This window comes from Haemophilus sp. C1 (assembly GCF_001276515.1).
Taxonomy (GTDB): domain Bacteria; phylum Pseudomonadota; class Gammaproteobacteria; order Enterobacterales; family Pasteurellaceae; genus Haemophilus.
The window spans coordinates 1-49,786 of record NZ_LDVZ01000015.1 but is presented as its reverse complement, the minus strand read 5'-3'; the positions used below and the strand labels follow the sequence as shown (position 1 = coordinate 49,786).

The following is a 49,786-nucleotide window of genomic DNA, read 5'->3' as shown; positions in this document are numbered from 1 at the left end:
GAACTCGCGACCCCGACCTTGGCAAGGTCGTGCTCTACCAACTGAGCTATTCCCGCATTCGCTGTTAGTGGTGCGCATTTTACGGAAATTCAGATAAGTGTCAATTACAGATTTAAAAAAATTATCTAACCGTTTAAAAAAAGTTCATTTTGTTCAAATAAATCACAGAAAATGATGGAAAAATGGAATTTTATGTAATTTTCTAATTTCTACTTTTATCACTTTTTCCTTTGTGCCAAAATGCTAAACGTTTTTAGCACGTAAAGTGCGGTTGATTTTTTCATTATTTTTAGAGGATGTTATGACACAACAATATGCTATCGATACTTTATTAGCTCAAGCGGGCAATCGCAGTGATGAGCGTACGGGCGCGGTTTCTACACCAATTTTTCTTTCTACGGCTTATGGTCATTATGGTATCGGTGAAAGCACGGGATTTGATTACACGCGTACCAAAAACCCAACTCGTACAGTATTAGAAGAAACGATAGCTAAATTAGAGAATGGAGATCGTGGTTTTGCTTTTTCTTCTGGGATGGCGGCAATTCAAGTTTTGATGACGCTTTTCACTGCACCAGATGAATGGATCGTTTCTAGCGATGTGTATGGTGGTACTTATCGACTATTAGATTTTTCTTATAAAAATAACAATAGTGTAAAACCTGTTTATGTTAATACAGCATCAGCTTCAGAAATTGAGGCTGCCATTAACCCAAATACGAAAGCGATTTTTATTGAAACCCCATCAAATCCTTTAATGGAAGAATGTGATGTGGTTGAAATTGCAAAACTTGCCAAAAAACATAACTTAATGTTGATCGTGGATAATACGTTTTTAACGCCAGTGCTTTCTCGCCCATTAGATTTAGGCGCTGATGTGGTGATTCACAGCGGGACTAAATATATTGCTGGTCATAATGATGCACTTGTCGGGTTGATTGTTGCAAAAGGGCAAGAACTTTGTGATCGCATTGCTTATATTCAAAATGGTGCAGGTGCAGTACTTTCTCCGTTCGATTCTTGGCTGACTATTCGCGGTATGAAGACCCTTTCTTTACGCATGAAACGCCATCAAGAAAATGCACAAGCTATTGCGGAATTTTTAAAAGCTCAACCACAAGTGGAATCGGTGCTTTATCCAAATAAAGGTGGGATGTTGTCTTTCCGTTTGCAAGATGAAGCTTGGGTTAATACGTTCTTAAAATCCATCAAATTGATTACTTTTGCAGAAAGTTTAGGCGGTACAGAAAGTTTTATTACTTATCCAGCTACTCAAACCCATATGGATATTCCAGAAACCGAGCGTGTAGCTCGTGGGATTACTAATACCTTGTTGCGTTTTTCAGTCGGTATTGAAGATGTAGAAGATATTAAAGAGGACTTATTACAGGCTTTTGCAAACTTAAAATAATTGGAGCAAACCATGAAAATTGCAATCTATAGCACTAAAAGCTATGACCGAAAATATATTGAGCTCATTAATTCAAAATATAATTTCGATTTAGAATTTTTTGATTTTATGCTGAACGAGAGCACTGCACGTTTAGCAGAGCATTGCGAAGTAGTATGCATTTTCGTGAATGATAATGGTAGCCGAAAAGTATTAGAAAAATTAGCCGCACTTGGCGTGAAAATCGTGGCTTTGCGCTGTGCTGGTTTCAATAATGTTGATTTAAAAGCCGCTCAAGAATTGGGCATTCAAGTTGTACGCGTTCCCGCTTATTCGCCTGAAGCGGTGGCAGAGCATACTATCGGTTTAATGATGACATTAAACCGTAGAATTCATCGTGCTTATCAGCGTACCCGAGAAGCGAATTTTTCTCTTGAGGGGTTAATTGGGTTCAATATGCACGGACGCACGGTCGGCGTAATCGGAACAGGCAAAATCGGGATCGCAGTGATGCACATTCTGAAAGGTTTTGGCATGAATATCTTGGCGTACGATCCTTTCAAAAATCCACTGGTGGAAGAACTGGGGGGACAATATGTTGAATTAGATGAGCTTTATGCTAAATCTCATGTCATTACGCTTCATTGCCCGGCAACGCCAGAAAACTATCATTTATTAAATCGCGAGGCTTTTGCCAAAATGAAAGATGGCGTGATGATCGTTAATACGAGTCGCGGCTCTTTGATTGATACCCAGGCTGCAATTGATGCGTTAAAACAGCGCAAAATCGGTGCGTTAGGTATGGATGTTTACGAGAATGAACGAGATTTATTCTTTGAAGATAAGTCTAACGAAGTGATTCAAGATGATATTTTCCGTCGTTTATCTTCTTGCCATAATGTATTACTAACAGGTCACCAAGCGTTTTTAACGGAAGAGGCACTAACCAATATTGCGGATGTGACTTTATCAAATGTTTATAAATTGAAATCGGGTAAAGTGTGTGAAAATATTGTTTTGCCGTCTTAGCTTTTGGCAATTAAAACGATTAGTTTACATTTTTTAAAACGGTGTTATTCTGCACCGCACTTGTAAGTTTAAAAAAAGCCCTTATATAGGGATTCCATTCACAAAATAAGGAAAACAAAATGAGCGAAGTATTACACATTAATGACGCAGATTTTGAAAGTGTTGTAGTTAATTCAGATATCCCTGTTTTATTAGACTTTTGGGCACCATGGTGTGGTCCTTGCAAAATGATTGCACCAGTCTTAGATGAACTTGCGCCTGAATTTGCTGGTAAAGTTAAAATCGTGAAAATGAATGTGGATGACAACCAAGCAACCCCAGCACAATTTGGTGTTCGCAGTATCCCAACATTATTATTGATTAAAAATGGTCAAGTTGTTGCAACTCAAGTTGGGGCATTACCAAAAACTCAATTGGCTAACTTCATTAACCAACATATTTAATCGTTGCTTAAAGCTATAAGTAAATTTAGAGCATTGATAAGATTGCCCCTTAATGGGGCAATTTTTTTGTCTGAAATTTTGATGGACGACCTGATGAGAATCAAAGCACTTGCTCAAATTCTATATTTAAAGGAAAGGCTTTGGTTATCGTGTTGTAAATAAAACAACAGCGTAATGCGTTTTGCGTGAGTTGTGTGAAGATATCATCGGTTAAATCCGATGAGATAAAAATTTTAATTTTTCCGTCATTAATGACAGGTTGCTCACTATAGCCACGAACGCCCAGTAAGGTTAAAGGATTGGCGAGGTTGAGCCAAATTTTTCCTTCCATTTCTACAATATCGGCACGTTGTTGAGCAAAATGGGCTTTTACACTGCTCAAAATTCCACCTAAAATAGAAACAGCGAAATAATCCATCGCACTTTTTTGTAACGATTGGTTATCAAAATTGACTTGTGAATAGAGCGAAATACTGTCATTCGGGGTGAATAATTTAATTTCTTCTCCGCGTAATACGGCTCGATATTTAGCGGTAAAACATTCACTTTCAGGTACGTTATACATAACGTTCCCTCAATATTGATTTTGCCTCATTTAATACCTTAAGTTTGGCTTCAATAATGTCCAATCCATTTAAAGGGCGGTTAGAAAAAGTGGCAAATCCACAATCTGGATTTAGCCAAATTTTCTCTGGTAGAAGGTAATTTAAAGCTTTTTCCGCTCGTTGAACAATCTGATCTATGGTTTCCACCTCATCAGAACGAGGATTGATGACGCCTAAGCCTAAAATACATTTTTGTCTTAAGATTTCACTTTCTAATAACGAACTTAATTCTCCCGCTCTTGGCGTAGAAAATTCGAGCATTAAAATATCAGGTAATGCCGATTCAAATAAATCCACTAATGATGTATAGGGCCCGCGCAGTAATACGCTTTCATCTTTGCTCCAGTTGCCTCGGCATACATGTAGTGCGGTTTTGATATTTTTATTTCTTGCATACTCAAAGATTTGAGTAATTAAACTTTTTGCAAACTGTAGTTCTGCTGCAAAATCTTGTTTTTCGCTTAATGCGGCACACATAAATGAACGTGTTTGATGATGGCTAAAAATAACTTCTGTCAAAACAGGCTCATCAAATTGAACTACGCTTACGCCTAGCTCACACAAATGATCAATTTCTTGCTTTAAGATAGCAACAACATCTTTTGCCATTTCTTCTTTTGATGAATAATGTTGCCCTGACACAGGCGAAAGCCACATGGAGCGAGCCATTAAGTAAGGCCCTGGCAAGGTTGCTTTAATTGGTTGCTTGGTTAGATTTTTTAGTAGTAGCATTTCATCTGCGACTAAAGATTGTTTGTAGCTGATTTTTCCCACGCAAATGGCATTTTTTATGGAAAGTGCGGGAACATCCAAGGTTTCTAGCATTGACTCAAAAATTTGCTTTTCTTTAATGTGATCGAGCATTTCACTCATGCTCATTAAGGTCGCGCCTTGAATTTTTTGTGCAATAAAAGAAAGGTAATTGTCGCGAAGTAATTCGCCACTCGTGATAATATCTACGCCAGTACGTTGTTGAAGTTCGACAATTTGTTTCGTTTCTTGAACAACGATTTGCTCAAGCTCTGCTGTGGTTATTTTGCCAAGTGCGTGCTTTTTACGCGCCATCAAAAGTGCTTGGCTACGAGGCATTGAGCCTAAAAGGGAAGTCGTGAAAGGTTTCATAGAAAATCCACAATGATGGGCGTTTATTACACGCCCATCATGACATATTGATCTTAAAAGAATTTTAAATATTCATTGGCAGCTTGTAATTGAGCAAAACCTTTTGTTCTACCCGCAACCCAACGTTTTAATCCTTCCAAATCCATCATTTCTTTATGTTCTGGATTGTTGTAATCCATTTTGAACAAGGTTTCGGTGAATGCATTGAATTTGGTTTCATCTAATCCCACGCGTCCACTGAAAATACAATGGTCAAATGATGGTGTTTTTGCGAGTACTCGAACTGTTGCAGTATCGAGAGTGCCATCTTTTGTCCAACGTTCAAAGTTGAAATCTAACATCCATGTTGCCGCGACTTGGCGATCTTTTAATGCATTGGCTGCATCTAATTCACCGCCTACATGATCACCGTGCAAACCAACACCCACATCAAAGCGTTTTTCTACATAATCTTGACCAAATTCCAAGCCATGTTGATGTAAAAACTCGATTGGAATTAACCGCGCTTGTGGGGAATCAATCGCACCAAAAGCAATAGTTTTATTTTTCAAATCTTCAATAGATTGGATGTTTGGATCATTAACAACTAAATAGCTTTGACGATCTTGATCGGTATCACGCATGGCACCATTTAAGGTTTTACCGCCACTACGTAAGTAACCATCTAACCAAGCTAGGGGAGAGTTCCACGCCACATCAATTTCATTATTGAGTAACGCATCAACTTGTCCTTTGTAGTCTTTGAAATACACGGGTTCAATAGGGAAGCCTTCTTTTTCGAAAAAGTCTGCAATAATTCCCCAAATAACCGTCACTTGTGGGGCGTAGATTACCGCCCCGATTTTTAATTTCTCACTCATTTTTCACCGCACTTTATGGAATTTGTTGACCTGTAATGGCTTTACCTAACCAAATATTTAGCACATCGACACTTGGCGCCATCACTTGGCTTGCTAATGCATCGCGTAAATAGCGTTCCATTGGCCCCATTTTGTTATAAGCCTTGCCTCCGCCAATACGCATACCAATTTGAGCAAGAGCAATAGCATTTTCGCTCGCGAGAATTCGGGCAGCTAATAATTTAGCCAATGCATCTGCATCACCTTCTGTGGCTGCACGAGCCGCATCACGCGTAGCACATACAGCAGCGTTTGTATTTGCATAGATTTTAGCTAAGTGAATTTGCACGGTTTCGATTTCAGCTAATGCAGTGCCCGATGTGTATTTACGGTGTGTTGAATGTTTAATTGCCTCAGTAAGCACGGCTTTACAGACGCCGCTATAGACAGCTGCCAAGCCACAAATAAAGGCGGGTGCAATGCCACCAAATACTTGTTCTGCGCCTGAGCCAATTTCTCCAATACGCCAACTACGATCTAATGGCATATCGGTCATGCGCATAAAGCAAGAAACATTGCTACGCATACCTAAGCCATTCCAGCTATCGGCTTCAAAAGTTAACCCTTGAGTACCAAGTGGAAGCACCCAGTTATCAATAGTTTCACCATTTTCAGAAGGCAAAAGCGCTAAATAATAAGAGGCATAATTGCCCGATGTTACCATGGATTTTAAGCCATTGAATACTGCATATTCAGCATTAAATTGTGCGGTTGCATCAGTAATATAGAAGTGAGTACCCGTGCCTAATTCACTATAGGCGAGTGCGGCAAAGGTTTGATTTTGAACAATATCAGAAAAGATTTTTTGTTTGAGTTGATCGCTGCCGAATAGATTTAAACAATTCACTGCAACGTTACTCATCATGTAACAGAGACCAGCTGAAGCAGAACTTTCTGCTAACGCCATACAGACTTCAGCATGTTCTTTTAGGGTTAATCCCATTCCGCCGTATTCTTTCGGAATTAAAAGTGAAAACCAACCAGCTTTACCTAATTCCTTAAATGCCTGAATAGGAAATTCTTTTTTTTGATCGAGTTCGTCGGCGTAAGGCTCAATAAACTGTTCCGCTAACTTTCTCACCTGAGTATAGATTTGCGACATAATATATCCTTATTGTGTGTTGAGAAAAACTTTCTACGAGGCGGATATTATTATGCTCAGTTTCTTTTTTCTAGTATTTAATTCAAAATAATTTCAGTAATGTGACGTGGATCAAGAAAAAATCTGGCAAGCATTTTCCCATGTGACTTTTTTAATCAATTCAGCAGGTTCATTTCTTAAGGCGCAAAGGGCTTTAAAACTTTCCACAATACGCTCTGGTCGATTAGGCTGACCTTGAAAACCAAATACAGGCATATCTGGACTGTCTGTTTCCAACACTAAGGCGTCAAGTGGTAGTTTTGCAATCGCTTGACGAGTTTTATTGGCGCGTTCATAAGTGATAGTGCCGCCAACCCCGATTTTATAGCCTAAATCAACAAAGCGTTTTGCTTGATCGTAGCTGCCTGAAAAACCGTGTACCACGCCAAGTTTAGATAATGTAATACGTTTTAAAAAAGTAAAAATTTGATCATGGGTTTTTCGACTGTGAATATTGACGGGTAAATTAAATTGTTTTGCCAAATAAAGTTGGCTTTCAAAAAAATGACATTGTTTTGCCCAAAGTTCATCTGTGAGCAAATCGGGAGTCGCGCGTTCCAAACCAATTTCTGCCACCGCCGTGCAATTTGCATCACGATTTTTTAAGGCTTGTTCTAACAGAATCAAATCATTTTCGGCGTGTTCTTGAATATAAAGAGGATGTAACCCAAGCCCATAGCACAAATTATCAGGAAAAAGTGCGGTCATATTTTGGATTGTTTTAAAATCAGCTTCTTTCACCGCCACAATCAGTATTTTTTGCACATCAGCTTGCTTAGCATTATCAATAAGCTGTGACAAAGGTTCCCCAGTAAATTGTTGGAGATAATCGAGATGCGTGTGAGTGTCGAAGAAAGGCATGAGCATTTTCCTTTAGGTCGATAAAAAATGGCGGAATTTATCCGCCATTCATAATTATTCTACTGAAACAGATGTAATTACTACATCTTCAGTTGGAACATCTTGATGAAAGCCTTTGTTGCCTGTTTTCACTTTTTTGATTTTATCAACAACATCCATGCCTTCAACCACTTCACCAAATACTGCATAGCCCCATTCTTGAACGACTTCACGACCAAACATTTCTTTTGAACGATAATTTAAGAAATCATTGTCAGCCACGTTAATGAAAAATTGTGCGGTCGCTGAATGTGGATCTGAAGTGCGAGCCATTGCAATGGTTCCACGTTTGTTACTTAAACGATTGTTTGCTTCATTTTGAATTGGTGCTTTGGTTGCTTTTTCACGCATACCGCTTTCCATACCGCCGCCTTGAATCATAAAGCCATCAATAACACGGTGAAAAATTGTGTTATTATAAAAACCGTCTTTGCAGTAATTTAAGAAGTTTTCTGCTGTAACTGGAGCTTTATCAAAATCCAATTTAATTTTAATGTCGCCAAAGTTTGTGTGTAATGTAACCATTTTGTTTTCCTTCTGAAAAATTAAGGGTCGTATTATTCCACAATCGAGGTAAAAGTGCTATAAAAGTGCGGTTTGTTTTTATTTCATTTTACGAGCTTAAAAATGCTAAAAATTTTCAATACCTTAACGAGAGAAAAAGAAATCTTTAAACCTATCCACGAAAATAAAGTGGGAATGTATGTTTGTGGCGTCACTGTTTATGATTTGTGCCATATCGGTCATGGACGCACTTTTGTGTGTTTTGATGTGATTGCCCGTTATTTGCGTTCTTTGGGTTACGATTTAACTTATGTGCGTAATATTACGGACGTAGATGATAAAATTATTAAACGTGCGTTAGAAAACAAAGAAACCTGCGACCAGTTAGTGGATCGCATGGTGCAAGAAATGTATAAAGATTTTGATGCACTTAATGTATTACGCCCTGATTTTGAACCTCGTGCGACCCATCATATTCCTGAAATTATTGAAATTGTGGAAAAATTGATTAAACGCGGACATGCTTATGTTGCGGATAATGGCGATGTGATGTTTGATGTAGAAAGCTTCAAAGAATACGGAAAATTATCTCGTCAAGATCTTGAACAATTACAAGCTGGTGCACGTATTGAAATCAATGAAATCAAGAAAAATCCAATGGATTTCGTGCTTTGGAAAATGTCGAAAGAAAACGAACCAAGTTGGGCTTCCCCTTGGGGCGCAGGTCGTCCGGGTTGGCATATTGAATGTTCGGCAATGAACTGCAAACAACTTGGTGAACATTTTGATATTCATGGCGGTGGTTCTGATTTAATGTTCCCTCACCACGAAAATGAAATTGCACAATCTTGCTGTGCGCATGGCGGCCAATATGTGAATTATTGGATCCATTCTGGCATGATTATGGTGGATAAAGAAAAAATGTCGAAATCCCTCGGCAATTTCTTCACAATTCGTGATGTATTAAACCACTACAATGCAGAAGCGGTGCGTTATTTCTTATTAACGGCACATTATCGTAGCCAGCTAAATTACAGCGAAGAAAACTTGAATTTAGCACAAGGTGCATTGGAACGTTTATACACGGCTTTACGCGGAACAGATCAAAGTGCGGTTGCTTTTGGCGGAGAAAATTTTGTGGCAACTTTCCGTGAAGCAATGGATGATGATTTTAATACGCCAAATGCACTTTCTGTTTTATTCGAAATGGCGCGTGAAATTAACAAGTTAAAAACAGAAGATGTTGAGAAAGCCAATGGACTTGCCGCGCGTTTGCGTGAATTGGGGGCGATTTTAGGATTACTTCAACAAGAACCAGAGAAATTCTTACAAGCGGGTTCTAACGATGATGAAGTGGCAAAAATTGAAGCGCTGATTAAACAACGTAACGAAGCGCGAGCGACTAAAGATTGGTCTGCCGCAGATGCAGCACGTAATGAATTGGCAGCTATGGGAATCGTATTAGAAGATGGGCCGAATGGAACAACTTGGCGTAAGCAATAAATTCAAACGTTAAATCATTTCCATTAAAAAGACTAAGTTCGGTATTCAATCGAACTTAGTCTTTTTATTCTTTCATCATTTCTTAATATAGGATTTTAATGTTTGTTCCACTTCATAAATCCAATCCAACTCATGCTGCGTGAAACCCGCTTGAATACGAGCATCGGTATTAATGACACCTTTAAAAATTACAATATGGTATTTGTGTAACAGCTCAGTAAAGCATTTCATCGCATCCAAACCACGTTTTTTAGAAAGGGCGTGATACCAATGATTGCCGATATACACATGGCCAATTTCATCACGCAAAATAATATCCAAAATGTTCACTGCGGCAAAATCTTTACGTTGTGCGATTTTCTCTTGCAGAACAGGTGTTGCATCGAGGCCTCTTGCTTCTAATACACGAGGAACTAACGCCATTCGTTCCCAAATATCGTGAGAGGTGGCTTGCGCCATTTCCCATAATCCAGCATGAGCTTCAAAATTACCATATTGATAACCCAATGTTTTCAAATGTTCATTGACTAAGGAAAAATGCGTGCTTTCTTCACGAGCGACACGCAACCAATCTTTCACAAAAGCCAAACCTTCGCCAAGTTCTTCTTGTGCATTACGCCCGAATCGCCAAGCTGCATCTAAGCCTAAATTAATCGCATTAAACTCGATATGTGCGATAGCGTGCAATGTGGCAGCATAGCCTTCTTCTGTGGCAAAAGAACGTTTTGGCACATCTTTCGGTGTAACTAAGAGCGGTTTTTCAGGAAAAGCGGCAATATTATCTTGCGGCACGACTTCGGGAAAATCTTCTAATTTTGTCAACTGAATTTGTGGCAGAAGATTATCGTAGAGATCATTAACTAAACGACATTTTTCTTGTGGATTCGCTGTTTTTAGTGCGGTTTCAACTTGTTGCCAAAATTGTGTAATAAGTGCGGTCATTTTTTCTCTCTTATTCGTTAAAACGGATCAAGCCTTCTTGTTGTGTTGTCGCGATTAATTGACCATCTTGCGAGAAAATCTGCCCACGTGCTAAGCCTCGCCCTCCAAACGCATTATTGCTTTCAATTGCGTGCAAATGCCAGTGATTTAAATCAAACGGACGATGGAACCAAATACTATGATCAATGGTTGCGACTTTCATTCCTTTTTGTAAAAAGCCTTTTTCGTGCGGATGAAGTGCGGTCAAAATACAGTGAAAATCGGAAAAATAAGCCAATAAACATTGCTGAATTTTTATATCAAGCAGCGTTTCACCATTGGTTTTAAACCAAGAATATTGCTCGGCTGGCAATTTTGTCCCGTTAAATGGGTTATTCAAATATTTGGTACGTACCTCAAATGGACGCTCTGCTGCAAATTTTTCATTGAGTGGTTCTGGCAAGGTTTGAGCTACTTTTTGTAGCATCATATTTTCATCCGTAAAGTCTTCAGGCGTGCCAACATTTGGCATCGTATTTTGATGCTCAAAACCTTTTTCTGGCACTTGGAAAGAAGCGGTTACATGGCAAATGGTATTTTTATGTTGAATAGCTTTCACGCGTAATGCAGAAAAGTTACGCCCTTCACGCAAGGTTTCCACATCGTAAATAATCGGATATTGGCTGTCTCCTGGTGCAAGAAAATAGGCATGACAAGAATGTAAAATGCGATCTTCAGGCGCGACCTGCATTGCCGCTGATAATGCTTGAGCCACAACTTGCCCACCAAATACTTGGCGAAAACCTAAATCTTGGCTTTCACCGCGAAAGATTAAATCATCAATTTTTTCAAGTTTAAGAAGATGAATGAGGTTATTGAGAATATCTGACATATTGCTTTCCTCGAGGATAAGAAAAAGTGCGGTTATTTTAGCGGAGATTTTTAGGAATGCCAAAGTTGGAAACAAAAAGCACGCATTAAAAAATGCGTGCTTTTGCTAGCGTGTTAATCAAAGATGTTTAACTCTTCTCTTCACTTCTTCCTGTTTTCCCGCATTAAATGGGCGGGCATCAGGGCTGCCTAGATAGCCACATACGCGACGAGTGACAGACACTTTTGTGCTATCGTGATTGCCACATTTCGGGCAAACAAAACCTTTACTGGTACATTTAAACTCGCCACTGAAACCACATTCATAACATTCGTCAATTGGTGTATTTGTGCCGTAGTAAGGCACGCGATCGTAGCTATAATCCCACACATCTTCCAATGCTTTTAAGTTGTGTTGAATATTTGGATATTCACCGTAGCAAATAAAACCGCCGCTAGCGAGTGGGGGATATGCCATTTCGAAATCTAGTTTATCGTAAGGATTCACTTTCTTTTCTACATCTAAGTGGTAACTGTTTGTGTAGTAGCCTTTATCCGTGACGCCTTCAATCACGCCAAATTTTTTGGTGTCTAGACGGCAGAAGCGGTCGCATAAGTTTTCGCTTGGCGTGGAGTAAAGGCTGAAGGCATAGCCTGTTTCTTTTTTCCAGCGTTTTACTGCCTCGCTAAGGTGGCGAACAATCGCAATGCCTTTTTCGCGTAATTGTTCATCATCAAAAATATGCCCTTTGTTATATAGCGCATTAATGGTTTCGTGAATACCGATATAGCCGAGCGAAATAGAGGCGCGTCCATTTTTGAAAATTTGTGCCACATTTTCATCCGCTTTTAACCGCACTCCGCATGCGCCTTCCATGTAGAGAATGGGAGCAACGCGAGCTTTGGTATTTTCAAGGCGGGCAATACGCGTCATTAATGCTTTTTTCGCAATAGCTAAACGCTCATCTAAAGTGCGGTAGAAATCTTCTTCGTTTTTAGACTCCAACGCAATACGCGGTAAATTCAAACTCACCACACCCAGATTATTACGCCCATCGTGAATTTCGTGGCCGTCTTCTTCGTATGCACCTAAAAAGCTACGGCATCCCATCGGGGCTTTAAAAGAGCTCGTGACCTTGACAACCTGATCGTAATTGAGAATATCTGGATACATACGTTTTGATGCACATTCCAATGCGAGTTGTTTGATATCGTAATTTGGATCGCCTTGAGTTTGGTTCAAGCCTTTTTTAATGGTGAAAACAAGTTTTGGAAAGACTGGCGTTTTATGATTTTTTCCGAGTCCACGAATCCGATTTTTCAAAATAGCTTGCTGAATTAAGCGGGATTGCCAGCTTGTACCTAAACCAAAACCGAAGGTCACAAATGGTGTTTGTCCATTCGAAGTATGCAGTGTATTGACTTCATATTCTAAAGATTGGAAGGCATCGAAACATTCTTTTTCAATCAATGCTTTTGCGTAACCTTCAACATCAGGCACGTTCCATTCTTGGGCATGTTTGAGGTGTTTTTCGTAACTGATTTGCACGTAAGGGGAAAGTACTTCATCAATGCGATTGATGGTTGTGCCGCCGTAAATATGGCTGGCGACTTGGGCGATAATTTGAGCTGTCACTGCTGTTGCGGTACCAATGGATTTTGGCGGTTCGATTTCCGCATTGCCCATTTTGAAACCACGAGAAAGCATCCCTTTTAAATCAACTAACATACAGTTAAACATTGGGAAGAACGGCGCGTAATCTAAATCGTGATAATGAATTTCACCTTTTTCGTGCGCCTCCACCACATCGCGTGGAAGAATATGGTGTTTGGCATAATGTTTTGCCACAATCCCAGCAAGCAAATCTCGTTGTGTTGGAATCACTTTCGCGTCTTTATTGGCGTTTTCATTAAGTAATTCTACGTTGCTTTGTTCAATCAAGCCTTCAATTTCTTTTGTCAGCTGACTGCGTTTTTCTCGCGCCAAATCACGATCATGACGATATTCGATATACGCACGAGCAACCTCGGGATAACGACTTGCCATCAATTTATCTTCAACGATTTTTTGAATCTGATTAATATCAATCTCGCCTTGATGATGGGTGAAAATTTCATTCCCTACTTCTTGCCCAATTTGGTGGCAATAAAATTCATCGGAAATATTGACCGCACTTGCGGCTTTTTTAATGGCATTGATGATACGTTGAATCTCAAACTCTGCACGAGAACCATCGCGCTTGATGACCCCAAAGTTACTCATGATATAGCTCCAATATATAGTGTTTTTGAAATGCGGGGTGTACTATATATAGATCTAAAAATATAATCAACACACAATATGTAGTGTTTTTAGGCCTTTTATCGTAAGAGGATTTTGTTAGAGATTGATTTTATTAGAAAAATATTAAATTAAGTTGTTGAGAACTTTTCTCAAATATTTTTTTGTTTTGTGAGCGAGATCAAAGTTTTGATTGAGGGAATTGATTACTGAATGACTTCGTAACAATTTAAAATGATTTGTTTAAATTTTTCGCTAGTTAATGACCAATCTACAAGATCAACGCGCCAAGGCAAGTCAGACTCGGAAAAGGCATCAACTAGATCGGCGTGAGTTTGTAAATTAAGCGGGGTGTTTGTTATGATGACCAAATCTAAATCCGAATAGGGTTTTGTCGTGCCTTTAACACGTGAACCAAATGCCCAAACAGAATGTTCGGGCACATAGCGTTGTAAAATTGCTTTGATAATCTCAAGCTCTTGACTAGAAATGATAAGCATCTAATTTCTCTTGTAGAGCCTTTTGTAAAAACTTGGCTTCTTGTAAAAATTCAGGTATTCCAGAAACAACCTGAATGGCAGTTTCTTCATCGTAAGTGTGGCTTGTACGGCTTCGCATATCTCGAAATTTTCGCCAATGTGTCCAATCTCTCATTAATAGATTTTTTTCATTGCCTAATCGGATGATATTTTGAAAAGTCATTTCATCAAATTCATCAGGGTTAGCGGAGGTTTTTTCTAAATAACGTTTAAGGATTTTATGGCTAATTTCATAGGTAAATTCAAAGCGTTGAACCAAGCCATCGCGAATTTGAATGTCAGAAATATCTTCTTGATAACGAATTAAACCCTCTTCTAACCGTAAAATAGCCTTTTTTAAAGGTGTGAGATCGAAATCAACCATTGCGGATCCTTATGGAGTAATTGGTAAAAACGGCCGAAAAACCGACCGCTCTTTAGATAAAGTATAAATTAAGCAGCCACCATTACCATCGCTGGGCGAATGACTCGACCATTTAAGGTGTAGCCTTTTTGCAATACGACGCTAATTTGATTGGTTTCAAAGCCTTCTGCAGGTTGCATTGAAATGGCTTGATGTAAATCAGGATTAAATGCTTCACCGACAACCCCCACAGCTTCTATACCAAAACGACCAACGGTTGAAACTAATTCTTTTAAGGTCAGTTCTACGCCGTCAAATAAGGCTTTTACGCTTTCATCTTCTTTATTTGCTGGAGTGGCAAGGGCACGCTCTAGGTTATCGATAGTATTCAAAATGTCTTTTGAGAATTTTTCCAATGCGAATTTATGTGCTTTTTCTACGTCTTGTTCAGTTCGACGACGAAGGTTTTCAATTTCAGCACGAGAGCGAAGTAAAATGTCCTGTTCTTTGTTTGCCGCTTCTTCTATTTGAGTTTTTAGTTGCTCTTCAAGCTCTTGCACTCGGGCAATTGCTTCTTCTAAAGGATCAAGTTCTTGAGAAGGCTCTGCTTGTTGTACTTCTTCCACAACAGCGTCTTTTTGCTTTTCTACTTCTGGGGTTTCAACTTTTTGTTCTTGTTCTGACATTTTTTTCTCCGTAAAACAAAATTGATTAATCGTAATTGGGCATAGTGTAGCAAAAAACGATATAATGACGAAAATGTTAAATTCAAGTGCGGTCATTTTATGAATCATTTATATCGTTCCTTTAAAACCATTGCTCTTGTAGGTAAGCCTCGCAATGACATTAACTTACAAATGCACAAAAACTTATTTCATTGGTTAATGGAACGTGGTTATCAAGTATTGGTGGAAAAAGAAGTCGCCATAACACTTGAGTTACCTTTTGAACATCTTGCTACGTTAGAAGAAATAGGTCGCCGAGCCCAATTAGCCATTGTGATTGGTGGGGATGGCAATATGCTAGGGCGCGCCCGTGTGTTAGCGAAATATGATATTCCATTGATTGGTATTAATCGTGGTAATTTGGGATTTTTAACGGATATTGACCCGAAAAATGCCTATTCCCAGCTTGAAGCTTGTTTAGAACGTGGCGAATTTTTTGTGGAAGAACGCTTTTTATTGGAAGCAAAAATAGAACGAGCAAGTGAAATTATATCAACGAGCAATGCGGTAAACGAAGCGGTTATTCATCCCGCTAAAATTGCACATATGATTGATTTTCATGTATATATCAATGATAAATTTGCTTTTTCTCAACGTTCTGACGGATTAATTGTTTCCACGCCAACAGGCTCTACGGCTTACTCTCTCTCCTCTGGAGGACCTATCTTAACCCCAAATCTCAATGCAATTGCCTTGGTGCCAATGTTCCCTCATACATTAACTTCTCGTCCTCTTGTTGTTGATGGCGATAGTAAAATATCGATTCGTTTTGCTGAACATAATACCTCTCAATTGGAAGTAGGATGCGATAGTCAAATTACCTTACCTTTTACCCCAGATGATGTGGTGCATATTCAAAAAAGCGAGCATAAACTTCGCTTGCTTCATCTGAAAAACTATAATTATTACAATGTGTTAAGTAGCAAATTAGGTTGGTTAAAATCATTTTGATTATGGTAAAAATTTTCGATTGAAATAGATTTGATAAAATACTGTAAAAAAACCTTTACTGTAAATTAAATCAGTTATATCATATTAAATATACAGTTAAAGGATTTTGTTATGCTTACTCAACTTACTATCAATAATTTTGCGATTGTTCGTCAGCTTGATATCGAACTGGCGAAAGGAATGTCTGTTATTACAGGGGAAACTGGTGCTGGAAAATCTATCGCCATTGATGCTTTAGGTTTATGTTTCGGACAGAGAGTGGAAACCTCAATGGTGCGTGAAGGACAAGAACGTGCAGAAATTTGTGCAACTTTCCAACTAGAATCGAAAAATCCTGCTTATCACTGGTTGAGTGAGCAAGAATTACAAGATCCAGATAATCCAACTGAATGTATTTTACGTCGCATAATTAATGCAGACGGACGTTCTAAGGCTTTTATTAATAGTACACCAGTATCCGCTTCCCAATTAAAAGAAATTGCTCAATATCTTGTTCATATTAATGGGCAGCATGCTTCTCAATTATTGCTAAAAAATGACTATCAGCTTCAGCTAGTTGATAATTTTGCCACACATTCAGAACTGCTTACAAAAATGCGTGCAGATTATCACTTGTGGAAAAATCTGCAAAATCAAGTAAAAACCTTTCAACAGAAAGTAGCAGAAAATGAAGCTCGTAAACAACTTTTACAGTATCAAGTGGATGAACTAGATGAATTTAATCTTCGACCAAATGAATATTTGGAATTAGAAGATGAACAACGTCGTTTATCTAGCAGTGAACAGCTAACTCAACTTTCCCAATCGGTGCTACAAATTTTAAGTGAAAATGACATGGTAAATATCGATAGTTTGCTTTATCGTGCGACACAATATATTGATGAATTAGCTGAACTTGATCCGCAATATGCTGAAGTGCAAAATATGTTGAATGATGCGTTGATTCAAGTGCAAGAAGCAACCAGTGAAGTGCGAAATTTATCGAATAATATCGAGCAAGATCCTCAACTTTTACAAGAAATTGAACAGAGAATTAGTCAGGCTTTACAACTTGCTCGTAAACATCAAGTTAAACCTGAAGATCTTGTGGAACATCACAAAAAATTAAAAGCAGAATTAACCGCACTTTTAGATTTTTCTGACAGTGAAGATATGTTGATTGAGCAAGAAAAACTCGCATTTGAACAAATGCAAGCAACGGCTAAAGCATTAACTGCAAGTCGTCAGAAATCAGCAAATCGCTTAGCGCAAAATGTAACACAGTCGATAAAACAACTTGCAATGGAAAACGCTGAATTTTATGTTGAGTTGAATACGGATTTAGATAAAGTGAGTGCAAATGGTGCGGATAATGTGATTTTCACTTTGCGTAGTAATTTAGGACAACAACCGCAGCCACTAGCTAAAATTGCTTCTGGTGGTGAACTTTCTCGTATTTCTTTAGCGATTCAAGTTTTAACTTCTGATCAATCAGCTATTCCAACCTTAATTTTTGATGAAGTGGACGTGGGCATTAGTGGAAAAACAGCAAGCGTTGTCGGAAAACTCTTACGTCAATTAAGTGAACGTTGCCAAGTATTATGCGTAACTCACTTACCACAGGTTGCTTGTCATGGCCATCATCAGTTCAATGTAGAAAAATTTACTGTGGATAATAAAACTGAAACACAAATGACCGCACTTTCACAAGCTGAACGTGTACCTGCGTTGGCAAGACTCTTGGGCGGAAGTGAAATTACAGAATTAGCTCTAGCCAATGCACAGGAAATGTTAGATTTGGTTCATTAAAAATAGGATTGAATATTTAGTTTTTGGGACGTTTCAAGAAGATTTGTGATGAAGGCTATTTTTGAAACGTCCACAAGCCATATTTTAGGATACAAATAACCTATCCCAAAATGCTTGAATAAATGACCGCTCTTTGACAAATTCAGTGTCTTCCACAACGGTAGATTTACCCAACAAATTCAAATGATGAATAGTATTGCGTAAATCGACATAACTTTGTTTTAAAGCGTCGCAGTCTGTTTGACTAATAATTTTAGCCTCTGCCATATCATCGAAAATACGAACATTGTCTGACCATTTTGTCAGTTGTGGGTTTTGTGGGGCATTAGCAAGCATTAAATATTGAGCGATAAATTCAATATCAGTGATACCACCGCGATCTGTTTTAAGATTAAATTCATTATCTTTTGAATGAGACAAATGCGTGAACATTTTTTCTCGCATCTCAACAACATCTTGTTTTAATTGTTCAATATCTCGTGATGCAGAAAGCACTTGTTGGCGGATATGCTCAAATTTAGCTTTAAGAGATGATTCTCCAAATACTGGACGAGCGCGCACAAGTGCTTGTTTTTCCCATGTCCAAGCGTCATTCAATTGATAATGGGAAAATGCAGAAAAAGAGCAGCCAATTAAGCCAGCATCGCCAGAAGGGCGAAGGCGCATATCAGCCTCATAAAGTACGCCAGCGGAAGTATTTATGCTAAAAATACTTACAATCTTTTGTGCCAAGCGTAGGTAAAATTGATTGCTATCAATCACTTTTTTTCCACCTGTTGTTTGACTTTCTATGGCATCGTACAAAAATACGAGGTCTAAATCGGATTTATAACCGAGTTCAATTCCTCCTAGTTTTCCATAACCAATCACTAAAAATCCTTTTTCATTATTTTGTAAATGTTCAGGCACGCCAAATCTAGAGGAAACTTGTTTCCAAGCTAGATTCACAACAACTTCAATAATTGCTTCAGCAAGATAGGTTAAATGATCGCTTACCTTCATCACCGGTAATGCCCCCAAAATATCTGCCGCTGCTACTTTTAATAGGGTTGCTTGTTTAAATTGACGTAAAGCATCAATAAGCTGTTCTTCATCATCAGGTGGTAAACGAAGCAAATATTGGTGTAATTCTGCAGGATATTGGGTAAATGGCAATGGATGGCGTAGTGCTTCTGTATTAAGTAATTCATCTAATAAGATAGGGTGGTGTGCCAGCTGCTCTGAAATAAGTTGAGACTGCGCACAAAGTTCAATAACTTGCTGAAGTGCGTGATGATTTTCCAACAGTAGTTCTAAATAAGTCGTTCTGCTCGAAATTTTCTCAATAATATTTAGAATGCGGGGAAGCAAAGTGCGGTAATTTTCTTGTTCAAAAATGAGTGCAAGCACTATTGGCATTAAATGGCTCAAAACATCACGCCCACGCGAACCAATCACTCTGTGATTTAGGCTGTCTTTGAATTGAACAAGTTTTTCTAAAACTTCATCAATATTATTTTCTGGTACACCACTCTCTAATAATGTCTGTTCAATATCCTCAAAATCTGATTCTAAAAAATCTTGCCATTGGCTATCAGTTTGTGAAGGCTCATCTTGTTCATCACCGATTAATTGAGTAAATACAGCTCGCACTTTCTCTTGTTTTTGTTGCAAAGTGCGGTAAAAATCGTCCCAATTTTCTATTGGATAATGTTTTTCAATGGTTTGATTATTGTCATTTAAACAGGTGAATGTTTTACATGCCTCGACTAAACGAATTTGATTTATTTCATCGGCTGGTAGTGTTTGAGTTTGTTGATCGTTAATAGCTTGTAGAATGTTTTCTACGCGACGTAAAAAAATATAACTTTCACGTAAATCGTGGAATTGTTGTTCGGTAATTAATCCTAGTTTGGTAATTTCAGGCAAGATCTTTAAGAGTGAATGTTGTTGCAGATTGATTTCTCGCCCGCCTCGAATGAGTTGAAAAACTTGCACGATAAATTCGACTTCACGAATACCACCCGCACCCAGTTTAATATTATCTTTTAAACCACGACGACGTACTTCTCGCTCAATTTTGCCTTTCATTTCGCGTAAAGATTGAATCACACTAAAGTCAATATAGCGACGATACACAAAAGGGCGTAACATTTTTTGCAATTTTGAAACGTTGGGATCATTTGTTTGTGCACCCAATAGTCGCCCTTTGATCATTGCATAGCGTTCCCAATCTCGACCTTGATCTTGATAATATTGTTCCATTGCCGCAAAGCTGAGAACAAGCGCGCCGCTGTCACCAAATGGGCGCAAGCGCATATCGGTTCGATACACAAAACCATCAGAAGTAAATTCATCTAAGGCAGAAATAAGGCGTTGTCCTAAACGCGTAAAAAATTTTCCATTATCCACAGAACGTCGAGCATTCGTATTCTCAATGGATGTTTCCCCTTGTGATGGATAAGTGAAAATTAAATCAATATCTGAGGAAAAATTTAGTTCAAAGCCGCCTAGTTTCCCCATACCTAGGATATAAAGCTGCTGCGGATTGCCTTGTTCATCCATTGGTGTGCCCATCTCCGCACAGGCTTGATGATAAAGCCAATCGCGGGCAGCGATAATTAAACTTTCTGCAAATTGTGAAAGCTGAACAAAAATTTCCTCAACAGTCGCAAGATTCAAACTTTGACAAAAACTTAATTTTGCCATTTCAATGTTACGGAATTGACGTAATATTTGATAGAGTGCCGTTTCGTCATGTACATTGGCTAACTCACTATTCAAACGTTCAATATAGGCAGAGCAATCTGCAAAACAGGGCGATTTTTCCCACCATTGTTTCACTAAGTGCGGGTATTTTTGCAAGACTTTTTCCACAAAGTCAGACATTGCCATAGCATAGCCTAATTGATAAACAGGCAGTTCAGGGTGATTTGAATTTTGTTGAATGGCGTCACGAATTTTTTCAGGGGAAAGTTCTGGAAAAGATTGGCACAGAATTGTGCCAAGAGATTGTAATTTTTGTTCAATGAGGGCAGAAAGTGCGGTCATTTTTTCTAACCTTTTTGATAGGAATCTAAGTGACGTAATACGGTTTCTTTCGCTTGTTGAGGTTGCAAACTATCAAGCCATTGTATTGGTGTTTTCCAACCGCGCAGCCAAGTGAGCTGGCGTTTAGCTAGCTGGCGAGTTGCACAAATACCACGGAAAATCATTTCTTCGTGATTGTAATCGCCTTGTAAATATTCCCACATTTGACGATAGCCCACACAGCGAATTGAGGGTAGATTAATATTTAAATCAGCGCGAGCATAAAGTTTTTCCACTTCAGCTTGAAAGCCCAGTTCAATCATTTTATGAAAGCGTTGTTCAATGCGGTCATGCAAAATATGACGATCTTGCGGCGCAATTGCAAATTGCACAAAATCATAAGGCAAGGCTTCGCCTTTTTCTTCCGTCAGCTCTGTGAGTGATTTTCCCGTGATATAAAAAACCTCTAAAGCACGATTGATTCGTTGAGAATCACTTGGATTAATTCGGGCGGCAGAAATGGGATCGATTTTGGCGAGTTCTGTATGTAATGCAGCCCAACCTTGTTGTTCTGCTTTTTGTTCAAGCTCGGCGCGAATATTTTCATCAGCAGAAGGCAAGGGAGAAAGCCCTTCGATTAAGGCTTTGTAATATAACATCGTACCACCCACCAGTAATGGAATTTTGCCTTGTGCGGTAATTTCTGCCATTTCGCGTAGCGCATCATCGCGGAAATTCATTGCGGAATAGCTTTCTGACGGATCTAAAATATCGATCAATCGGTGAGGCGCAAGGTCAAGTTCTTCTTTTGATGGTTTCGCTGTGCCAATATCCATTCCTTTATAAATGAGCGCTGAATCTACACTAATCACTTCGACTGGAAGTGAGTTTCGTAATTGAATGGCTAAATCTGTTTTGCCGGAGGCAGTTGGCCCCATTAAAAAAATTGCAGTTGGTTTCATAAAAATTTAAATTTCGTCTAATAAAGGCTGCCAATTAACAGGTTTGAGTAATTGGGTGAATGCCGTGCGATTTACTTGGGTTAGTAAACGTTCTGTCTCGCTTAATAAATTGAGTGCATCCGCTAAAGCGTTAAAGGTTTTGCATTCTAACTGTGCGCAAAGTGCGGTTAAAAATGAGGATGAATTTTCCTCTCTAGTCAGCATTGCCATCACGCATTTTTGTAGATTTTGAGTGCGTAATATACTTGGCACGCGATTTAAAGTTAAACGTAATTGCGCTTGATTTTCGATAAATTCAAAGCCAATTTTTTTGAAGTCATCTGAATATTGTTGCCATTTTTGGAATTGTGATTCGGTTAAGCGAAACACGATTGGAATCAATAAAGGCTGTTGTTCGATGTGTATTTGTTGTAAAGCCAATTGCCATTGCAAGCGTTGTAATTTTTCCAATGAAAGCAAAAAGAAATCTTGATTTTGTTGTAATAACAGCACGCGATTTTCAATAAGTGAAAGGGCGCGTAGATGTGATGAGCATTCAATTATTTCAGTTGAGATGATTTTAGCTGTATCTGAAATATTTTGTTGTGCTGTATTCGATATATCCTTTTGCTCTATAGGCGGTAATGTGCGTAACAATTCCCCATACAACTGCTGTTCTGTTTTACTTGGCGTGTCTTTTTTATAATTTTCGTGATAATCACGATAGTCTGCTGTGACATGGCTTGATAAGCTGCGACCGTCAAAAAAGTGCGGTTGATTTTGCTGTAATTTTTCATGATATTGTGGTGCAAAGATATTTTGCCCCGCAGCTGCACGATTAGGACGAATGCTGTAATTCGGTTGGGGTTCACGCACCGTATTTTCTTCGTGATTTTCTACCGAACTTGGCTCTGTGTGCCAATTAAGCTGTTCTTGATTGTTTAGCGCATGACTGATGCCTTCGTAAATAAAATCATGAATGAGGCGTTGTTGGTGAAAGCGCACTTCATGTTTGGTCGGATGAACATTGACATCCACATCGTGTGGGTTTAAGTCAATAAACAACACAAATGCAGGATAAGCATCCGTTGGTAAATATTGTGCATAGGCTTGTCGAATAGCATGGCTGATCACTTTATCTCGAACCATTCGGCCATTAATGTAGCAATAACTTAAATCATTTTGAGTTCGGCTAAAATTTGGTGTGGCTACCCAGCCCAATAAGTGTAAATCATCGTGTTTCCAATCAATTCGTAAGGCATTTTTGACAAAATCATCCCCACAAACAGCGGCGACACGTTTTAGTTGTTGATTGATCTCTTCAGCTGGACGATATTGACGGATAATTTTCCCATTATGCGTTAATGTAAATGCCGTGTTGAATTTTGTTAAAGCAATGCGGCTAATGACTTCATCAATATGAGCAAATTCTGTTTTGTCTGTGCGCAAAAATTTTCGGCGGGCTGGCGTGTTGAAAAAAAGATTGGCAACTTCAACTGTTGTGCCGACAGGATGTGATGCGGGTTTGATTGTGGTTTCCATATCACGACCTTGCGCATAAACTTGCCACGCTTCAGTTTGCGCTTCGGTGCGAGAGGTGAGCGTTAAGCGTGATACAGAGCTGATACTTGCCAATGCTTCACCACGAAAACCTAAACTTAAAATCGCTTCGAGATCATCAAGATCGGTAATTTTACTCGTGGCATGTCGCGCCAAAGCAAGGCTTAATTCTTCTTTTGGAATGCCACAGCCGTTGTCACGAATGCGGATTAAATTTGCCCCACCATTTTCGATATCGATTTGGATTTTATTTGCACCTGCATCAAGGCTATTTTCCACTAATTCTTTCACTACAGACGCAGGGCGTTCTACCACTTCTCCGGCAGCAATTTGATTAGCAAGTTGTGGGGAAAGAATTTTAATTGGCATTTACTTTTCTCTTAATTTAATTTTTTGTCCGCTCAAGGCTTTACCATCTTTTAATTTTGGATTCAGTTTTAAAATTTGCTTGACTGAAATATTGTATTCTCGCGATACAGCATAGATTGTCTGATCTTTTTGAATGACATGGTAAAGCGGAATCTCTTTTTTCTCATCCGATTTTTTAGTGGATGAGGTTTCCTCTTTTTTCGTTTTATTTGAGGATTTATTTTTATCCGTTTTATTTTCTGATTTTTCTATTTTTGGATTGTTGGTTTTTTCAGTGGTTTTCTCTGCCTTTTTTACCGCACTTTCTTTATTTTTTGATGAATTTACTTTGTCATCTTGTGCTTTCTGAGTTTTTCCATTATCTGGAATTTTGATGGTTTCACCAATCCAAAGCGCTTCGCGTTTTAATTTATTTAACGCCACAATGTCCGCCACTTTGACATCGTATTTATTCGCAAGGCTCCCTAAACTTTCCCCATTTTTGACTGTGTGGCGAAGGTCACTATCTTTTACTACGTTCTCATTGGTATTTTTATCGGAAGTGCGGTCATTTTTTTCTGAATTTTTTGTGTCATTTTGTTTGCTATTCTGAACAATATCATCACTTATGAAAGATTTAGCTTTTCCACCGCGGAATGCAACCAGCCCCTCATAAATCATATAAGCAATACGGCGACGATAGGCTTGAGAGTTAAGTTTTTTTTCTTCTTCTGAATTGGAAAGAAATCCCGTTTCTACCAACACAGAAGGAATATCTGGCGAACGTAGAACACCCAAACTTGCATGTTGTGGCGTACTGCGACTTAATGTTGTTACTTTAGCAAAATGGCGCAAAATATGTTCGCCTAACGTATAGCCAGTACGTTGGCTATGGCCAAATTGTAAATCAAGCACAGTTTGATCTAGGTATTTGTCATTATTGTGTGAAAGTACTTTTCCTGCGCCACCAAGTAATTCTGAGCGTTTTTCATCGTCTTCTAGCCATTGACCCATTTCATCATTGGCTCGACGGTTTGACAATACCCAAACAGAAGCCCCACGACGATCAGGCGATTCAGATGAATCTGCATGGATAGAAATAAGATAATTCGCTTTAAATTTACGTGCGATTTCTGAACGTTCTGGCACGGAAATATAATAATCACTTTTACGCGTTAATACACCGCGAAAATTTGGATCTTTATCTAGCAAAGCTTTTAATTCTTTTGCAATCGAAAGGGTGACATTTTTTTCATAAATGCCCAAGTTTCGGCTGATTGCACCAGGATCTTTCCCCCCATGACCTGGGTCAATCGCAATCGTAATAGGAGCTGCAAAAATAGAAACGCTAAATATTGAGAAAAAAAGAAAAAATAAAATTTTAGTTTTCATAAATAAGTTAATTAGAAAATTCGCTTATAATATTTTTACCCAAATTTGTTTGTGCGATTAATTCAATATTTCGTGCATCATCATAATAATCAATATTTACTAAAATATCAGCTTCTGGCAATATGCCTTGACCTTTTTCAGACCATTCAATTAAGCAAATGCTACCCGTATTAAAATAATCTCTAATACCCATAAATTCGAGTTCTTCAGGATCTGCTAACCGATATAAATCAAAATGATAAATCATTTTGCCTGCAATATTGTATTCTTCAACCAGCGTATAAGTTGGGCTTTTTACATTACCTTCATGACCGATACCTTGTAGCATTCCGCGTGTTAGCGTTGTTTTTCCTGCCCCAAGATCACCGTTAAGATAAACCATAATGGCTTTTTCGGTATGCAATTTTAAAAGAATTTCCGCGAATTTTTTGCCAAAGCGGAGCATAGAAAATTCATCAGGGATATATTGAATTAAGCTTTCCATAACGGGTCATGAATGAAGAAAAATGTGGGCAGATTCTACCGCACTTTTGAGGTTCATAAAAGTGCGGTGAAATTTCTAGGGATTTAATTTTATCATTTCATGGTCATCAAATTGCTTGACCAAATCTGCTAGTAGTTGAGTGTTAGGTAAGACCAAATCCGATGCGATTTCAAACAACGGCACAATGACAAACTCACGGTTATGCATATCATAATGGGGAATCGTTAAGTGCTCGTTTTGAATGATTTCGTTGCCGTAAAGCAAAATATCCAAATCTAATGTACGCTCACCCCAGCGACGTAAACGTACTCGACCTTGCTCATTTTCAATGCGTTGCAATTCATCTAATAGTGCAAACGGGCTAAGCTCGGTCTCAATTTTTGCAACGGCATTCACATAATCGGGTTGATCTTGTGGGCCGAGCGGTTTGCTTTTATAAAAAGAGCTCGTCGTTACCAAATGCGTGTTTGGTAACTGACTTATCGCGTTAAGCGCAGAATGTAATTGTTCTACTGGTGTGTTTAAATTGCTACCAAGAGCAATATATGCAGTAATCATCTCTTCCCTTATTCTGCTGAGCGCGTTGTTTTACGACGGCGTGGACGGTAGTATTTTTTCTTTGGTTTGGGATGTAAGCGTTGTTGCTCGTGTACTAACTGTTCACGCTGTTCACCATTGCTGAATTGATATTCGTGCCACCATTTGGCCAATTCAATCGTTTCGCCACCTTCAATTTCTGCACGCATAGCCAGTAAATCAAAGCCAGCACGGAATTTTGGATGTTCCATGGTGCGCATTGGTGCTGAACCAGTACGTTTTAATAATTGCAGTTGTAAGAACCAAATATCACGAATGACCGCAGTATGACGACGAGGTGCAGCCAAGGCACGGCAGAATAAGTCTAACACCTCATTGCCGGCCAAAGCATAAGCATCATGATTATTTAGACCGCCTTCATTTTTCAATATTTCCACTTTTTCGCGCAATGGATACCAGAAAAATGCTGCAAATAAGAATGCAGGATTAATACGAAGTTTATCCGCAACACGTTCATCCGTAGAAGTCAGGGCGGTGACGATCATGCGTTCTGCAAAGCTATCTTCTTTTTCTGTAAAATATGGACTTAATGCAGGGAAAAGTTGTTCAAATAAACCATATTGGCGTAATAAACGATAGGTTTTTACCCCTTGTCCTGCTTGTAATAATTTTAAACTTTCGTCAAATAAGCGAGCTGGCGGAATATTTTTTAATAAAGGCGCAAGTTCACGAATTGGCTGTTCACTTGGTTTTTCAAGGAACATATCAAGTTTTGCCATAAAGCGAATTGAGCGCAGCATCCGCACAGGATCTTCTTGATAACGTGTAACAGGATCGCCAATTAAGCGTAGCTTGCCTGCTTTGAGATCTTTAATGCCCTCGAAATAATCTCGTAACGTATTATCTTGTGGATTGTAATACAGCGCATTGACCGTAAAATCACGGCGCACTGCATCTTGTTCGATCGTACCGTAAACATTATCGCGTAGTAACATGCCTTCATTACTTTGCTTCGCTTGATTTTCATTGAGGGCATCACTGTGATTGGCTCGGAAAGTGGCAACTTCAATAATATCTCGACCAAACATAATATGTGCTAATCGGAAACGGCGACCCACTAAACGGCATTGGCGTTGAAAAATGTTTTGGATTTGCTCAGGACGGGCGTTTGTTGCAACATCAAAATCTTTAGGTTTTTTGCCGAGCAATAAATCACGGATACATCCACCGACGATATAAGCTTCGAAACCTTGACGTTGCAGTTTCTCCACTACAGTGAGTGCATTACGGCTAAAATCACGCGGTGAAATATCAAATTGAGCCGCTTTAATCACATTTTTATCGTAGCGACGTGTTTGTTCTGATTTTTTTGTCTGCGCTTTTGGCATTTGGCTATTGGGACGCCCAACTCGTTTAGAATGAGCACTTGTTTTGGCAACCTCTTTTGATTTTTTTGTTTTTTTGCCAAACAAATTTTTGATATAAGTAAGAATGATTTACTCCGTTTTTTTATTGTAAATTAATGGCTTAGCTCTTTTCTTGTTGGAAAAGGTAAGGGAAAATTTTCCGTATTTTTAAATGTAAAAAAGTGCGGCTAATTTTAACCGCACTTTGGTATTTTTCAATAGAATGAATTAACCAGCGACTTGTTTTTCGCGGATTTCAGCTAACGTTTTGCAATCAATGCAAAGATCTGCTGTTGGGCGTGCTTCTAAACGGCGGATACCGATTTCTTCGCCGCAACAATCGCAGTAACCGAAATCATCGGTATCAAGTTTTTTCAAGGTTGCTTCGATTTTTTTCATTAGCTTACGTTCGCGATCACGATTACGCAATTCTAGACTAAATTCCTCTTCCTGAGTTGCTCGGTCTGCGGGATCGGGGAAATTGGTTACTTCATCCTGCATATGTGCAACGGTGCGAGAAGCTTCTTCCACGATTTGCTCGTGCCAAGCATTAAGAATTTTTCTGAAATGAAGAATTTGCTCTTCATTCATATATTCTTCATCTTTTTTCATTTGATAAGGCTTTACGCCTGCTAAATCTAGCAAGCTCAATGATGCTCTTGACATCTCTCACTCCTAATACATACAGAATTTAAGCGTGGACTTCACGACTTCCTGTCTTGTTATTTTAGTTTGTTCCTGACTGCTCTTTTTTAGGAACCCAATTTTTGCGGGCGGTATAAATATCAGAAGTTGTTTGTTTTAGCAAGTAAATTTTCCTGAAAAATTTATTTTTACGATACAGATCGCAAAATTTGAAGCAACCGTTTGCATATTTAAATAAAACTAGCCTAGGCTTAGCGAGATAGGAATTAATCTTTTAAAAAATGAAATTAAACTTAATAACTTTAGCTGTCTTGTTAATTGTTGCGGATTTAACCTTGTTATTTCTACTGCAAGCATTTCTATTGCCTTGGCAAGTTGCTTTCGTTATTGCGCTTGTTCTAATTTTTCTTTTTATTTTTTGGCGTAAAAATTTCTTAGTTAGTCTTGCTTTTTTTGTTGCTTCTCTTGGCTATTTTCATCATTCGGCTTTGAGTTTATTACAACAAGCTCAAAATATTACCGCTCAAAAGCAAATGGTAACTTTTGAGATTCAAGAAATTTTGCATCAACAGGATTATCAAACTCTCATTGCCACAGCAACATTGGCAAATAATTTGCAAGAACAACGAATTTTCTTAAATTGGAAAGCGAAAGAGGTGCCTCAACTATCGGAAATTTGGCAAGCTGAAATTTCTTTACGTCCTCTTTCAGCGCGATTAAATTTTGGTGGGTTTGATCGGCAACAATGGTATTTTTCAAAAGGAATTACAGCTGTTGGAACCGTAAAAAGTGCGGCGAAAAGTGCTGATGTTTCATCATTGCGTGCAGAAAAATTGCAACAAGTAAAGAAGCAAACGGAAGGATTATCTCTACAAGGTTTATTGATCGCATTAGCTTTTGGCGAACGGGCTTGGCTAGATAAAAACATTTGGTCAATTTACCAACAAACGAATACCGCACATCTTATTGCTATTTCTGGCTTACATATTGGGTTGGCTATGGGAATTGGATTTTACTTGGCGCGTGTTGTGCAAGTATTTTTCCCCACCCGTTTTATTAATCCTTATTTTCCTTTAGTTTTTGGTGTTTTATTTGCTTTAATTTATGCGTATTTGGCTGGTCTTAGCGTGCCAACTTTCCGTGCGATTTCAGCACTTGTTTTCGTTTTCTTCGTTCAAATAATGAGGCGACATTATTCGCCTCTTCAGCTTTTTACGCTGGTTGTCGGATTCTTGCTTTTATGCGATCCATTAATGCCGCTTTCGGTCAGTTTTTGGCTTTCTTGTGGAGCCGTTGCTTGTTTGATCCTATGGTATCGTTATGTGCCTTTTTCTCTTTTTCAATGGAAAAATCGATCCTTTTCACCAAAAGTGCGGTGGATTTTAAGTTTATTTCATTTGCAATTTGGGTTATTGCTCTTTTTTACGCCTTTGCAGCTTTTTTTATTTAATGGCTTATCGTTGAGTGGATTTTTAGCCAATCTTATTGCCGTACCACTTTATAGTTTTTTCCTCGTACCCTTGATTTTATTTGCTGTTTTTACTAATGGAGCTTGTTTTTCTTGGCAACTTGCAAACAAACTAGCGGAAGGAATTACTTGGTTAATTTCTGTTTTTCAAGGAAATTGGTTTAATGTTTCATTTAATTTAGCGCTGATTTTAACCGCGCTTTGTGCGGGAATTTTTATGTTAATTATTTGGAGTATTTACCGAGAACCTGAAGTTTCATCATCAACCAGGCAAGTAAAACGACCAAGATTTTTTACATTAAATCTCAGTAAACCTTTGCTAAAAAATGAACGAATCAACGTTTTGCGATGTTCTTTCGGTATTATCTTACTGTGTTTTACGATTTTGTTGTTTAAACAACTAAGTAAGCCTAATTGGCAATTAGATACTTTAGATGTGGGGCAGGGGCTGGCAACGCTGATTGTGAAAAATGGCAAAGGGATTCTTTATGATACGGGTTCTTCTTGGCGAGGGGGGAATATGGCTGAGTTGGAAATTTTGCCTTATTTACAAAGAGAAGGGATTGTTTTGGAAAAATTGATTTTAAGTCACGACGATAACGATCACGCAGGTGGTGCTTCGACAATTTTAAAGGCGTATCCCAATGTGGAATTTATTACCCCTTCACGAAAAAACTATGGGGAAAATCACCGCACTTTTTGTACTGCTGGACGTGATTGGCATTGGCAAGGGCTACATTTTCAAATACTTTCGCCGCATTCTATTGTGGAGCGAGCAGATAATCCCCATTCTTGTGTGATTTTAGTCGATGATGGAAAGTATAGCGTTTTGCTGACTGGCGATGCTGAAGCAAAAAATGAACAAATTTTTGCCCGCACTTTAGGCAAAATTGATGTGTTGCAAGTGGGACATCACGGAAGTAAAACATCGACAAGTGAATACTTACTTTCTCAGGTTCGACCAGATGTGGCGATTATTTCTAGCGGACGTTGGAATCCGTGGAAATTCCCCCATTATTCGGTTATAGAAAGGCTTCAACGCTCTAAAAGTGCGGTAGAAAATACCGCTGTTTCAGGGCAAGTGCGGGTAAATTTTTTTCAAGATCGATTAGAAATCCAACAAGCACGCGCAGAATTTTCCCCTTGGTATGCGCGTGTAATTGGATTATCAAAGGAATAAAAGGTACAATGCGCGCAATTTTTACTATTAGATAGCGATTATGCAAAAACAAAAATTACAAGATCATGACTTTTCTACCCTGCAAACTTTTAAACGTTTGTGGCCAATGATTAAACCTTTTAAAGCGGGTTTAGTGGTGGCTGCTATCGCATTGGTGCTTAATGCTTTGGCAGATTCAGGTCTTATTTATTTATTAAAACCTTTGCTAGATGATGGATTCGGTAAGGCGGATCATTCATTTTTGAAAATGATGGCTGTGGTCGTCGTGGGAATGATTTTTTTGCGTGGGGTCTCTAACTTTATTTCTAATTATTGTTTAGCATGGGTGTCAGGCAAAGTTGTGATGACAATGCGTCGTCGCTTGTTTAAGCATTTGATGTTTATGCCAGTGAGTTTCTTTGATCAAAATTCAACAGGGCGTTTACTTTCTCGGATTACTTATGATTCCCAAATGATTGCTAATTCTTCATCTAGTTCTCTAATTACGATTATACGCGAAGGAGCATATATTATTTCTGTGCTTGCGGTGATGTTTTATACCAGTTGGGAATTAACAATTGTGCTTTTTATTATAGGTCCAATCATTGCTGTTTTAATTCGTTTGGTATCAAAAATTTTTCGTAGATTAAGTAAGAATTTACAAGATTCAATGGGTGAACTTACGTCTGCTACAGAACAGATGTTAAAAGGTCATAAAGTTGTACTTTCTTTCGGAGGGCAACATGTGGAAGAAGCGCATTTTAATCATGTTAGTAATGATATGCGTCGAAAAAGCATGAAAATGGTGACAGCAGATTCCATTTCTGATCCTGTGGTGCAAATTATTGCATCTCTCGCATTAGCTGCGGTGCTCTATTTAGCTACTACTCCATTGATTGCAGAAGATAATTTGAGTGCAGGCTCATTTACAGTGGTATTTTCTTCAATGTTAGCGATGATGCGTCCGTTAAAATCATTAACTGCGGTGAATGCACAATTTCAAAGTGGAATGGCAGCTTGTCAGACATTGTTTGCGATTTTAGATTTGGAGCCAGAAAAAGATAACGGGGCTTATAAAGCAGAACCTGCGAAAGGCGAATTAGAATTTAAAAATGTAAGCTTTGCATATCAAGGAAAAGATGAACTTGCATTAAATAATATTTCTTTTAGCGTTCCAGCTGGAAAAACCGTAGCCCTAGTGGGGCGTTCTGGATCGGGTAAATCAACCATTGCTAATTTAGTGACCCGTTTTTACGATATTGAGCAAGGTGAAATTTTACTGGATGGTGTAAATATTCAAGATTATCGTTTATCCAATTTACGCGAAAACTGCGCTGTGGTTTCTCAACAAGTACATTTATTTAACGATACCATTGCGAATAATATTGCTTATGCAGCGCAGGATAAGTATTCTCGCGAAGAAATTATCGCAGCAGCAAAAGCGGCTTATGCTTTAGAGTTTATCGAAAAATTACCACAAGGTTTTGATACGGTCATTGGTGAAAACGGTGCGAGCCTCTCTGGTGGCCAACGTCAACGTTTAGCGATTGCTCGTGCTTTATTGCGTAATTCGCCAGTATTAATTTTAGATGAAGCTACATCTGCACTAGATACGGAATCAGAACGCGCCATTCAATCTGCATTGGATGAATTGAAGAAAGATCGCACTGTTATCGTAATCGCTCATCGTTTATCAACCATTGAAAATGCGGATGAAATTCTTGTGATTGATCACGGAGAAATTTGTGAGCGTGGCAACCATAAAGCATTGCTTGAACAAAATGGCGCTTATAAACAGCTACACAGTATGCAGTTTACTGGCTAATTTATTGATTATCGAAAACGCGAGTTGAAAAACTCGCGTTATTTTATCCGCACTTATTAGAAAGGATTTTCTATGCCCTTCTGGTATTCCAACTCCAAACTTATTTGGCTCTTATCGCCTTTTTCTTTATTGTTTTGGTTGATTAGCCAACTTCGTCGCGCCTTATTCTCTTTGGGGCTCAAGTCTTCTTATCGCGCACCGAAACCAGTGATAATTGTGGGAAATTTGTCTGTTGGTGGAAATGGTAAAACGCCCGTGGTTGTTTGGCTTGTGGAAGAATTAAAAAAACGAGGTCTGCGTGTAGGTGTGATTTCTCGTGGTTACGGCAGTAAATCTAAAACGTATCCGTTATTCGTCACTAAAAATACAAATCCAATTGAAGGTGGCGATGAGCCAGTATTGATCGCGAAACGCACCAATGCGCCAGTAGTGATTTCCCCGAATCGCCAGCAAGCGATTGAATTACTCTTAAGCCAAGCAGAGTGCGATATTATTATTTCTGACGATGGTTTACAGCATTATAAATTACAGCGTGATTTAGAAATTGTGGTAATGGATGCTGAGCGTGCATTGGGAAATGGTTTTGTATTGCCAGCAGGTCCATTGCGTGAATTACCTAGCCGATTAAAATCCGTAGATTTTGTAATCACTAATGGTGGAAAAAATCAGTATTCAGATGTGATTATGCGTCTCGTGTCTCATTTCGCCATTAATTTAAAAACCAATGAAAAACGCCAATTAAAGGAATTTCAATCAGGTGTTGCCATAGCAGGGATTGGCAATCCTCAGCGTTTTTTTACTATGTTAGAAAAGTTAGGGATTCAATTAGAGCGAACTCAAGCATTTCAAGATCATCAACATTTTGAAGCGTCTCAATTAGGAAAACTTTCTGAAAATCAACCGCTCTTTATGACGGAAAAAGATGCCGTAAAATGCCAATCTTTTGCTAAAGATAATTGGTGGTATGTTCCTGTCGATGCGGAGATTATTGAGGCTGAAAAACAACGTGAAAATTTACCGCTCTTTTGGGCCAAAATAGACAAACTTGTGGCGCAATATAGAAATGGCTGAAGGGATTAATCTCCAGTTGTTTTGATTGCTTGCCGATAAAGCTGAAATATTAAAGAATAAGGAATAAATTATGTCATTTACCGTGATTATCCCCGCTCGTTTTGCATCAAGTCGTTTGCCAGGAAAACCTCTTGCTGATATTGCAGGTAAGCCAATGATTCAACATGTATTTGAGAAAGCACTGAAGTCTGGGGCGAGCCGAGTGATTATTGCCACCGATAATGAAAATGTGGCTGATGTTGCCAAAAGTTTTTGTGCGGAAGTGTGTATGACTTCTGTTCATCATAATTCTGGTACAGAACGTTTAGCGGAAGTTGTAGAAAAATTAGCGATTCCTGACAATGAAATCATTGTTAATATTCAAGGCGATGAGCCTTTGATTCCTCCCGTTATTGTGCGACAAGTGGCAGATAATTTAGCAAAATTTAATGTAAATATGGCAAGCCTTGCGGTAAAAATTCATGATGCTGAGGAATTATTCAATCCAAATGCAGTGAAAGTATTAACAGATAAAGATGGCTATGTGCTGTATTTTTCCCGTTCGGTTATTCCTTATGATCGTGATCAGTTTATGAATTTACAGGATGTTCAGAAAGTACAGCTTGCGGACGCTTATTTACGTCATATTGGCATTTACGCATATCGTGCGGGTTTCATAAAGCAATATGTGCAATGGGCACCGACTCAACTTGAAAATCTAGAAAAACTTGAGCAGCTTCGCGTGTTATATAACGGCGAACGTATTCACGTAGAACTTGCGAAAGAAGTGCCTGCAGTGGGGGTGGATACCGCCGAAGATTTGGAAAAAGTGCGGGCAATTTTAGCGGCGAATTAAAATGTTTGATGCTAAAAAGTTCTTAGCGGATGTTTCTCACGAACCTGGTGTTTATCGTATGTATGACGATAAAGATCAGGTTATTTATGTTGGGAAAGCAAAGGATCTAAAAAAACGTCTTTCAAGCTATTTTCGTAAAAATCTGAGCAGTAAAAAAACAGAGGCGTTGGTGGCGTCAATTCATCATATTGACACCACGCTAACTTCATCTGAAACGGAAGCTTTACTGCTAGAGCATAATTTCATCAAGCTTTATCAGCCTCGTTATAACGTATTATTGCGTGATGATAAATCTTATCCATTTATTTTATTAACCAAAGAACGTCATCCAAGAATCACTTCCTATCGTGGTTCTAAAAAATTTGCGGGCGAATACTTTGGGCCTTATCCTCACGCGGGAGCCGTGCGTGAAACCTTATCGCTTTTGCAAAAACTTTTCCCTGTTCGCCAATGTGAAAATTCCGTTTATTCCAACCGCTCTCGTCCTTGTTTGCAGTATCAAATTGGGCGTTGTTCCGCACCTTGTGTTCAGGGATATGTTTCTGATGAAGAATATAATCAGCAAGTTGAATTAGCCCGCTTATTTTTACAAGGCAAGGATCAACAGGTGTTAGATTATTTAATCGGTAAAATGGAGCAGGCAAGCAAAAATTTAGATTTTGAACAGGCGGCTCGTTATCGTGATCAAATTCAGGCGGTGCGTTCGGTTATTGAAAAACAATTTGTATCCAATGAACGTTTAGATGATATGGATATTATGTCTATCGCATATCAACATGGTTTAGCCTGCGTACAAGTGATGTTTATTCGTCAAGGAAAAGTGCTAGGCAATCGCAGTTATTTCCCAAAAGTACCCGCCAATACGGATTTATCGGAGCTTACAGAAACTTTTGTGGGGCAATTTTATTTACAAGGTCATCAAGGACGAAGTATTCCGAATAGTATTATTGTGGATCGTCAATTAGCTGAAAAATCAGGACTTGAGCAACTTCTTACGGATCAGGCGGGCAGAAAAGTGACGATTCAAGAAAGCGTAAAAGGCGATAAGAGTAAATATTTACAGCTCGCACAAGTTAATGCTAAAGCGGCTTTAAATGTACAACTTAAACAATCTTCACGAATGTCAGAGCGTTATCAAGCGTTGTGTGAGCTGTTAAATCTTCCTGAAATTAAGCGTATGGAATGTTTTGATATAAGCCATACAATGGGAAATCAAACAGTCGCATCTTGTGTTGTTTTTAATAAAGAAGGTCCACTGAAATCTGATTATCGTCGTTTTAATATTGAAGGCATTACTGGCGGAGATGATTATGCTGCGATGGAACAAGCGTTGCAGAAACGTTACGAACGTGATTTAGAAGAAGATAAAATTCCCGATATTATTTTTATTGATGGTGGAAAAGGGCAGTTAAATCGTGCGCTGAACGTGTTCCAACATCTTCAAGTAAAATGGGATAAAAATGGACCGCACTTAATTGGCGTGGCAAAAGGGGTTGATCGTCGAGCAGGGCAGGAAGTACTGATCATTAGCAAACAAGACCGCGAAATTCATTTGCCTGATGATAGTTTGGCATTGCATTTGATTCAACATATCCGCGATGAAAGCCATAATCACGCAATAAGCGGACACCGTAAAAAACGTCAAAAAGCCTTTACACAAAGTGGATTAGAAACCATCGAAGGAGTGGGTGCTAAACGTCGTCAGGCTTTACTTAAATATCTTGGTGGTTTACAAGGTGTGAAAAAGGCGACATTAGATGAAATTGCTTCAGTGCCAGGGATTTCCCCTAAACTTGCTGAAAGGATTTTTGAAACCCTTAAAAACGACTAATCAATCATTTCTCAAATATAAATAACGATTGCTTTTCATTATAAAGCCATTATGATCCGCACTTTCGGATTTATTTAATTCAATTATAGGAAAAATTATGTTTGAATGGATTGCAGATCCTGAAGCGTGGGTATCACTTGCGACACTTGCGGCTTTAGAGATCGTTTTAGGAATCGACAATATTATTTTTATTAGCATCCTAGTTGGACGTTTACCTGAACGCCAACGCCAATCTGGTCGTATTGTTGGGCTTGGTTTGGCAATGCTGACAAGAATTTTACTTTTAATGTCACTGGCTTGGATGATGAAACTTACTGCACCGTTATTTACTGTGTTTAATCAAGAAATTTCTGGGCGTGATTTGATTTTATTAATCGGAGGTTTATTCCTGATTATAAAAAGTTCTGGCGAAATTAAAGAGGCGATAAATCATCAAGAACACCATAATTCTGAAAGCAAAAACAAAGTGAGTTATCTTGGCGTATTAATTCAAATTGCAGTACTAGATATTGTATTTTCTTTAGATTCCGTGATTACAGCAGTAGGTATGGCAAGCCACCTTCCTGTTATGATTTTGGCGATTATTATTGCCGTTGGCGTGATGATGTTTGCTGCAAAACCAATCGGCGATTTTGTAGATACGCATCCAACCTTGAAAATTCTAGCTTTAGCCTTCTTGGTTTTAGTCGGAATTAGCTTAATTGCAGAAAGTTTAGATATTCACATCCCGAAAGGCTATATCTATTTTGCAATGGGATTCTCTGTTGTAGTCGAAATGATAAATATTCGAATGAGAAGATTGATGAAATAAATTGGAAGTGCGGTCGATAAAAATAATGTTTTTTATGACCGCACTTTTTCTTTTACTTATTGAAATACACTTTTTTTAGTGCCATCTCTAAACCGCGAAATTCAGCTAGACCTTTTAACCGACCAATGGCAGAGTAGCCAGGATTGGTTTTTTTACGTAAGTCATCCAACATTTGATGTCCATGATCTGGGCGCATTGGGATTAAACGAGTTTCTCCTAGATTTAATCGACGATATTCTTCATTTAATAAAGCTTTTACTACATTAAACATATCTACGTCTCCCTCTAGATGAGCTGCCTCATGGAAGGTTAGTGGATTACCTTCACGTTGAGTAGAACGTAAATGTGCGAAGTAAATACGATCTGCAAATTGTTCTGTCATTTTTACGAGATCATTATCGGAACGTACGCCATAAGAACCCGTACACATTGTAAAACCATTTGCTGGCAATGGTTGAGTTTCTACAAACCACTGCATATCTTCAATAGTTGAAACTATGCGCGGTAAGCCTAAGATTGGGCGTGGAGGATCATCTGGATGAATCGCCATTTTGATTCCTACTTCTTGGGCAACAGGTACGATCTCATTTAAAAAATAAGCCAAATGCGTACGGAATTTTTCGGGTGAAATATCTTTATAGTGATCTAATTGAGTTTGAAATTCATCAAGAGTGTAACCTTCTTCTGCCCCAGGTAAGCCTGCAATAATATTGCGAGTTAATTGCGCTATATCTTGCTCTGACATCTTGTCATAATAGGTTCTGGCAGCAATTTGTTCTTCTTGATTATAGGTTTTTTCTGCATCAGGACGTTTTAGAATATGAAGTTCAAATGCGGCAAAAGCGATATGATCAAAGCGTAATGCTTTAGAACCATCTGGTAATTCATAAGCAAGCTCGGTACGAGTCCAGTCTAAAACTGGCATAAAATTGTAACAAACAGTGTCAATTCCGCATTGAGCAAGATTGCGAAGAGTTTGTTTGTAGTTATTAATCCATTTTTGATAATTTCCAGTCTGAGTTTTAATCTCTTCATGAACTGGTACACTTTCCACTACTGACCAGACTAAACCAGCATTCTCTATTTCAGTTTTGCGTTTTTTAATTTCTTCAATACTCCATATTTCACCGTTAGGAATATGGTGAAGTGCTGTGACTATACCAGTTGCGCCTGCTTGACGAATATCAGATAAAGAAACAGGATCTTTTGGTCCATACCAACGCCATGCTTGTTCCATTTTTAACTCCTATAGTTTTCTAACGATCAACAACAATTGGGCTCATATTAAATAGATAACCATCAAAATTAGGATCATCTACATCAGATAATTCAAAAAGTTTTTGCTTAACATTTTCTAAATGTTGCCACATTGCTTTTTTTGCCATTGCAGGATCTTTTCTCTGCAGGGCTGTAATAATATTTTCATGATCTTGTAACCAAAGGTGACGATAACTTTGATTTGGAATATGAAGATGTAAACCTTTCCACATTTGACTATTAGTACGAAGATCCCACAGTGCTTTTTGCATTTGCAAGATAACTTCATTTTGGGTTATTTCTGCTATCGTACGATGAAAATCTTCATCTGCCACATAATCTTCATCACCTTGTTCAAGTGTATTTCGCTCTCTTGCTAGAATGTCTTTTAATTTAGTAATATCTGCTCTTGTCACTTGTAATGCAGCAAATTCAGCCATACTACTTTCTAATAATTGGCGAGCTTGTAAAAGTTCAAAAGGGCCTACATCAACCTTATCTAAAAATTCATCATTACTTGCAGCGCGTTGTGGCAATGCAATCACATACACTCCAGAACCTTTGCGTACTTCAACAAGGTTTTCTAATTCAAGCATAATGATGGCTTCTCGAATAACTGTACGACTTACATCAAAATAATCAGCCAAGTCTCTTTCTGCTGGTAGTTTGTCGCCTATTTTATATTGATGATTATTTAGCTGTTGTTTTAACTCATTTCCTATTTTTTTATAGGATCGCAAGTCATCAATGTTCATAAAATTTTCCTAATTTTAATCTAATAAACTCAATTTATAGCCTTGAGTGACCGTTTTTCCATTAATAATTAATTTTCTATTTTCTTTATTAGGAAGGTAGAAACTAATTTCATTATATTTTGGTAAATAATCACCCGATTTTTCTAAAACAAGTTCAATTGTTTGACTAGTGCATTTTAGATAAATATTAAATTTCAAAAATTTACCTTTTAAATAATCGAAACTTTCACCGTCATCATCAAATATAGTAATATTCCTCTCTCCTTGATTAATAAAAGGCATAATTAATAACTGTCTATAATTATCAGATAACGTATTTTTATGACCTTTTTTTGCCATTGGAATAATGCTTCCAGCTTTTAAAAATAAAGGAATTTTTTCTAATGGTGCATCAGCTATGATTCTTTCGCCGCCATTAAACCATTTGTGTGTGTAAAAGTCATACCAACCGACGAAATTTTGTGGTAGATAGACTTCACGTTTTCGTTGATTAGGCTCCACAACAGAAGCAACGAGTAAATCTTCACCTAAAAGATAGTCATCATTTTCTTCAAAAGTATTTTTATCATGTTCGTGATCAAGGAATGTCGGACGCAGTATTGGTTCATGTTCATGATGAGCCTTCCATAATGTGTTATATAAATAAGGCATTAATATATAACGTAATTGGATAGCATCACGAATAATATTGATTATTTGTGGATACATCCAAGGTTCATTAACAGTTTTATCATCATTCCAAGAATGAATAGTGAAACGTGGATGCATTACACCATTTTGTACCCAACGTACAAATAACTCAGGATCTGGTTTATTACCTGAGAATCCACCTACGTCATGTCCAACGTTATAAAGTGCAGAAAGGCTCATACCTAATCCCATTTTGATGTTGTAACGCAATGTGTTCCAACTGGTACGATTATCTCCAGACCAAGTTTGTACATAACGGTTCATTCCAGGTGAGCCTGAGCGTGAAATTAAATAAGGACGTTTATTTGGTGCATACTCTAATTGAGCTTCATAGGAAGCTTTCATCATTAATAATGGTTGTAGTGGGCGCAATAATTTGATTGGCATACCCTCACCAAAATAATGGCATTTTGCATAGTTGTCCCATACTTCGAATTCATTATTATCATTCCACGTAGAATTGATGCCGTAATCGAGTAATTGTTGTTTTACATTCTTTTTCCACCAATTCACCGTGTCTATATTGGTAAAATCTAAATGAGAACCTTCATCATCCCAGAACATAGATTTTTCAGGATTATTTGATTCAGAATCCTTAATGAATAATCCAAGTTTTTCCGCTTCTTGATAACGTGGATGATCTAGTAATAAACATGGTTTAATGTTTGCAGCTAACTTCATTCCTGCATTCTGAAAATATTTTGTCATTTCTTTCGGTGTTGGAATTTTGTCATAATTCCAGTTGAAAACATAACGCTTCCCATTTATGGAGGTATAACCTGAAGAGAGCTGGAATGAATCACAAGGAATATCATGCTCATTACATAAATTTACAAATTTTTTTAGTTGTTCTTGGGCATCAGGTGCATCGGTATAGTACATAGTTGAACCACTATAACCTAAGCTCCATTTTGGACCAAAAATAGTACCTCCCGTAAGGCGACAATATTTTTTTGTTACATCAAGTATTTTGGGACCGAGAATAACGTAGTAATCTAGATCTCCATCCTCAGCTTTATAGTTACGATAGTAAGAATGATAATTGTCAATTTCACTGCCTAAGGTAAACCAACAAGGTGAAAGGTTATCATAATATAATCCATAACTTACTTCATGAGCATGTGTAATATAGAATGGAATGTGTTTATAAAGAGGATCTGTATGTTCAGCATTATAGCCCATTGCATCAATATTACGCATTTCAAAGCGGCGACCATGGCGATTTAGATTTCCTGTTTTTTCACCGAGTCCATAATAATGTTCTTGAATATCTCGTTGTAAATAATGAGAAATGGTAGTATTTGAAATACCCATCAAATAGGCACCAGTTTGCCGGTCTTTAAATAATGGTTTCCATTTATCACCGTGTTTATATTCCCATTCTAGATAGAGTGGTTGATGAATTGTTACTTTTAAAAGTGCGGTTGAGATTTCAAGCGTTTTTTCTGTTTGCTTTACTTCATAATCAGGGCAGGAAAACCCTTCTAACGACCATTTATCACGACCTTGCCAATCTACATCTGATTGATTTGGTGTAATAGCCCAGGTATGAGGGACTTTAAATTCCTTATTCTTTGTAAATGCCACGCGTAATAAATCATTTTCTAACACGAAAATATGCATTTGATAACTGTGATCGCAGGCAATATCAATGCGATGATTATGATTTTCTACAAATTGCCAATTTTTAATCGTTTTCATATTATTTTCCTAATGCGTGAATTAATAACCTAATAATATTTGTGGTAACGCTAAGCTTAATGATGGAATGTAAGCTACTAATAAGAGTGTTAAGATTAAAACTGCATAGAATGGTAGTAACGGTTTAATAACTTGATTAATTTTCACTCCGCCAACAGAACATCCGATAAATAATGCGCTACCAACAGGTGGTGTACAGATACCGATAGAGAGGTTGAAAGCCATTAATATACCAAAGTGAACAGGATCCATGCCTAATTCAGTCACAATAGGTAAGAAAATTGGTGTGAAGATAAGCAATGCTGGTGTCATATCCATAAATACACCCACAACTAATAAAATGATGTTGATGATTAGAAGTATGATAATTGGGTTATCTGAGACGTTTAATAATGCATCACTAATAGTGTAAGGAATATCTGCATTTGCCATTGCCCATGACATTCCCATTGATGTACCGATTAATAGTAGTACGATTGCAGTTGTAACAACCGAATCTAAAATGATCTTTGGTAATTCTTTGATGGTCACTTCGCGATAGAACACGACAGCAAGAATTAATGTGTAGACTACAGCGAACGCTGAAGCTTCTGTTGCAGTGAAGATGCCACCAATGATACCTCCCATTATAACGATGATTAAACCAAGGCTTGGTAATGCATCAAGCGTCTTTTTCATCGCTTCTGAGCGAGTTGGTTTTGGTGATATTGGGTATTTTCTTTTTTTCGCAATGATGGCAACAACAATCATGATTGATAAGCCCATCAAAATTCCTGGAATGTAACCTGCAAGGAATAATGCACCAATAGATGTTCCTCCAGAAATTAATGAATAAACGATAAAGGTATTACTTGGCGGAATAAGTAGTCCAGTTGGGCAAGAGGCAATATTTACTGCAGCGGAAAAAGCAGGATCATATCCTTCTTTCTTTTGTAAAGGTGACATAATCCCACCCATTGCTGCTCCTGATGCTACAGCTGAACCTGAGATTGAACCAAACATCATATTTGCGAGTACGTTCACGTGTGCGAGAGATCCAGGTAAGCGACCACCGATGACTTTAGCAAATTCAATTAACCGCATAGCAATACCGCCACGATTCATAATATTGCCCGCTAAGATGAAAAAAGGAATGGCGAGTAGTGAAAAGCTATCTAATCCAGATGCCATTTTTTGCGAAATAACAGCAATAGCAGCATCAAAAGGAATAGAAAGCATAATAGTAAGCAGTGAGGCAATTCCAATTGAAAATGAAATTGGTACACCAATAAAAAGTAGGACAAAGAAACTTGAGCTAAGCACAATAATATTGGACCATTCCATTTTATTCTCCTTGATTATTTGAAAGCGGTGATGATTTAAGATTCAAATGATGAAAGTTATCTATAATATCTCTTAAAAGATAAATCAGCATAAAGCAACCACTTAAAGGAATTGCGAGGTAAACTAATCCCATTTGGATACCTAAGACAGGTGATATTTGCCCATTGTTTACAGTGTCTATTACCAAGTTGCCTCCCCCATAGCACATAATCATTGTTGCAAAAGCTACGCTGATTAAATTAATTACAAGTTGTAATCGATGTTGAAGGCTGGGTGAGTGTTCGAATTTACTGACTAGAAGATCAATCGCTAGGTGTTTCTTTTGACCAAGAGCATAAGCTGCGCCCATTAAGCCCACCCAAATAAAGAGAAATCTAGCTATTTCATCTGTATAAGTGCTAGGTGTATTTAATAAATAACGAGATAACACCTGCCAAACTACGCAACACACTAGAAATGAACTTAAAACTACACAAATCGTTGATAATGCCCAATTCATAATAGATATAAATTTATTCATCATAGGTTCCTTATGTTATTAACTTAAGTTGGTGAACCAATTTTGTGTGTTTTTTTTATTTTTGACAAGTTTTTTTATTTAAAAATGTGATCTGGATCACCAATTTAAAATAATTGGATTGACCACATTAAATTTGCTGATCTATTATCTTTATAACATCCGAGCTGTTAGAGGATTAGTCTTTAATTTACTTATTATGGAGATGCGTTATGCAAATCAAAAAACATATGCTTTCTTGCGCTTTAACACTAGCATTATCTGCTGGTGTTGCTTTCTCAGCTTCAGCTAAAACCGTATTAAAATTAAGTCATAACAATGACAAAACTCATCCTGTTCATATTTCAATGCAATATATGGCAGATGAAGTAAAAAAATTAACTAATGGAGAAGTGGTGATCCGCATTTATCCAAATAGCCAATTAGGCAGCCAACGTGAATCAATGGAACTATTACAAGCTGGTTCTCTTGATATGGCAAAATCAAATGCGAGTGAATTGGAAGCCTTTGAGCCTTCTTATGGCGCATATAATATCCCGTATCTTTTTCATGATGTGAACCATTACTATCGTGTTTTACTTGATCCTGCGGTAGGGCAAAAAATCCTTGATTCATCAAAAGGAAAGGGGTTCGTTGGTTTAACTTATTATGATGGTGGCGCACGTAGTTTCTATGCTGCTAAACCAATCCAGTCTCCTGAAGATTTAAAAGGTATGAAAATTCGCGTTCAACCAAGCCCAACCGCAGTTGAAATGATTAAATTGATGGGCGCAAATCCAACACCATTAGCTTATGGTGAACTCTATACAGCGTTGCAACAAAAAGTAGTCGATGGCGCGGAAAATAATGAAACTGCTTTAACATTAGCTCGTCATGGTGAAGTAGCGAAATACTTTAGTCGTGATGAACACACAATGATTCCTGATGTGTTGGTAATAGGTCAAAAATCTTGGGACAAATTAACACCAGACCAACAACAGGCTCTCAAGAAAGCTGCTGATGATTCTATGATGTATCATAAAGATTTATGGCAAAAAATGATTGCTGAAACGACTCAAGAAGCAAAAGATAAATTGGGTGTAACTTTTGTTGAAGTTGATAAAAAGCCGTTTATTGATGCAACAAAGAATATGCATGATGCTGCTAAATCAAATCCTTTACTTAAGGAATATATTGAACGTATTGATAGTTTAGCAACTAAATAATTTGCATTGAGAAGGGTAGGCGTTTTCGCATACCCTTTACTTTGGGGCGAATATGAAAAAAATAGCATTTATCGGCGAGTGTATGATTGAACTCAATGGGAAACCCTTTGCAGAAATGTGGCAAAGTTATGGTGGAGATACCTTAAATTCTGCAACTTATCTTAGCCGAGTAAGTTCATCAAAAGAGATTCAAGTTCATTATGTCTCTGCATTAGGAACTGATAATTTAAGTAAACAAATGCTTAAATATTGGCAAGAAGATGGCATCCAAATAAATTGGGTTTTACAGGATGAACAGCATCAACCAGGTCTTTATTTAATCCAATTAGACGCTCAAGGAGAACGCACGTTCCTTTATTGGCGTAATCAATCTGCAGCACATTATATGGTTCAACATCCTGATTTTGCTAAGGTTATTGCAGATCTTCAGCAAGTTGATGTGATTTATTTAAGTGGTATTTCATTAGCAATCTTACCGAAAAATGACCGCACTTTTTTAATTGAGCAATTATCTTCTTTAGCTAAAAAAGGCACAGAAATTGTTTTTGATAGTAATTATCGCCCTGCACTTTGGGGTTCATTAGAAGAAGCTCAAGATTGTTATTTGCAGCTTTTACCTAGTGTCAATATAGCTTTGGTGACTTTTGATGATGAACAAGCATTATGGAAAGATAAAACATCTAGGGATACTTTAGAGCGATTACATAAAATTGGTATACCAAAAGTGATTGTGAAGTGCGGTAAGAATGGTGCTATTTTTTCAGATAGGTATTTATCTCAATATGGGCAAGTGATACCTGAACCTATTTTAAATGTAGTGGATACAACCTCTGCTGGTGATTCTTTTAATGCTGGATTTATGAACGGTTATTTACGAAATAAATCTCTCGAAATTTGTTGTCAGCAAGGCAATCGTATTGCTGGCATCGTCATTCAGCATAAAGGTGCGATTATAGATAAAGTCGCAACTTCTCATCTTCAATCTGAATTTAATTAATGGAGTTTACTATGAATATTGCAGCAAACCATAACTTAGAAAATAAGCTAATTGTAATCACGGGGGCTGGAGGAGTGTTATGTTCATTTCTAGCCAAGCAGTTAGCACATACTAAAGCTAATATTGCCCTGTTAGATTTGAATTTCGAGGCAGCAGACAAAGCAGCAAAAGAAATTAACCAATCAGGTGGAAAAGCAAAAGCTTATAAAACTAATGTGTTAGAACTTGAAAATATTAAAGAAGTGCGTGATCAAATAGCTATTGATTTTGGCACTTGTGATATTTTAATTAATGGTGCTGGTGGGAATAATCCAAAAGCGACAACAGATAATGAGTTCCATCAATTTGATTTAAATGAAACGACGAGAACATTCTTTGATTTAGATAAATCTGGTATAGAATTTGTATTTAATCTCAATTATTTAGGTTCATTATTACCAACTCAAGTTTTTGCAAAAGATATGCTTGGTAAACAAGGGGCAAATATTATTAATATTTCTAGTATGAATGCCTTTACACCACTTACAAAGATACCTGCTTACTCTGGTGCAAAAGCTGCAATCAGTAATTTTACTCAATGGCTTGCTGTATATTTCTCAAAAGTTGGTATTCGTTGTAATGCCATAGCTCCGGGCTTTTTAGTCAGTAACCAAAATCGCGCTTTATTATTTGATGCAGAAGGTCATCCAACCGCTCGCGCAAATAAAATCCTAACTAACACACCAATGGGACGTTTTGGTGAGCCAGAAGAATTGCTCGGTGCATTACTTTTCTTAATAGATGAAAATTATTCTGCTTTTGTCAATGGCGTGATTTTACCTGTTGATGGTGGTTTTTCTGCGTATAGTGGAGTATAGGAGGGCAAAATGAAGCAATTTATGGATGAAAATTTCCTTCTTTCAACGGATACAGCAAAAATTCTCTATCATGATTATGCCAAAAATAAACCTATTTTTGATTATCACTGTCATTTAAATCCAAGAGAAGTGGCAGAAAATCGTCAATTTAATGATTTAGCTGAAATTTGGCTAGAGGGTGATCACTACAAATGGCGAGCTTTGCGTACAGCTGGAATACCAGAAGAATTGATTACAGGGAAGGCCGCTAACTATCAAAAATATTTGGCTTGGGCGAAAACAGTCCCCCTTTGTATTGGTAATCCAATTTATCACTGGACACATTTAGAATTACGTCGTCCTTTTGGTATAACCAATATGTTATTCAATCCGCAAAATGCGGAAAAAATTTGGCATCAATGTAATGAAATGTTGCAACAACCTGAATTTTCTGCGCGAGGCATTATGCAGAAAATGAACGTGAAATTAGTGGGGACAACAGATGATCCCATTGATTCTTTGCAATATCATCAAGCAATCAAGAATGATGAAAGTTTTGATATTGATGTTGTACCAAGTTGGCGACCTGATAAAGTATTTAAAATTGAGTTGCCGCAATTTAATGATTACCTTGTACAGTTAAGTGAAATTGCAGATGTAGATATTTATACGTTTGCAGATTTACAAAAAGCGTTGTTAAAACGTCTCGAATATTTTGATGCTCAAGGTTGTAAATCTGCTGATCATGGTATGGAAATTGTCCGTTTTTCAGCTATTCCAGATGAATCAGTATTGAATAGTATTTTACAAAAACGTTTGCAAAATCAACCGCTCTTGGAAGAAGAAGTTGCTCAATTTAGTACTGCAATTTTAGTCTGGTTGGCTTCGGAATATTGTAAACGTCACTGGGTAATGCAAATGCATATTGGTGCAATACGTAACAATAATAGTCGAATGTTTGCTTTACTTGGTGCAGATAGTGGCTTTGATTCCATTGGTGATCGAAGTTATGCTGAGCCCCTCTCTCGTTTGTTAGATGCAATGGACAGGGAAAATCAACTGCCTAAAACTATTTTGTATTGCTTAAATCCTCGAGATAATGAAATGATCGGTAGTATGATCGGAAATTTTCAAGGTGGTGGTATTGCAGGCAAAATACAGTTTGGTTCTGGATGGTGGTTTAATGATCAAAAAGACGGAATGGAACGTCAGTTACAACAGCTTTCTCAATTAGGGTTACTCAGTCAATTTGTTGGAATGCTAACTGATTCACGTAGTTTTTTATCTTACACTCGCCATGAGTATTTCCGCCGTATTTTATGTGAAATGATTGGTGGATGGGTTGAAAAAGGTGAAGCTCCAAATGACATTTCATTACTGGGTAAAATGATTGAAGATATTTGTTTCAACAATGCAAAAAATTATTTTAAATAGGGAAAATTATGTCATACACAACTCAACAAATTATTGAAAAACTTCGTGAACTCAAAATTGTGCCTGTAATTGCTTTGGATAATGCAGAAGATATTTTGCCGTTGGCAGATACGTTGGCTAAAAATGGTTTACCTGTGGCAGAGATTACGTTCCGTTCTGAAGCAGCGGCAGATGCAATTCATTTACTGCGTACTCATCGACCTGATTTTTTGATTGCTGCGGGCACAGTTTTAACTGCGGAACAAGTAGTTTTAGCTAAAAGTAGCGGAGCAGATTTTGTTGTTACTCCTGGGTTAAATCCAAAAATTGTGAAATTATGTCAAGATTTGAATTTTCCAATAACGCCAGGGGTGAATAATCCTATGGCAATTGAAACTGCATTAGAAATGGGAATTTCAGCGGTAAAATTTTTCCCTGCAGAGGCTTCTGGCGGAGTGAAAATGATTAAAGCATTGCTCGGCCCTTATGCTCAGTTACAGATCATGCCGACTGGTGGTATAGGGCTTCATAACATAAGGGATTATCTTGCTATTCCTAATATTGTTGCTTGTGGAGGCTCTTGGTTTGTGGAGAAAAAATTGATTCAATCCAAAAATTGGGATGAAATTGGACGATTAGTCAGAGAAGTGATTGATATTATTAAATAAATTTATTTCTTTAAAGTGCAAAGTGCGGTCTATTTAGACCGCATTTTTTGATTAAGCTTTTTTCAAAAACTCAGATTTCAACATGATTTTGCCGCAATCGACGTTATGATCGCCATTTACTAAGCGGATGTTTTTAAATTTTGTACCTTTTTTCAATATTTCTGATGAACCTTTTAATTTCAAATCTTTAATCAAAAGTACATCATCGCCATCTGCAAGCAAATTCCCATTGCTGTCTTTTACGATTAGTTGATCGTCATCTGATTCTTGAATTTCATTATTATCCCATTCATTACCGCAATCAGGGCAAACAAAATTAATTGAATCATGGTAAACGTATTCACTTTGACATTTTGGGCAATTAGGCATTTGATCCATTGGGTTTTCCTTCTTGATTACATATAATAGGCGCGCGAGTATAGCAAAAAAGATGTCTTTCGCCAAAGCGTGAAAGTTTTTGATGAATTTTTGAGGAAAATGTATGAAAAAACAAATTCTTGCCTTAGTTTGTGGTGTGATGTTTAGTAGTTCAACTTGGGCGCATAATTTGCAATTAGAGCAATCTTTACCATCGGTCAAAGTGAGTGAGTATGGTGAAATTGTACTTTCTGGAAAAGATATAACATTTCAACCTTGGGGTTCTGAGGGATTAGCGGGTAAAGTGCGTGTTGTCCATCATTTGGCTGGTAGAACTGCAGCAAAAGAGAAAAATCAGCCAATGATTGATGCGATAAAAGCATCTCATTTTAATCCTGCAAGATACCAAACAACGACCATTATTAATGCTGATGATTCGATTGTTGGTACAGGTATGTTTGTAAAAAATAGTGCACAAAAAGGTAAACAGGAAAATCCACATAGCCAGGTTGTATTAGATGATAAAAGTGCGGTGAAAAATGCCTGGGGATTAAATCCTAAAGATAGCGCAATTATCGTGTTAGACAAAACGGGAAAAGTAAAATTTGTGAAAGAAGGAAAATTGTCTGATAGTGATATTCAGGCTGTTATTTCACTGGTGAATGGATTGACCAAATAATGTAATACAAAGTAAAAATCCCTAAGGCTTTCGACTTAGGGATTTTTTTATTCTGATGGCGGAGGAATAGGGATTCGAACCCTAGGAGGGCGTAAACCCTCGCCGGTTTTCA

Annotated in this window: 44 protein-coding genes; 18 read left to right on the top strand and 26 right to left on the bottom strand. The window is 37.9% G+C overall.

Annotation, left to right across the window (positions count from 1 at the left end):
- Positions 1-301 precede the first annotated feature (301 nt).
- The 3 genes from ABW51_RS06785 to trxA all read left to right on the top strand — a co-directional run bounded on the left by ABW51_RS06785 (position 302) and on the right by trxA (position 2,862).
- On the top strand, positions 302-1,411 hold the full coding sequence (locus tag ABW51_RS06785; RefSeq protein ID WP_053466113.1) for a methionine biosynthesis PLP-dependent protein: 1,110 nt from the start codon (positions 302-304) through the stop codon (positions 1,409-1,411).
- A gap of 12 nt (positions 1,412-1,423) precedes the next feature.
- Positions 1,424-2,419 carry a 2-hydroxyacid dehydrogenase gene (locus ABW51_RS06780; RefSeq protein ID WP_053466112.1) on the top strand — a complete coding sequence of 332 codons (996 nt, stop codon included), beginning with the start codon at positions 1,424-1,426 and terminating at the stop codon, positions 2,417-2,419.
- A gap of 119 nt (positions 2,420-2,538) precedes the next feature.
- Entirely contained in the window at positions 2,539-2,862 is a 324-nt protein-coding gene (gene trxA, locus ABW51_RS06775) for a thioredoxin (RefSeq protein ID WP_005627940.1), read from the top strand.
- A gap of 100 nt (positions 2,863-2,962) precedes the next feature.
- On the opposite strand, the gene ABW51_RS06770 is transcribed toward trxA, so the two are convergent.
- The 6 genes from ABW51_RS06770 to ABW51_RS06745 all read right to left on the bottom strand — a co-directional run bounded on the left by ABW51_RS06770 (position 2,963) and on the right by ABW51_RS06745 (position 8,054).
- Positions 2,963-3,427 carry a hypothetical protein gene (locus ABW51_RS06770; protein WP_053466111.1) on the bottom strand — a complete coding sequence of 155 codons (465 nt, stop codon included), beginning with the start codon at positions 3,425-3,427 and terminating at the stop codon, positions 2,963-2,965.
- Positions 3,420-4,589 (bottom strand): cobalamin-independent methionine synthase II family protein, encoded by a 1,170-nt coding sequence (locus ABW51_RS06765; protein ID WP_053466110.1) that lies wholly within the window; start codon positions 4,587-4,589, stop codon positions 3,420-3,422. The genes ABW51_RS06770 and ABW51_RS06765 overlap by 8 nt, the downstream gene beginning before the upstream one ends.
- Before the next feature lie 53 nt (positions 4,590-4,642).
- Positions 4,643-5,449, bottom strand: coding sequence for a phosphate/phosphite/phosphonate ABC transporter substrate-binding protein (locus ABW51_RS06760; RefSeq protein ID WP_053466109.1), 807 nt, complete (start codon positions 5,447-5,449; stop codon positions 4,643-4,645).
- A gap of 13 nt (positions 5,450-5,462) precedes the next feature.
- Complete coding sequence (locus tag ABW51_RS06755) at positions 5,463-6,590, bottom strand: acyl-CoA dehydrogenase family protein (RefSeq protein ID WP_053466108.1); 1,128 nt, start codon at positions 6,588-6,590, stop codon at positions 5,463-5,465.
- Between the two features lie 111 nt (positions 6,591-6,701).
- Complete coding sequence (locus tag ABW51_RS06750; RefSeq protein WP_053466107.1) at positions 6,702-7,490, bottom strand: TatD family hydrolase; 789 nt, start codon at positions 7,488-7,490, stop codon at positions 6,702-6,704.
- A 54-nt stretch (positions 7,491-7,544) separates the two neighbouring features.
- Positions 7,545-8,054, bottom strand: a complete 510-nt coding sequence (locus tag ABW51_RS06745) for a peptidylprolyl isomerase (RefSeq protein ID WP_005634038.1) — start codon at positions 8,052-8,054, stop codon at positions 7,545-7,547.
- A gap of 102 nt (positions 8,055-8,156) precedes the next feature.
- On the opposite strand from ABW51_RS06745, the gene cysS reads away from it, so the two are divergent.
- Complete coding sequence (cysS, locus tag ABW51_RS06740; protein ID WP_053466106.1) at positions 8,157-9,536, top strand: cysteine--tRNA ligase; 1,380 nt, start codon at positions 8,157-8,159, stop codon at positions 9,534-9,536.
- Between the two features lie 75 nt (positions 9,537-9,611).
- Here the strand turns inward: cysS and ABW51_RS06735 are convergent, their stop codons facing one another.
- From ABW51_RS06735 to grpE, 6 genes are all read right to left on the bottom strand, one after another.
- Positions 9,612-10,478: a ferritin-like domain-containing protein gene (locus tag ABW51_RS06735; RefSeq protein ID WP_053466105.1), complete on the bottom strand. Its 867-nt coding sequence runs from the start codon at positions 10,476-10,478 to the stop codon at positions 9,612-9,614.
- Positions 10,479-10,488: 10 nt separating this feature from the next.
- Complete coding sequence (tesB, locus tag ABW51_RS06730; RefSeq protein WP_053466104.1) at positions 10,489-11,349, bottom strand: acyl-CoA thioesterase II; 861 nt, start codon at positions 11,347-11,349, stop codon at positions 10,489-10,491.
- Between the two features lie 117 nt (positions 11,350-11,466).
- The gene (nrdD, locus tag ABW51_RS06725; protein WP_053466103.1) at positions 11,467-13,590 is read right to left on the bottom strand and encodes an anaerobic ribonucleoside-triphosphate reductase; all 2,124 of its coding nucleotides are present in this window, start codon (positions 13,588-13,590) and stop codon (positions 11,467-11,469) included.
- Between the two features lie 224 nt (positions 13,591-13,814).
- Positions 13,815-14,108: a nucleotidyltransferase family protein gene (locus ABW51_RS06720; RefSeq protein WP_053466102.1), complete on the bottom strand. Its 294-nt coding sequence runs from the start codon at positions 14,106-14,108 to the stop codon at positions 13,815-13,817.
- Entirely contained in the window at positions 14,092-14,511 is a 420-nt protein-coding gene (locus ABW51_RS06715) for a nucleotidyltransferase substrate binding protein (protein ID WP_053466101.1), read from the bottom strand. Before ABW51_RS06715 ends, ABW51_RS06720 begins: the two co-directional genes overlap by 17 nt.
- A 68-nt stretch (positions 14,512-14,579) precedes the next feature.
- Positions 14,580-15,176 carry a nucleotide exchange factor GrpE gene (gene grpE, locus ABW51_RS06710; RefSeq protein WP_156262552.1) on the bottom strand — a complete coding sequence of 199 codons (597 nt, stop codon included), beginning with the start codon at positions 15,174-15,176 and terminating at the stop codon, positions 14,580-14,582.
- A gap of 99 nt (positions 15,177-15,275) precedes the next feature.
- On the opposite strand from grpE, the gene ABW51_RS06705 reads away from it, so the two are divergent.
- Both ABW51_RS06705 and recN read left to right on the top strand, forming a co-directional pair.
- Positions 15,276-16,166 carry an NAD(+) kinase gene (locus ABW51_RS06705; RefSeq protein WP_053466099.1) on the top strand — a complete coding sequence of 297 codons (891 nt, stop codon included), beginning with the start codon at positions 15,276-15,278 and terminating at the stop codon, positions 16,164-16,166.
- Between the two features lie 111 nt (positions 16,167-16,277).
- The gene (gene recN / locus ABW51_RS06700) at positions 16,278-17,954 is read left to right on the top strand and encodes a DNA repair protein RecN (protein ID WP_053466098.1); all 1,677 of its coding nucleotides are present in this window, start codon (positions 16,278-16,280) and stop codon (positions 17,952-17,954) included.
- A gap of 84 nt (positions 17,955-18,038) precedes the next feature.
- Here the strand turns inward: recN and glnE are convergent, their stop codons facing one another.
- The 8 genes from glnE to dksA all read right to left on the bottom strand — a co-directional run bounded on the left by glnE (position 18,039) and on the right by dksA (position 28,297).
- The gene (gene glnE, locus ABW51_RS06695; protein ID WP_053466097.1) at positions 18,039-20,984 is read right to left on the bottom strand and encodes a bifunctional [glutamate--ammonia ligase]-adenylyl-L-tyrosine phosphorylase/[glutamate--ammonia-ligase] adenylyltransferase; all 2,946 of its coding nucleotides are present in this window, start codon (positions 20,982-20,984) and stop codon (positions 18,039-18,041) included.
- Between the two features lie 5 nt (positions 20,985-20,989).
- Positions 20,990-21,925, bottom strand: coding sequence for a tRNA (adenosine(37)-N6)-dimethylallyltransferase MiaA (gene miaA / locus ABW51_RS06690; protein WP_053466096.1), 936 nt, complete (start codon positions 21,923-21,925; stop codon positions 20,990-20,992).
- A 6-nt stretch (positions 21,926-21,931) separates the two neighbouring features.
- A complete protein-coding gene (gene mutL / locus ABW51_RS06685; RefSeq protein WP_053466095.1) occupies positions 21,932-23,833 on the bottom strand; it encodes a DNA mismatch repair endonuclease MutL in 1,902 nt (633 codons plus the stop codon).
- A complete protein-coding gene (locus ABW51_RS06680; RefSeq protein ID WP_053466094.1) occupies positions 23,834-25,204 on the bottom strand; it encodes an N-acetylmuramoyl-L-alanine amidase in 1,371 nt (456 codons plus the stop codon).
- A gap of 7 nt (positions 25,205-25,211) precedes the next feature.
- The gene (tsaE, locus tag ABW51_RS06675) at positions 25,212-25,688 is read right to left on the bottom strand and encodes a tRNA (adenosine(37)-N6)-threonylcarbamoyltransferase complex ATPase subunit type 1 TsaE (protein WP_053466093.1); all 477 of its coding nucleotides are present in this window, start codon (positions 25,686-25,688) and stop codon (positions 25,212-25,214) included.
- A 75-nt stretch (positions 25,689-25,763) separates the two neighbouring features.
- A complete protein-coding gene (folK, locus tag ABW51_RS06670; RefSeq protein WP_053466092.1) occupies positions 25,764-26,246 on the bottom strand; it encodes a 2-amino-4-hydroxy-6-hydroxymethyldihydropteridine diphosphokinase in 483 nt (160 codons plus the stop codon).
- Positions 26,247-26,254: 8 nt separating this feature from the next.
- Entirely contained in the window at positions 26,255-27,697 is a 1,443-nt protein-coding gene (pcnB, locus tag ABW51_RS06665; protein ID WP_442902643.1) for a polynucleotide adenylyltransferase PcnB, read from the bottom strand.
- Positions 27,698-27,859: 162 nt separating this feature from the next.
- Entirely contained in the window at positions 27,860-28,297 is a 438-nt protein-coding gene (gene dksA / locus ABW51_RS06660) for an RNA polymerase-binding protein DksA (RefSeq protein ID WP_005630220.1), read from the bottom strand.
- Between the two features lie 260 nt (positions 28,298-28,557).
- Between dksA and ABW51_RS06655 the strand changes: the two genes are divergently transcribed.
- The 6 genes from ABW51_RS06655 (at position 28,558) to ABW51_RS06630 (ending at position 37,276) form a co-directional block, all read left to right on the top strand.
- The gene (locus tag ABW51_RS06655) at positions 28,558-30,924 is read left to right on the top strand and encodes a DNA internalization-related competence protein ComEC/Rec2 (RefSeq protein WP_053466091.1); all 2,367 of its coding nucleotides are present in this window, start codon (positions 28,558-28,560) and stop codon (positions 30,922-30,924) included.
- A 40-nt stretch (positions 30,925-30,964) separates the two neighbouring features.
- Positions 30,965-32,728, top strand: a complete 1,764-nt coding sequence (gene msbA / locus ABW51_RS06650; protein WP_053466090.1) for a lipid A ABC transporter ATP-binding protein/permease MsbA — start codon at positions 30,965-30,967, stop codon at positions 32,726-32,728.
- Positions 32,729-32,800: 72 nt separating this feature from the next.
- Complete coding sequence (lpxK, locus tag ABW51_RS06645; RefSeq protein WP_053466089.1) at positions 32,801-33,799, top strand: tetraacyldisaccharide 4'-kinase; 999 nt, start codon at positions 32,801-32,803, stop codon at positions 33,797-33,799.
- A 70-nt stretch (positions 33,800-33,869) separates the two neighbouring features.
- The gene (gene kdsB / locus ABW51_RS06640; protein ID WP_053466088.1) at positions 33,870-34,634 is read left to right on the top strand and encodes a 3-deoxy-manno-octulosonate cytidylyltransferase; all 765 of its coding nucleotides are present in this window, start codon (positions 33,870-33,872) and stop codon (positions 34,632-34,634) included.
- 1 nt (position 34,635) lies between these two features.
- Positions 34,636-36,465 (top strand): excinuclease ABC subunit UvrC, encoded by a 1,830-nt coding sequence (gene uvrC / locus ABW51_RS06635; protein ID WP_053466087.1) that lies wholly within the window; start codon positions 34,636-34,638, stop codon positions 36,463-36,465.
- Positions 36,466-36,562: 97 nt separating this feature from the next.
- Positions 36,563-37,276 carry a TerC family protein gene (locus tag ABW51_RS06630; protein WP_053466086.1) on the top strand — a complete coding sequence of 238 codons (714 nt, stop codon included), beginning with the start codon at positions 36,563-36,565 and terminating at the stop codon, positions 37,274-37,276.
- A gap of 52 nt (positions 37,277-37,328) precedes the next feature.
- Here ABW51_RS06630 and uxuA read toward each other — a convergent pair whose 3' ends face one another.
- Genes uxuA through ABW51_RS06605 form a run of 5 tightly spaced genes read right to left on the bottom strand, consistent with a single transcriptional unit; the run spans position 37,329 to position 43,522 of the window.
- Entirely contained in the window at positions 37,329-38,513 is a 1,185-nt protein-coding gene (gene uxuA, locus ABW51_RS06625) for a mannonate dehydratase (RefSeq protein ID WP_053466085.1), read from the bottom strand.
- Between the two features lie 19 nt (positions 38,514-38,532).
- Positions 38,533-39,288, bottom strand: coding sequence for an FCD domain-containing protein (locus tag ABW51_RS06620; protein ID WP_053466084.1), 756 nt, complete (start codon positions 39,286-39,288; stop codon positions 38,533-38,535).
- Positions 39,289-39,303: 15 nt separating this feature from the next.
- Complete coding sequence (locus tag ABW51_RS06615; RefSeq protein WP_053466083.1) at positions 39,304-41,679, bottom strand: glycoside hydrolase family 31 protein; 2,376 nt, start codon at positions 41,677-41,679, stop codon at positions 39,304-39,306.
- Between the two features lie 21 nt (positions 41,680-41,700).
- Positions 41,701-43,002 carry a TRAP transporter large permease gene (locus ABW51_RS06610; RefSeq protein ID WP_005630238.1) on the bottom strand — a complete coding sequence of 434 codons (1,302 nt, stop codon included), beginning with the start codon at positions 43,000-43,002 and terminating at the stop codon, positions 41,701-41,703.
- A gap of 1 nt (position 43,003) precedes the next feature.
- Complete coding sequence (locus ABW51_RS06605; protein WP_053466082.1) at positions 43,004-43,522, bottom strand: TRAP transporter small permease; 519 nt, start codon at positions 43,520-43,522, stop codon at positions 43,004-43,006.
- Between the two features lie 209 nt (positions 43,523-43,731).
- Between ABW51_RS06605 and ABW51_RS06600 the strand changes: the two genes are divergently transcribed.
- From ABW51_RS06600 to ABW51_RS06580, 5 genes are read left to right on the top strand one after another with little or no spacing between them, the layout of a single operon-like run.
- Positions 43,732-44,724 (top strand): TRAP transporter substrate-binding protein, encoded by a 993-nt coding sequence (locus tag ABW51_RS06600; RefSeq protein ID WP_005630242.1) that lies wholly within the window; start codon positions 43,732-43,734, stop codon positions 44,722-44,724.
- Positions 44,725-44,776: 52 nt separating this feature from the next.
- A complete protein-coding gene (locus tag ABW51_RS06595; protein WP_005660760.1) occupies positions 44,777-45,721 on the top strand; it encodes a sugar kinase in 945 nt (314 codons plus the stop codon).
- Positions 45,722-45,732: 11 nt separating this feature from the next.
- A complete protein-coding gene (locus ABW51_RS06590) occupies positions 45,733-46,578 on the top strand; it encodes an SDR family oxidoreductase (RefSeq protein ID WP_053466081.1) in 846 nt (281 codons plus the stop codon).
- Between the two features lie 9 nt (positions 46,579-46,587).
- The gene (uxaC, locus tag ABW51_RS06585; protein WP_053466080.1) at positions 46,588-47,991 is read left to right on the top strand and encodes a glucuronate isomerase; all 1,404 of its coding nucleotides are present in this window, start codon (positions 46,588-46,590) and stop codon (positions 47,989-47,991) included.
- Between the two features lie 8 nt (positions 47,992-47,999).
- On the top strand, positions 48,000-48,638 hold the full coding sequence (locus ABW51_RS06580) for a bifunctional 4-hydroxy-2-oxoglutarate aldolase/2-dehydro-3-deoxy-phosphogluconate aldolase (RefSeq protein WP_053466079.1): 639 nt from the start codon (positions 48,000-48,002) through the stop codon (positions 48,636-48,638).
- Positions 48,639-48,689: 51 nt separating this feature from the next.
- Here the strand turns inward: ABW51_RS06580 and ABW51_RS06575 are convergent, their stop codons facing one another.
- Positions 48,690-49,016 (bottom strand): zinc ribbon domain-containing protein YjdM, encoded by a 327-nt coding sequence (locus tag ABW51_RS06575; protein WP_032803523.1) that lies wholly within the window; start codon positions 49,014-49,016, stop codon positions 48,690-48,692.
- Positions 49,017-49,119: 103 nt separating this feature from the next.
- On the opposite strand from ABW51_RS06575, the gene ABW51_RS06570 reads away from it, so the two are divergent.
- On the top strand, positions 49,120-49,674 hold the full coding sequence (locus tag ABW51_RS06570) for a YtfJ family protein (RefSeq protein WP_053466078.1): 555 nt from the start codon (positions 49,120-49,122) through the stop codon (positions 49,672-49,674).
- Positions 49,675-49,786 lie beyond the last annotated feature (112 nt).

Excerpts from the sequence above, each read along its gene's own strand:
- ABW51_RS06745 (WP_005634038.1), bottom strand. The coding sequence starts at position 8,054 with ATGGTTACATTACACACAAACTTTGGCGACATTAAAATTAAATTGGAT.
- lpxK (WP_053466089.1), top strand. The coding sequence starts at position 32,801 with ATGCCCTTCTGGTATTCCAACTCCAAACTTATTTGGCTCTTATCGCCT.
- grpE (WP_156262552.1), bottom strand. The coding sequence starts at position 15,176 with ATGTCAGAACAAGAACAAAAAGTTGAAACCCCAGAAGTAGAAAAGCAA.
- msbA (WP_053466090.1), top strand. The coding sequence starts at position 30,965 with ATGCAAAAACAAAAATTACAAGATCATGACTTTTCTACCCTGCAAACT.
- ABW51_RS06755 (WP_053466108.1), bottom strand. The coding sequence starts at position 6,590 with ATGTCGCAAATCTATACTCAGGTGAGAAAGTTAGCGGAACAGTTTATT.
- ABW51_RS06735 (WP_053466105.1), bottom strand. The coding sequence starts at position 10,478 with ATGACCGCACTTATTACACAATTTTGGCAACAAGTTGAAACCGCACTA.
- ABW51_RS06765 (WP_053466110.1), bottom strand. The coding sequence starts at position 4,589 with ATGAAACCTTTCACGACTTCCCTTTTAGGCTCAATGCCTCGTAGCCAA.
- ABW51_RS06760 (WP_053466109.1), bottom strand. The coding sequence starts at position 5,449 with ATGAGTGAGAAATTAAAAATCGGGGCGGTAATCTACGCCCCACAAGTG.
- folK (WP_053466092.1), bottom strand. The coding sequence starts at position 26,246 with ATGATTACTGCATATATTGCTCTTGGTAGCAATTTAAACACACCAGTA.
- recN (WP_053466098.1), top strand. The coding sequence starts at position 16,278 with ATGCTTACTCAACTTACTATCAATAATTTTGCGATTGTTCGTCAGCTT.
- cysS (WP_053466106.1), top strand. The coding sequence starts at position 8,157 with ATGCTAAAAATTTTCAATACCTTAACGAGAGAAAAAGAAATCTTTAAA.
- ABW51_RS06615 (WP_053466083.1), bottom strand. The coding sequence starts at position 41,679 with ATGAAAACGATTAAAAATTGGCAATTTGTAGAAAATCATAATCATCGC.
- ABW51_RS06630 (WP_053466086.1), top strand. The coding sequence starts at position 36,563 with ATGTTTGAATGGATTGCAGATCCTGAAGCGTGGGTATCACTTGCGACA.
- ABW51_RS06605 (WP_053466082.1), bottom strand. The coding sequence starts at position 43,522 with ATGAATAAATTTATATCTATTATGAATTGGGCATTATCAACGATTTGT.
- uvrC (WP_053466087.1), top strand. The coding sequence starts at position 34,636 with ATGTTTGATGCTAAAAAGTTCTTAGCGGATGTTTCTCACGAACCTGGT.
- uxaC (WP_053466080.1), top strand. The coding sequence starts at position 46,588 with ATGAAGCAATTTATGGATGAAAATTTCCTTCTTTCAACGGATACAGCA.
- ABW51_RS06580 (WP_053466079.1), top strand. The coding sequence starts at position 48,000 with ATGTCATACACAACTCAACAAATTATTGAAAAACTTCGTGAACTCAAA.
- ABW51_RS06720 (WP_053466102.1), bottom strand. The coding sequence starts at position 14,108 with ATGCTTATCATTTCTAGTCAAGAGCTTGAGATTATCAAAGCAATTTTA.
- ABW51_RS06595 (WP_005660760.1), top strand. The coding sequence starts at position 44,777 with ATGAAAAAAATAGCATTTATCGGCGAGTGTATGATTGAACTCAATGGG.
- ABW51_RS06600 (WP_005630242.1), top strand. The coding sequence starts at position 43,732 with ATGCAAATCAAAAAACATATGCTTTCTTGCGCTTTAACACTAGCATTA.
- tsaE (WP_053466093.1), bottom strand. The coding sequence starts at position 25,688 with ATGGAAAGCTTAATTCAATATATCCCTGATGAATTTTCTATGCTCCGC.
- dksA (WP_005630220.1), bottom strand. The coding sequence starts at position 28,297 with ATGTCAAGAGCATCATTGAGCTTGCTAGATTTAGCAGGCGTAAAGCCT.
- mutL (WP_053466095.1), bottom strand. The coding sequence starts at position 23,833 with ATGCCAATTAAAATTCTTTCCCCACAACTTGCTAATCAAATTGCTGCC.
- miaA (WP_053466096.1), bottom strand. The coding sequence starts at position 21,925 with ATGAAACCAACTGCAATTTTTTTAATGGGGCCAACTGCCTCCGGCAAA.
- ABW51_RS06705 (WP_053466099.1), top strand. The coding sequence starts at position 15,276 with ATGAATCATTTATATCGTTCCTTTAAAACCATTGCTCTTGTAGGTAAG.
- ABW51_RS06590 (WP_053466081.1), top strand. The coding sequence starts at position 45,733 with ATGAATATTGCAGCAAACCATAACTTAGAAAATAAGCTAATTGTAATC.
- ABW51_RS06620 (WP_053466084.1), bottom strand. The coding sequence starts at position 39,288 with ATGAACATTGATGACTTGCGATCCTATAAAAAAATAGGAAATGAGTTA.
- ABW51_RS06750 (WP_053466107.1), bottom strand. The coding sequence starts at position 7,490 with ATGCCTTTCTTCGACACTCACACGCATCTCGATTATCTCCAACAATTT.
- ABW51_RS06680 (WP_053466094.1), bottom strand. The coding sequence starts at position 25,204 with ATGAAAACTAAAATTTTATTTTTTCTTTTTTTCTCAATATTTAGCGTT.
- tesB (WP_053466104.1), bottom strand. The coding sequence starts at position 11,349 with ATGTCAGATATTCTCAATAACCTCATTCATCTTCTTAAACTTGAAAAA.
- ABW51_RS06785 (WP_053466113.1), top strand. The coding sequence starts at position 302 with ATGACACAACAATATGCTATCGATACTTTATTAGCTCAAGCGGGCAAT.
- glnE (WP_053466097.1), bottom strand. The coding sequence starts at position 20,984 with ATGACCGCACTTTCTGCCCTCATTGAACAAAAATTACAATCTCTTGGC.
- ABW51_RS06570 (WP_053466078.1), top strand. The coding sequence starts at position 49,120 with ATGAAAAAACAAATTCTTGCCTTAGTTTGTGGTGTGATGTTTAGTAGT.
- trxA (WP_005627940.1), top strand. The coding sequence starts at position 2,539 with ATGAGCGAAGTATTACACATTAATGACGCAGATTTTGAAAGTGTTGTA.
- uxuA (WP_053466085.1), bottom strand. The coding sequence starts at position 38,513 with ATGGAACAAGCATGGCGTTGGTATGGACCAAAAGATCCTGTTTCTTTA.
- kdsB (WP_053466088.1), top strand. The coding sequence starts at position 33,870 with ATGTCATTTACCGTGATTATCCCCGCTCGTTTTGCATCAAGTCGTTTG.
- ABW51_RS06575 (WP_032803523.1), bottom strand. The coding sequence starts at position 49,016 with ATGGATCAAATGCCTAATTGCCCAAAATGTCAAAGTGAATACGTTTAC.
- ABW51_RS06715 (WP_053466101.1), bottom strand. The coding sequence starts at position 14,511 with ATGGTTGATTTCGATCTCACACCTTTAAAAAAGGCTATTTTACGGTTA.
- ABW51_RS06610 (WP_005630238.1), bottom strand. The coding sequence starts at position 43,002 with ATGGAATGGTCCAATATTATTGTGCTTAGCTCAAGTTTCTTTGTCCTA.
- ABW51_RS06780 (WP_053466112.1), top strand. The coding sequence starts at position 1,424 with ATGAAAATTGCAATCTATAGCACTAAAAGCTATGACCGAAAATATATT.
- ABW51_RS06770 (WP_053466111.1), bottom strand. The coding sequence starts at position 3,427 with ATGTATAACGTACCTGAAAGTGAATGTTTTACCGCTAAATATCGAGCC.
- ABW51_RS06655 (WP_053466091.1), top strand. The coding sequence starts at position 28,558 with ATGAAATTAAACTTAATAACTTTAGCTGTCTTGTTAATTGTTGCGGAT.
- nrdD (WP_053466103.1), bottom strand. The coding sequence starts at position 13,590 with ATGAGTAACTTTGGGGTCATCAAGCGCGATGGTTCTCGTGCAGAGTTT.